Here is a 54,535-nt window from a genome sequence, read left to right as displayed (position 1 = left end):
CCGCCCGCGTTACTATGTCACCACCCCGACCTATATCGCTGGCACCCTGCGGCGAATACTCTCAACACGGGCGATTGACCGCATCCTTCTGCGCTATAGATAGTCCGACCAGGGCCCGACGGGCCGCAGCACACGCCGCAGACGGCGTGCTTCAGGACAATAAAGGACCAGACAGACCATGGGCTCTTCACTCTACATCTTGGGCATCCTGGCAATGGCGGCTGTGGTCGTCGTGTTGGCGATCGGCATCGGCGGCTTCGGCGCTGGCGGCGAATTCAATCGCAAGAATGGCAACAAGATGATGCAGCTGCGGATCTTCTTTCAATTTCTGGCCGTGGTTCTGCTGCTGGCCTTTGTCTTCTTTACCAGCGGAGGAAACTGAACATGGTGGTTCTGAGCAAGATCTATACCCGCACCGGGGATAAGGGCGACACTGCGCTTGGCAATGGCAGCCGTGTTGCAAAGCACTCCGCCCGCGTCACCGCCTATGGCACCTCGGACGAGTTGAACGCTCAGGTCGGTGTCGCGCGGCTGACAGCCGAGGCCGAACTCGACGCCGGTCTGGCGCGCATCCAGAACGACCTCTTCGACCTGGGCGCAGACCTGTGCAGGCCTGACATGCATTCGGACGCGGAAGCAGAGTATCCGCCCCTTCGCCTGGCGCAGGCTCAGGTGGATCGGCTCGAAGCCGAGATCGACGAGATGAACACATTGCTCACGCCCTTGCGCAGCTTTGTGTTGCCCGGTGGCAGCGCATTGTCGGCGCATCTGCATGTGTGCCGCACGGTCGCCCGCCGCGCCGAGCGTCTGACAACCGAACTGGCAACGCTGGAGGATGTGAATGAGGCGGTATTGATCTACCTGAACCGGCTTTCAGACTGGTTTTTCGTCGCCTCCCGCATTGCCAATGAAAACGGTGAAAAAGATGTGCTCTGGGTTCCGGGCGCCAACCGCTGAGCCGACACAGTGCGTCAGCGAAGAACCGATTCGACACTGCTACCGCAAACATCCCCGCGCCAGTTGGCGCGGGGGTCTTTTTTTGCGCCTCATGCGCAGTTTTTATTCCGAAAATTCCGCAACGAAATTCGCAACTCTTTCTGCAAACGCGACGTCCGCGACCCACAACGTGACGATTTTACCCTGTTGTCGTGGCCCTCTAGTCGATATCAACACTCCGAGAGCACTCATGGGACCCGTGTGAGCGGATCCCGATTGTTAAGGAGAAACGCACTATGAAGGTACTCGTGCCTGTCAAACGCGTGATTGATTATAACGTGAAAGTCCGCGTCAAAGCGGACGGAAGCGGTGTCGATCTCGCCAACGTCAAGATGTCGATGAACCCCTTCGACGAGATTGCCGTCGAAGAGGCGATCCGCCTCAAGGAAGCCGGCAAGGCGGATGAGGTCATCGCAGTCTCCATCGGCGTCAAGCAGTCTCAGGAAACCCTGCGCACTGCCCTGGCCATGGGTGCCGACCGCGCCATCCTGGTGGTTGCTGCCGACGATGTGCATCAGGACATCGAGCCGCTCGCGGTTGCCAAGATCCTCGCCAAGGTTGTCGAAGAAGAACAGCCCGGGCTGGTTCTTGCAGGCAAGCAGGCGATCGACAACGACATGAACGCCACCGGCCAGATGCTCTCCGCGCTTCTGGGCTGGAGCCAGGCGACCTTTGCCTCTGAGGTGGACATCGACGGCGACAACGCCAAGGTCACCCGTGAGGTGGACGGCGGCCTGCAGACCATCTCCGTCAAGATGCCGACCATCGTTACCGTCGACCTGCGTCTCAACGAGCCGCGGTATGCGTCCTTGCCGAACATCATGAAGGCAAAGAAAAAACCGCTCGACGAGAAAACCGCTGCTGACTACGGCGTCGATGTCACCCCGCGCCTGACCGTGGTGGAGACCAAGGAACCCGAGGCCCGCTCCGCTGGCATCATCGTGGGCTCCGTCGACGAGCTGGTTGCGAAACTCAAAGAAGCGGGAGCTGTGTAATGGCTGTTCTTCTCCTTGCCGAAGTTACCAATGGTGAGCTGGCATATGACGCCACTGCCAAGGCCGTATCTGCTGCCAAGTCCTTGGGCGATGTGACCGTTCTGGCCGCTGGCGCCTCTGCTGCCGCAGCCGGTGACGCCGCCGCCAAGATCGACGGTGTTGCCAAGGTGCTGGTCGCCGAAGACGAAAGCCTCGGCCATCGTCTGGCAGAACCAACCGCTGCGCTGATCGCGGGCCTCGCCTCCGACTTCAGCCACATCGTTGCGCCCGCGACCACCGACGCGAAGAACATCCTGCCCCGCGTGGCGGCTCTGCTCGACGTGATGGTGATCTCCGACGTGACCGCCGTGGTGGACGCCGACACCTTCGAGCGTCCGATCTATGCCGGCAACGCGATCCAGGTGGTGAAGTCTTCCGATGCGAAGAAAGTGATCTCCTTCCGGACTTCCACTTTTGACGCCGCAGCCGAAGGCGGCTCTGCCTCCGTGGACAGCGTCTCCGCCGCCGACAACCCGGGCCTGTCGTCCTGGGTCGAGGACAAGGTCGCCGAGAGCGACCGCCCGGAACTGACCTCCGCAGGTGTGGTTGTGTCCGGTGGCCGCGGCGTTGGCTCCGAGGAAGACTTCAAGATCATCGAAGCACTGGCCGACAAGCTGGGCGCCGCTGTTGGCGCATCCCGCGCTGCGGTCGATTCGGGCTTTGCTCCGAACGACTGGCAGGTGGGTCAGACCGGCAAGGTGGTTGCACCGGAGCTCTATATCGCCGTGGGCATCTCCGGCGCGATCCAGCACCTCGCGGGCATGAAGGACTCCAAAGTGATCGTTGCGATCAACAAGGACGAAGAAGCGCCGATCTTCCAGGTTGCCGACTTTGGTCTGGTCGCAGACCTTTTCGCCGCAGTGCCAGAACTGACCGAGAAGCTCGGCTAAGCGGTCCTGAAAGGTCCCAAAAACCGGAAGAGCCCGTGCATTGCGCGGGCTCTTTTACTTTCCGACCCCGGCTGAAACCCCGATGCGCGCTCCGACAGATGCGGCGCATAAAGACCGCATTTGCGGGGTCATGCCGCGGCCAACAAACTCAACAGATGTGATGCCACCGCATCCGAAATGCGATCATGCTCTTTCGGCCCCAGCATCAGCCGTGCCGCCGGCAGATCCATCGGGCCAAAAATCATACCCGGAACATCCTGCGCCTGCGCGGCCGTTGCGACCTCCAACTCGATCACACCATCAACGCTGGGCCGCAGCACGTCCACCATGGAGCGCTCCACGAGGCTCGGCGACGGCCCCAGGGTCTCGGCGGTTCCCATGTCGTAGCGCAGCCACAGCAACACCACACGCCCCTGCAGCCCATCGATCAACCGACCCATGCGCATGAGCCAGGTTTCCTGCAGCTCCGCACAGACCCGCTCGAACCGCTCCGAGGACACGGCCTTCAGCGATGTCAGCATGTGTTTGTTGAAATGGTAGTCGGTAAAGTCGATTTCGGGAAACAAATGCACCAACGCATCATAGGGGCGCAGAAAACGGTCATTCCGGCGCGGATGCACCTTGTAGAAACTGTTTGTAAGGTTCTGTGCCCCCATCACCTGCAGGATCGTCAACTGCCCCCCGGCAGCGACCTCCATCAGGCTGTCATCATACACGAAGGCATCGACACCAGCATTTATCGACCCAAGGTTGACACAGGCCAGCCCCACCTGCCCTTCTACACCCTGCGGAAACGGTCGTTCCACAAACCGGCCAAACACCTCAGTCCCACCTAGGAAACTGAGATAAGGATCGCGCAAATCCCGCGCGGGCCCCCTGACATGCAGCCGTGACTCTCCGTAGCTGCATATTCCGCTCACAAGCGCGTCGGCGCTTTTGAGTTCATAGCTCATTTCGTCCACCACTTTTTCACCCAAGAGCCATATTGGCGTCAGAATCTTTCCAAACTGCTAAATGGTGATTTTGCCGAAAACCCGATGTATCTTGCCGGATCGGCCTTGTTTCTGCAGTTGCGAAACCGGTAGTATCCCGCCGCAGGCACAAGGAAAGGCCAACCATCATGGATGTGAAAACAGTCGGGATTATCGGGGCAGGTCAGATGGGCAACGGCATCGCCCATGTCATGGCATTGTCCGGATTTCATGTTGTTCTCAATGACATAAGCCAACAAGCGCTCGACAGCGGCCTGTCTCTGATCCAGAAGAACCTTGCCCGTCAGGCCGGACGCGGCAAGATCTCGGACGAGGAAGTGGCCGCCTCTATGGAGCGGATTTCGACCACGCTGGTGCTGGCCGACATTGGCAAGACCGATCTGGTCATCGAGGCCGCAACCGAACGTGAGACCGTGAAGCAGGCAATTTTCGAAGACCTGCTGCCGCATCTTCTGCCGCATACGATTCTCACCTCCAATACGTCTTCGATTTCCATCACCCGCCTGGCCAGTCGCACCGACCGACCGGAGCGCTTCATGGGCTTCCACTTCATGAACCCGGTGCCGGTGATGCAGCTGGTCGAACTCATTCGCGGCATCGCCACCGATGAAGACACGTTCAAGACCTGCCAGGCCGTGGTGGAAAAGCTCGGCAAGACCGCAGCCAGCGCCGAGGACTTCCCGGCGTTCATCGTCAATCGCATCCTGATGCCGATGATCAACGAGGCGGTCTACACGCTCTACGAGGGGGTTGGCTCGGTACGTTCGATCGACGAATCGATGAAGCTGGGCGCCAACCATCCGATGGGACCGCTGGAGCTGGCGGACTTCATCGGCCTCGACACCTGCCTTGCGATCATGAACGTGCTGCACGATGGGCTGGCGGACACGAAATACCGTCCCTGCCCGCTGCTCACCAAATACGTCGAGGCTGGCTGGCTTGGTCGCAAGACCCAGCGTGGCTTCTACGACTACCGCGGTGAGACCCCGGTCCCCACGCGCTAAGCGATTCAAGCCGCGTCGTCATCGCCTGCCGTCAGAACGCAGGCGATGATGCAGGCGCAAAGCTGTTGTCTTGGCGACCGGAGAACAGGCCGCCAGGACATAAGACCTCTCAGCCCTTCTTTCCAAGATTGAGCGTGTGTTCGCGCAGCCAGGCCATGAAGCCGCGTGGATCGCTGTGCAGCCGCTCCATCTGCTCTTCCGTCAGCGCCTCGCCCACCACTGGGGCCTGAGGTTTATTGCATGATCGAACGATTTCATGCAGCAGCAACCCCTGCCGCAAGGTCGGTGAGATCCTGCAGGCAATCTGATAGGCGCGCGAATTCCGGCCCGGGAAGAACATCGGCACGACCTTGGCACCGGAACGGCGAATGAGCTGCGCGGTGAAGACGTTCCACTCCTGCTCGACCGGAGGGCCAAACCAGCTTTCGGACGACATCACAACGCCGGACGGGAACAGCGCGACCACACCGCCTTCTTTCAGATGCGCCATTGCCTTGGCGCGCATCTCAACCATCTTGCGCTGCGCATCCGGGTCGTGCGGGAACGGCACCGGGATCATGAAAGACGTGGCCGCCTCGTCCAGTCCGGTCAGCACCGAGCGGGTCAGGATACGGTAATCGAGCCGCCGCCGCCCGATCAGGTCGGCAAAGATCATGCCGTCGACCATACCGTGCGGATGGTTTGCCACCACGACCACCGGGCCGTCTTCGGGAATATTGTTGATCTGCTCGTCTGGAGTCTGCAGTTCGATGCCCATGACGTCGAGCGCGCCGCGCCAGAACTTGTTGCCGCGATAGTCAGCATTGCGCTTCTCGAACTTCGAGACCATGCGCAAAATGGTCAGCTTGCCCGTCAACCACTCCAGGGTACGGATCGCCAGCGAGGTCCAGCGGTCGTCAAAGGAATTGGCGTAAGTCAGAGTGCGACGATCATAGACCTCGCCCGTGGAAACGCCCTGCGCGTCCTTCGACGTGAGGCCGGAATCGTTATTATGTGCGGTGTCAGCCACTTTCACCTGTCCCGTCTTTTTGGACCGTTCCGACAGACTAGTAGCCTTCGCCAAATTTGTCAGCCACCAAGGCCGCCACGGCAGAGGCCAACGCATCTGCGTCAGGTCCCGAGGTTTCGACGTCAATAGTCGTTCCCTTCGACGCTGCCAACATCAAAAGCCCCATGATGCTGTCACCCGAGGCCGACATACCATCCTTGATGACTTCTGCGGAGGCATCAAAGCCCTCGACCACTTCCACCAACTTGGCGGACGCACGGGCATGAAGGCCCTTCTCGTTTATAATTTCTAGTGTCTTTCGAGCCATTTATTCTGCCGCGCCCCCTTCAGGGTTCACATTTTGGGAATTGATATATTTGCGCCCTGCTTCCATCGCATGGCGAACTGCATCTGCCACCGGCAGATGGCGGGACTTCGCCAGCTTGATCAACATGGGAAGATTGGCACCATAGAGAATCCGACGGTTGGCGGGCGCACAGGCGCGCAGGCTGAGGTTGGAGGGGCTGCCGCCAAAAAGATCTGTAACCACCACTACACCGTCGCCAATGTCAACGGCATTCGCGGCAGAACAGATCTCATCCTGCTTGGCATCACGATCATCATCAGGGCCGATGGCGATGGCCATCAGCGCAGGCTGACGCCCGACGACATGTTCAACGGCAGCCAAGTACTCCTTGGCCAACCCTCCATGTGCAACAATCACGATCCCGATCAAGCGGCTCTCTCACTTCAATGGCTGGCCAGGCAGCTCGCGGTGCCTAATTGACACCTGCTGGCCTGCGCGTGCAAGGGCCTTTGCCAAGGTTTCGGCCAAAGTAACCGAACGGTGTTGCCCACCTGTGCAACCAAACCCGATGGAGAAATGGGATTTCCCTTCCTCGCGGTAGGCCGGGAGCAACGAAAGGGTCAGATCCAGGACCCGATCAAAGAACCCCTGAAACTTGGCATCCGCCATCACGTAGTCTTGGACTTCGACGTCGCGCCCGTCATGGGACCGCAGCGCTGGTTCCCAATAGGGGTTCGCCAGAAACCGACAATCGAACACCATATCGACGCTGCGCGGGATGCCGCGCTTATATGAAAAACTATGCAGCGCCACCGCAAGGGCGCGGCCACCCTTAGGCGCAAACACCCGCTCTACCTCGGCCCGCAGCTGATGCACGTTCAGCTCCGAGGTATCAATGATGACATCCGAACGGTCACGGATCGCGCGCATCAGATCCAGCTCGCGACTAACACCCAATTCTGGGCTCTCTGCCGGCGACAGCGGATGCCGCCTGCGGGTCTCTGAGAACCGGCGCAGCAGGACTTCAGGTCGCGCGTCCAGATAGACCACAGTGGTTTCGATCCCGCGCCGGCTCTTCAGCAGATCGATCACATCGATCAGCGCTTCGGTCGAAAAATCACGGTTGCGCGGATCCAGCCCCAACACCAGAGGACGATCCGCACCGCCCGCATCCACAAGCCCCGGAACCAGCCGCAATGGCAGGTTGTCGATCGCCTCAAAATCAAGATCCTCCAGCACGTTGAGTGCGGTGGTCCGCCCGGCTCCGGACGGACCGGTCACCAACACGAGGGGCGGCGGCCGCGAGGCAACAGCACCGTTGGCATCACAAAGAGGTTCGATCTCCGTCGGGGTCAATGGCTCCGCCTTTCAGATACTGGATCAGCGCGGCTGCGAAGTGGTCGCCTTCCGCGCGCTTCAGACTGGGCAGTGATACGCCCAGAACCTGCTGTCGTACGTGGCGCGGAAGCCGGTCAGTTTCAAGCTGGCTCATGTCCACAATGACGTGAAGTTGTACCTCAGCCACCGCATCAGCACGCAAGATCCCCACACCGCGTGCCTCGATCAGACCGCAGATCGGCGCTGGTGCCTTTGCGAGCAACCTGGCGCCCGCTCGACGGATCTCCGTGCGATCATCGGACACCAGCGCCGCCCCGCGTGCCATCAACTCAAGCGCCAGAGCAGATTTACCGCTCCCCGACGGACCGGAAATGAGAACGCCGCGCCCCTCGAGCGCGACGCAACTGGCGTGCAATACAGTGCCGGCAGAAGCTCCGGTGACCACGGTCAGACCGGCAGGCCGACCACGAAACGCGCGCCTAGTGGCTCGGAGGTCAGATCCGCTTCGGTCGGGCGAATGTTCTCGGCCCAGATCACGCCGCCATGCGCCTCGACGATCTGCTTGGAAATCGCCAGACCAAGGCCAGAGTTGTTGCCGAAATGCTCGTCCGGACGCTGCGAGTAGAACCGTTTGAAGATCTTCGACAGCGCCTGTTCCGGAATACCGGGGCCCGTGTCCTCAACCACCACAAGCACCCGATTTTCGCGCCGACGCGCCCAGACCCGGATCGCATCGCCCTCCTCGCAGAAAGAGATCGCGTTGGAAATCAGGTTGACGAACACCTGTGCCAAACGCGCCTCAAGACCCCGGATCTCGATCGGCTCATTCGGCAGTTCGGTGATGTAGTCGATGCCCTTGCCGCGTGCATCCTCGCCCAGATACTGGTTCAGATTGCCGAGCATGTGGAGCAGGTCGAAATCCTCTTCGTCCTCCTTCACCAGTTCCGCATCCAGCCGCGACGCGTTGGAGATATCACTCACCAACCGGTCGAGGCGGCGCACATCATGTTCAATCACTTCCATCAGCTTCTCCCGCTGGTCCTCCCGGTGAACCATGCGCAGCGTGCCGACCGCAGACTGCAGGCTGGCCAGAGGGTTCTTGATCTCATGTGCCACATCAGCTGCAAATTGTTCGTTACTATCGATACGATTATATAGCGCTTTTACCATACCACGCAGCGCGCGGCTCAACCGACCGATCTCATCCGGGCGCGCGGAGAGGTCCGGAATACGAATTCGACCCGGTTTTACCTTGTCATCGTCGCGATCCTTACCCAGTTCCGCCGCCTCTGCTAGGTCGGCGAGCGGGTTTGCGATTGTCGAGGCCAGAACGAGACTGAGACCGACAGACACCATCAGCGCCACAATGAACATCTGCAACACGCGCTCGCGTTCGATTCGCACCAACCGGTCGATTTCACCGGTTGCCGATGTCATCACCAGAACACCGGCGGTCTGCCCGGCCTGCATGATCGGCGTGGCTGCGGCGTAAACCGTCCCGCCCGCTGTATCCGGCACCGCAGCGACCTGAGTGCCATCCCGCAAGGCCCGCTCCGTCAAATTTGTCAGCTGGCCTTCGGAAATGGCGACTGCCCCGGTCTGTTCCGGTGCACGACTTCCTCCGACCGCCGTCCAGAGTGACGTGAGCGTATCGGAGATCAGCGTCGAACCGCCCTCGTTTTCGTTCAGCAAGTTCAGGGTGTCAGCCCGCGCAACACCTTTCTGCCGATCCACCAGCGCCTGTGCCGTGTCAAACACGAAGACTTCGACCCCGGCCCGCAGCGACAGGGTCTCCAACGTGGGCTCCACATCGGAATCGGTGATCGCAACCGGCGCGCCTGCAGTCTCTGTCGGCAGCTGCGCTTCTACAACGTCGGCCGCCAGCATCGCCTCGGAGACCAGCGTGCCCAGCCGCTGATACACCAAGCTCTGACGCGCGGAATTCAGGTATAGGATGCCTGACACCATGATGATCAGAGCGATCAGGTTGAAGGTGATAATCTTGCGCGTCAGGGGCGAGCTGCGCAGGGACAAAAATCCCCGACGCGCCCGCTTCGCCTGCATCTCGCGCCCAACGGTCTGTTCTGGTGCAACCCAATCGTCACCGAGAACAAGGTCATTGTCCCGACGTTCATCCCGATCCATCTGCCGGTACGAATCCGTCATGCCACTGTCGCGCATGCGCGTATGTCTCCACCCAAGCTCCCGAAGATCGGAAACTTACTCTTCATTGTAGCGATAGCCGATCCCATAGAGGGTCTCGATCGCCGCAAAATCAGGATCCGCGCTCCGCATCTTCTTGCGCAGGCGTTTGATATGGCTGTCGATGGTCCGGTCATCCACATAGACCTGATCGTCGTAGGCCACATCCATCAACTGATCGCGGCTTTTGACAAATCCGGGGCGTTGCGCCAGGGCCTGCAACAACAGGAACTCGGTCACGGTCAAGGACACGTCCTGCCCTTTCCAGCTGACCGCGTGGCGCAGCGGGTCCATGCGCAGCTCGCCGCGTTCCATCACCTTGGTTTCGGGCGCTGTGCCGACCTCATCGGTGGCCACGGCTTCCTGACGGCGCAGCAGCGCACGGATGCGTTCCACCAACAAGCGCTGTGAAAAGGGTTTCTTGACATAATCGTCCGCGCCCATGCGCAGGCCAAGCACCTCGTCGATCTCATCATCCTTGGAGGTGAGGAAGATCACCGGCATCTGGCTTTTCTGGCGCAGGCGCTGCAGCAAATCCATGCCGTCCATCCGGGGCATCTTGATGTCCAGAACCGCCATGTCCGGCAGGCGTTTGTTAAAGGCGTCGAGTGCAGCCTGTCCGTCGTGGTAGGTTTCGACCTCGAACCCTTCGGCCTCCAGCGTCATAGACACCGAGGTCAGAATGTTCCTGTCGTCATCGACCAAAGCAATCTTTGACATCGGAATTAGCCCTATCTGCTCATTATTCGTTTATTTTACGTCCTTTGTCGCTTGGAAGACGCCGCGAATCAATCCCTGATTAACGAATCAGGCAAAATCTTGGCATCCATTGACGCAAAAATGTCTTAGCATTGGTTAAAGACCGCCAAGTGAAACTGCGATGGCGCCTATGCGAAACATTGGTGGCGCTAAAGGTTTGCGTGGTTGCGCTAACTGCGCCAAAGCGTCCTGTTCTTTCCGCAAAACCTCATGTTAAGACCCGTTCAGGAGGTGCTATTATTGCGCCTCGGTGCCAATCGGCGCAGCGAAAGTTCCATGCGGCCACAGCCCTACGCAACAGGCCGACACCCAGGAGAGACAAGCGATGACATCTGGACGGGTAAACCCGCAATTCCGCCTCGAGGATCAAGGGATCGAGGGTCTGGGCAATGTCTATTACAACCTCATGGAGCCTGCGCTGGTCGAAGCGGCCCTGGGCCGCGGCGAAGGCACGCTGGGCAAGGGCGGCGCCTTCCTGGTGACCACCGGCAAGTTCACCGGCCGCTCCCCCAAGGATAAGCATGTGGTCAAGAGCGACAGCGTCGCCGACACCATCTGGTGGGAGAACAACGCAGAAATGACCCCCGAGGGGTTCGACGCGCTCTACCTCGACATGCTGGAGCACATGAAAGGCCGCGAGTATTTCGTGCAGGATCTCGTGGGCGGCGCCGACCCGGTGCATGCGATCAACGTGCGCATGGTGACCGAGCTGGCCTGGCACAGCCTGTTCATCCGCCACCTGCTGCGGCGTCCCGACCTTGAGGATCTGGATGATTTCGTGTCCGATTTCACCATCATCAACTGCCCCAGCTTCCAGGCCGACCCGGCCAAGCACAATTGCCGCTCCGAAACCGTGATCGCGCTCAACTTCGACCGCAAGCTGATCCTGATCGGCGGCACCGAATATGCCGGCGAGAACAAGAAATCCGTCTTCACCCTGCTGAACTACCTCCTGCCGGAAAAGGGCATCATGCCGATGCACTGCTCCGCCAACCACGCCAAGGGCAACCCTGTCGACACTGCGGTGTTCTTCGGCCTCTCCGGCACTGGCAAGACCACGCTTTCCGCCGACCCGGACCGGGTGCTGATCGGCGATGACGAGCATGGCTGGGCCTCCAACGGCACCTTCAATTTCGAGGGCGGCTGCTACGCCAAGACCATCAACCTCAACCCCGAAGCCGAACCCGAGATCTACGCCACCACCGAGAAATTCGGCACCGTGATCGAGAACATGACCTTCGATCCGCAGACCTTCGACCTCAACTTCGAGGACGACAGCCTGACCGCCAACATGCGGTGTGCCTACCCGCTGCACTACATCTCCAACGCCTCGGCCTCGGCGCGCGGCGGTCACCCCAAGAACATCATCATGCTGACCTGTGATGCCTTTGGCGTGCTGCCTCCGATCGCCCGTCTGACCCCGGCGCAGGCGATGTATCACTTCCTCTCCGGCTTCACCTCCAAGGTGGCGGGCACCGAGCGTGGCGTGACCGAACCGGAGCCCACGTTTTCCACCTGCTTTGGTGCGCCCTTCATGCCGCGCCGCCCGGAGGTTTACGGCAACCTCCTGCGCGAGAAGATCGCCCAACATGGTGCCAGCTGCTGGCTGGTGAACACCGGCTGGACCGGCGGCGCCTACGGCACCGGCTCGCGGATGCCGATCAAGGCGACCCGCGCGCTCCTGACCGCTGCCCTCGACGGATCGCTCGCCAATGCGGACTTCCGCAAGGATCCGAACTTTGGCTTCGACGTGCCGGTCGCGGCCCCCGGCGTTGCCGAAGTGCTGCTGGATCCGCGCCGCACCTGGGACGACACATCCGCCTATGACGTCCAAGCCGAGAAGCTGGTGCAAATGTTCTCTGACAACTTCGAGCAATACCTGCCCTATATCGACGATGACGTGAAAGCCGCGGCGATCTGCTGATCCCGGCCCTCGGTCAGACATAAAGTGAAACACAAAAACCCCCGCCATCGTGCGGGGGTTTTCTGTTGCAGGCGTTCAGTGCGACCGATCTCTACTCGTCAGCCTGAGGTCAGTTCTGCTGCCGGATGACGGTCGCCACCATGCCGCCAATGACCCGGCTCGCCTTGATCGAAGGGTGCATCCGGTCGGCGGCGTGAAAGCTGAGGTCGCCATGCGGCACCAACCCGGCAGCCGGCAGAAAGGTCACCCCGTCGTCCCGCGCCGCCAGTTGGGTCAGCCGGGCATCCAGAATGTCTCCCTCGTCCCGGCACGCCTCGATCGGTGAGGAGCGTCCGGGACTGCGCAGATACCCCAGCACGATAACCTTCGCACCCGCCGCACGAATGCGGGCCACCAACTCTGGCAGGGCGCCCTGCGCGCCATCGTCCGAGATCAGCTTGTCCAGCTTGCGGTCGCAGACCGCACAGCCGCACCCCAAGAGCAGGTCGTTGCCACCGCCGTTCAGGATCACCCAATCCCAGGGACCGGCGCGGTATTGTTTGGGTATCGACAGCCCAGCCGCGCCACTGATGGGCAGCCGGTAAATCATCCGCGCGCCCGTCACCGAACGGTCGATGACCGGCTCCTGCAACTCGGATGCGACCACATCGGGGATCGACTGGCCGCTCAGACCGTTCCACGCCATCATCGAATCCCCCATGGCGAGAATCCGGGCCTCCCGCCCCACGGGGCTGTCGCCGCAAGCAGTAAGAAAGAGCAGGCTGAGGAGCAGGAAAGGAATACGGATCATAGTCACCTGCATAGCATGAGCCCCGCCAATTGGCAGATGATAAAGTCGCAAAGGGCAGCGCCTGACCCTGGGTGGGGGCGAAGCGCCCTCCCGTGGGGAGGGTCGGGCGCTGTCCGGCCTGCAGGCCGAACGCATAGTCTCTCAAATGGGCGCTACGCCAGCAGCCGCCGCGCGATAACCTGCGCCTGGATCTCCGCCGCACCTTCAAAGATGTTCAGAATGCGCGCATCACACAGCACCCGCGAAATCTTGTATTCCAGCGCAAACCCGTTGCCGCCGTGGATCTGCAAGCCATTGTCCGCTGCAGCCCAAGCCACCCGCGCGCCCAGCAGTTTTGCCATCCCGGCCTCCAGATCGCAGCGATGGCCATTGTCCTTTTCCCATGCGGAGAAATAGGTCAGCTGCCGCGCCACCATCACCTCGACCGCCATCATCGCCAGTTTCGATGACACCCTCGGGAAGTTGATCAGCGCTTTGCCGAATTGCTTGCGGTCCTGCGCGTATTGCATGGAGATATCGAGCGCCGATTGCGCCACCCCGATGGCCCGCGCCGCGGTCTGGATGCGGGCGCTCTCAAACGTCTCCATCAACTGCTTGAAGCCCTTGCCCTCTTCGCCACCCAGAAGGTTTTCGCCCTTCACGTGGAAGCCATCAAAGGCCAGTTCGTATTCCTTCATGCCGCGATAACCCAAGACCTCGATCTCGCCGCCGGTCATGCCGTCGGTCGGGAACGGGTTCTCATCCGTGCCCGGCACCTTCTCCGCCAGGAACATCGACAGGCCGCGATGGTCCGTGGTCTCCGGGTTGGTGCGCGCCAAAAGCGTCATCACATGGGTGCGCGCCGCATGGGTGATCCAGGTCTTGTTGCCGGTAACTGTGTAGTCGCCGTTGTCCCCCTTGACCGCCCGCGTCCGCAGGGCGCCCAGGTCAGAGCCGGTGTTGGGCTCGGTGAACACCGCCGTCGGTAGGATCTCCGCGCTGGCAATCCTCGGCAGCCAGTTGGCTTTTTGGTCGTCGGTGCCCCCGGCGAGGATCAGCTCGGCGGCAATCTCGGAGCGGGTGCCGAGGCTGCCGACGCCGATATAACCGCGTGACAACTCCTCGGAGACCACGCACATGGACGCCTTGGACAGGCCAAAGCCGCCAAACTCCTCCGGGATGGTCAGGCCAAAGACCCCCATCTCGGCCAGCTCCTCGATCACCTCGATCGGGATCAACTCGTCCTTGAGGTGCCAGTCATGGGCAAAGGGCTCGACCTTTTCCTGCGCGTAGCGGCGGAATTGGTCGCGGATCATCTCCAGCTCCTCGTCGAGACCGGAGGTGCCGAACATGGTGCTGCCGGACTGCTGCTCCATCAGCTCGACCAGCCGCACCCGCGCGGCTTGGGTGTTGCCGGACTGTGTCAGCGTCATCACCGCCGGGGCCATCAGCGCGCGTTGATCGTCCTGGCCGAGGCCTAGATCCTGCAGGCGCAGCACCTCACCCTGGTTCATCTGGATGCCGCCGTAGATCTGCCAGAGGTATTCGCCAAAGGCGATCTGGTGGATCAGCTGCTCCATCTCGCCCAGCTTACCCGCACCCGAGAGCGCCTCGGCCCAGCGGTGCATCTGGCGCAGCGCATAGACATAGGTGGCCAGCCAGGCCAGCCCGTGCGCGGCATATTGGTTCTGCTCGACCAAAGCGCCCGAGACCCGAAGCCCGTCGCTGACCGTCGCACGCACCCGGGCTGTAGCGATCTCCAGCAGCTCATCCAGTGGCGTCAGAGCGTCTCGTGTCAGCGCCAGCAAATCCGGCAGCAATGGCGCGCTTGGGTTCATGTCCTGTCCGTCCATTTGTCCGTCATGGGGCATCGGTCACATCCTCTTCAGGTCTGGCTCGGTGATAGGCCACTTTGCAGGTGCAGCGCAACAATAAATCCGAAATGATCCATCATTCATTCATTAATTACCCTTTCGTTTTTGCAGTGCAGCGCCCTCCGGATGTGCTATGCGCAAGTTTATGATGGATCTTTTTCCCTTTCTCGCGCCGGCCGGATTCGTGCTGGCCTTTGCCGTGGCGCTAGTCGCAGGCACCATCAAGGGCATTGTCGGCTTTGCCATGCCGATGATCATGGTCTCGGGACTGAGCTCGATCATGGCACCGGATCTGGCATTGGCCGGGCTGATCCTGCCGACGCTGGTGACCAACGGGTTTCAGGCAATGCGGCAGGGCCCTCGCGCGGCCTGGCAGTCGATGAAGCGCTTTCGCGCTTTCCTGCTGGTGGGTGGCGTTTTCCTCATGTTGAGCGCGCAGCTGGTGCGGGTCTTGCCAGCGCAGGTGATGCTCCTGATCATCGGCGGGCCGATCACACTTTTTGCCGTGACCCAGCTGATGGGCAAGCATCTGGTGCTGCACGCCCCCTCGCGCCGGATGGAAATCGGCATCGGTGCCTTTGCCGGCTTCATCGGCGGCTTTTCCGGCATCTGGGGGCCGCCCACTGTCGCCTATCTGACCGCACTTGGGACTGAAAAACGCGAACAGATGCGCATCCAGGGGGTGATCTACGGGCTGGGTGCGGTGGTGCTGTTTTTTGCACATGTCGGCTCCGGTGTGATGCGCAGTGAAACGCTGCCATTCTCGGTCCTGATGATCCTGCCGGCACTGTTTGGCATGTGGCTGGGTGGACGATTGCAGGACAAGATCGACCAGAAGACCTTTCGCCGGGCGACCCTCTTTGTGCTGCTGGTCGCGGGACTAAACCTCATGCGCCGCGCGCTGGTGGGCTGAGCCGATGTCACTGGATCTCAGCACTCGCCTTTCAGCCAGTCAGATCGCCGGTGGCACCATTGTCGTGTCGTTGCTGGTCCTGGCGCTGAAGCTCGGCGCCTGGGCACTGACCGACTCCGTCGCCCTGTTCTCCGATGCGATGGAAAGCCTGGTGAACGTGTCGGCCGCAGTGTTGGCGTGGTTCGCCATCCGCTACGCCGAACGCCCGGCGGACGACGGCCATCCGTTCGGACATCACAAGGCCGAATACTTCTCCGCGGTGATCGAAGGCATCATGATCATTCTCGCCGCCGCATTGATCGTGCATCAGGCGATCTCTGCGCTGACCTCGGGCGCCATGGCAAACCTGACGCCCGTCGCCCTGGTCGTCAATGCGGCTGCACTCGCGGTCAACCTCCTCTGGGCGCAGATCTTGCTGCGCTCAGGTCTACGCCTGAAATCACCCGCCTTCGAGGCCGGTGGGCGCCACCTGATGAGCGACGTCTGGACCTCGGCCGGGGTGATGGGCGGGCTGATACTGGTGCTGGTCACCGGCTGGACGGTTCTGGATCCGATCCTGGCGCTGCTAGTTGCGGTGAACATCCTGCGTGAGGGGCTGCATGTGGTCTCCGACTCCGTGGACGGTCTGATGGACAAGGCCGCATCTGACGAGGAACAGGACAAGATCCGCACTGTAATCCTCGGCTCTGGCGGCGGCGCACTGCAGATCCACGACATCAAGACCCGCCGCGCGGGTAAGGCGATTTTTGTGGAGTTCCACATGGTGGTCGACGGCGCAATGACGGTGGCGCAAAGCCATGACATCTGTGATCGGCTGGAACACGAGATCGAGGCCACCCTGCCCGGTGTGCATGTCACCATCCATGTGGAGCCCGACCACAAGCTGGAAGACAGCGGGCTGGAACCGACGCCCCCTGCCCCCCGCTGACAGCCCACCCTGCAGGAGGGTTTGCGCTGCGCTCCGCGCATCGCGCGGGGGCGGGGGCCGCGCCTGCGGCGCGGCCCCCGCCCGGCCCAACTGCCATGTGGCAGCCGACCGAAAGGTCGGGTGAGCATGGCGGGCGGGAGCACCCCCTTGCGACGACATCATACGGGCAGGTTGCAATTCCGGAGCCGAGAGGCTTTTTAGGCCAAAGCCCACCAACTGGCACAGGAGAGAGCACCCGATGGACTGGACCCAGCTGCTGAACCCGGGACGCCTGTGCCGCCCCGACTACGCCGACAAACCGGATCGCCCGGCCTATCTGCAGGACTACGACCGCATCCTGTTCTCGGAACCGTTCCGCCGCCTCGCGCAGAAGACGCAAGTTCACCCGCTCTATGACCACGATCATGTGCACCATCGGATGATCCACTCGATGGAGACCTCCTCGGTGGGCCGGTCGCTGGGAATCCAGGTCGGGCAGGCGCTGGTCAAGGACGGGCGCCTGCAGGAGGGGCTGCAGCATGTGATCGCAGGCACCGTGCAGGCCGCTTGCCTAGTGCATGACATCGGAAACCCGCCGTTTGGTCACTCCGGCGAGGCGAGCATCGGCGCCTGGTTTGCCCAGAAGTTTGCCGCCGACGCGGGCAAGCGCAGCGGCATCGCCGGAGGGATCCCCCCGGAACGTCGTGCCGAGTTTACCGCCTTTGAAGGCAACGCACAGGGCTTTCGCATCGTGTCCCGGCTAGAGATGGCGCGGCGCGAGGGCGGCATGCGCCTGTCCTATGCCACCCTTGGTGCCTTTGCCAAATACCCCTGCACCGCCGCCGCAGCAGCCGACGCAGGGCACTCTTACGTTGGCCTGAAGAAATTCGGCACCTTCGCAAGCGACGAAGACCTCTTTGCCGAAGTCGCAACCGCCCTTGGCCTGCCCGAGGAGCGCACGGCCGCAGGACATCGCTGGTGGCGCCGCCATCCGCTGGCCTTCCTTGTCGAGGCGGCGGATGACATCTGCTACCGCATTCTCGACCTCGAGGATGCCGCTACCGTCGGTGACCTCGACAGCGCCGTTGTGTCGGAGATCCTCGAAGAGATCACCGGCAAGCCCAACCGCGCACCCGATCCCGGCATGACGCTCAGCGACCGCACGGGGATGCTGCGTGCCATGGCCATCGGCGCTGCCATCGACAGTGCGGTGACGGCGTTCCTCGACCACTACGATGACATCATGGCGGGCACGTTCAATGACGGGCTGATGGAAGTTTCCTCAAAGGCCTCCGCCTTCAAACGTCTCAAGGAGATCTCCAACGCCCGCATCTTCACCGCCCAGCGCAAGACCGAGTTGGAGGTGGTGGGACGCAAGGTGCTGTTCACCATCCTTGACGAGTTCCATGACCTGTTCATCGCCTTGAAGGACTGCAACTGGGACGCGGAACAGCTGCTGCAGGAGCATGGCTACTGGACGCAACTGGTGCGCGCGGTGGATCTGGATCTGCGCGGTATCGAGGACGACTACACCGCGGCCCATGCGCTGACCGATTTTGTCTCCGGCATGACAGACCGCTACGCCCTGCGGGTGCGGGACATGATCACCGGGCAGGTGCCCAGCTAAGAGCACCGGCACGGGCGCTGTCCAGGCGCATCACAGGACAGCGCCCAGGCGATACGACAGCCCTTCTGACCCAATGTTTCGCGCGCGAAACAATAGGGCAGCAGGCGCGACCTATCATTTTGTTTTCATTAAACATTCCAAACATATCCCGAACGCTGCGCCCGGTGCAACGGCAACAGCTGCACGGCAAAAAGCCCCCTCCTTTCGGAGAGGGCTTTCCACAGATCTTCGACCTATGACTTAGCCGAAAGCGGCGCCGTCTTCGCGCCAGACGGTGACCACGGCAGAGCGTGGCTTGCCGTTGCCATCGGGCCATGCGCCGCCCGGGTGCTGCACGCCGACGAAGGCGACTGTCTTGTCCAGCGACCAGCACAGGCCGGTCACCTCGGCACCGTTCGGTACCGTCATGAAGCGGGCGATCTCACCCGATTCCGGATCGCCGACCAGCATCTGGTTGTTGCCCTGACCGGCAAATTCACCCTCGTTGCTGTCGTCGCCATCGGTCTGGATCCACAGCATCCCGTCGGAGGAAAAGGCCATGCCGTCGGGCGAGTTGAACATATTGCCCGCGTTGACGTTCTCGGACCCGGCATAGGTGTTGTTGTAGACCGTCGGGTTGCCGGCCATCACGTAGAGATCCCAGGTGAAGGCATCACCGGCGTGATTGTCGTCCGCCGGGGTCCAGCGCACGATTTGACCGTAGTTGTTGGTCTCACGCGGGTTCGGCGCGTTGACCGAGGTGTCGTCGCCGCCAGCATTCGGCTTAACACCACGGTTCTTGTTGTTGGTCAGCGCGCAGTAGCCTTCCGCCTTCAGCGGGTTGCAGGCCACCCACTCGGGGCGGTCCATGGTGGTGCCACCCACGGCAGAGGCCGCCATACGGGTGAAGCAGAGGATCTCTGCCGCGTCCATCCCGGTGGCCTCGGGCGTCAGGGCCAGCCATTCGCCGGTCATGTCGTCGTTGAACTTCGCCACATAAAGCGTGCCGTCGTCCAGCAGACCATCACTGGCCTCCCCTTCGGCCCAGGTGTTGGCGGAGACGTATTTATAGAGGTACTCACCGCGCTCATCATCGCCCATGTAGACCACGATATGGCCATCGGCGGCGTGCACCATCTCGGCGTTTTCATGTTTGAACCGGCCCAGGGCTGTGCGCTTCACCGGGGTGGCGGTCGCATCCGCCGGGTTGATCTCGGTGATGAAGCCGTGGCGGTGCGGCTCGTTCGGCTCTTTCGACAGATCATAACGCTCATCGAATTTCTCATAGGCGTAGCGGCCCGCGCCGCCGATGCCGTAGCGGATGTAGCCCTCGCCCTCTGGCATCTCGCCGGTGGCACCGAAGTAGCCGTTAAAGTTCTCTTCGCAGGTCAGATAGGTGCCCCAGAGCGTCTTGCCGGAGCCGCAGTTGTTCATGGTGCCCTTGACGGTGCGCCCTTCGGGATCGGCCTTGGTCTTGACCAGATCGTGACCGGCCAGCGGACCTGCGAGGGTCATCTCGGTCTCATGGGTGATGCGGCGGTTCAGCGGGCTGTCTTTCACCACGGCGTAGCCACTTTCGCCCTTGGCGATTTCCATCACCGTGACGCCCTGCAGGTTTTTCAGCAGGGTCACCTCGTCGGCCGTCTGCGGCACCCCATCAGAGGCGGCGGGCAGGTTGATCTTCGGATTCACATACTCAGAGTTCACCGCAATGACCTCGCGGCCGTCGATCTCGAACAGCTCCATGCCGTCGGTGTTCTCGCCAAAGACCTTGTCGGACATCTCGACCGAAACGCCGTCCTCAGCGGAATAGGCGTCCTCGGCTTCGGACCAGAGCGCATCACCCCAGCGAACCAGAACCTGGCTCCTGTAGCCGGCGGGCACATGCACCGCGTGGTCGGTGGCAATACCGATGGGGTCAAACGCGAATGTGGCGCCACCGGCAGCACGCGATGCGGTGGTGGAGGACATCAGCCCGGTGCCGAAAACCGCCGCGCCGGAGCCAAACGCCAGCGCACCGCCAAGGAACCCGCGACGCGACACCGCGCGTTCGACCACGGCGTCGAACTGGTTTTCATCGGGACGGGGATCCCGGTGCTCGTCAAAGTCGTCCCAGGAAAGATCGATGAGGGTCTTATCAACCATTTTAGTGCGCTCCTCGCTGTCAAATTGGCTGGGATACGACCCCTTCTGCACGGGCCGAACCGCAAGGGCGTTCTTCCCCTCAAGATGTATCATGCGTGTGACGTCGGTGGCCGGGTCTTCGCAGTGTCGCACGAGGCGGCGGTTTTCTGCGCGTGCCGCCTAGAGCCGCCGCGCCAAAACATCGAGAAACCGCCCTCGCGCCTCGGGCACGGGCCGGTTTCCAAGTGCCGGGGCCAGTTTTGATTCGAAGAAAAACCCAGTGGTTCTGAGGCCGGTGAGGACTTCGATATCCTCTGCCGCGCCCTGCCCCAGCATCACCGGCGGCAATTGCAGCAGCCGGTCGGCCCACTCTCCGGCCCCGTCCTGCGACACCGCACGGCCGGTTTTCGGCGATACATAAGTCAGCCCCTCGGTCGCCCCCGTGACGGCACAGGCCGACAGGTCCAGCCCGTAGCCCAGCTCCTCCAGCAGCGCCATTTCCCAGCGCAGATAGGCCAGCGGCCAGAGGTCGTCATTGTCCAGCAGGTCCAGCAGCGCCTCGCTGCGACGGTACAGCCCCGGATGGGGTTCCCGGTCCGGCAGGGCAAAGGCTAGCAGCGCGCAGACCGCGTTGAGCCCGGCGAGCGCCAGCCGACCGGAGAGCGCCGCCGCTGCCCGGCTGCGCAGCGGTTCGGCCTTGAAGGTGCCAAGGTGATCCTCCAGCCGCGCAGACCAGGCCAGATCCAGCTGCGCACCCGGTTGCAGCATCGGCGCCATGCGACGGCTGGCGCCCCCGCGCACGAGGCCGGCATGGCGGCCGTGGTGTTCCGTGAAGACCTCGATCAGGGCGGAGGATTCGCCGTGGCGACGTACCGTCAGCAGAATGCCCTGATCGCGCCAGTCCATTGCTTACTCCAGACCGGGTTCATCAAGCAGGTGGCGACCCGCGCGGTCCTCCACCTCGATCACCCAGAGGTCGCTGTCGAACTGGCGCTGCCTGGCGATAGCGGCTTCGGCTTCGGCATCCTCGCCTGCAGTGAGTTCGACCCATTTGCGGTCTCCGGTCATCAGGTCAAACGACCGCTGATAGACCTGGGCCTGCCCGTCGAGCGTGTTGAGCTTGACCAGCACCGCACCGGCGGTGTCATCACCATGGGCCGTGACAAAGGCCGGAATATCCTGAAACCGCAGGCGGGCCAGATAGGCGTCGACCCAGAAACGGGCGGTGAGGCGGGTCATGAGCACTCCTGCTGCAGTGGCGACCTGCATGGACGCCTCCGGCAGTATTTAGGGAAAGATGGCGGCGCGGCGCAAGGGGCGCGGAGGCTCCGCCGGAGGCAACGGGAGGAGCCTCCGGCGGGGATATTTTCGAGAAGATGAAAGGCTTTTCGCGCCCGCGCCGGGCTGCGGGATTGCAGCCCGGCAGTCAGGTTGCGTCAGGGCGGGGTCAGTTGCCGTCCTTGAACTCCAGGCCCATTTCCGAATAGCGCTCGGATTCCTCGAGCCAGTTGGGCCGCACTTTGATCTGCAGAAACAGGTGGATCTTGCGGTCGAGGAATTCCTCCAGCTCGGCGCGGGCGGCCTGCCCCACCGCCTTGATGGTCTCGCCGCGCTTGCCGAGCACGATGCCCTTGTGACCGTCGCGCACCACATAGACGATCTGGTCGATGCGGGCGGAGCCATCCTTGCGCTCTTCCCATTTCTCGGTCTCGACGGTGAGCTGATAAGGCAGTTCCTGATGCAGCCGCAGGGTCAGTTTCTCGCGGGTCATCTCGGCAGCAATCATGCGCAGCGGCAGGTCGGCAATCTGATCCTCGGGGTAGAGCCAGGGGCCCTCGGGGACCTCCTGGGCCAACCATTTGCGCAGATCTTCGGTGCCATAGCCTTTCTCGGCGGAGATCATGAAGGTCTCGGCAAAGGCAAAGCGGTCGTTGAGATCCTTGGTCAGACCCAGCAGCACGTCCGACTGCACCCGGTCGATCTTGTTGATCGCCAGCGCCACGCGGCGGCCCTCCCCCACTTCGGCGAGGTTTTCCAGGATGCGCTCGACGCCTTCGGTAACGCCGCGATGGGCCTCGATGAGCAGCACGATCACATCGGCATCCGCAGCCCCGCCCCAGGCGGCGGCGACCATGGCGCGGTCAAGGCGGCGGCGCGGCTGGAACAGGCCCGGCGTGTCGACAAACACCAGTTGGCTGCCACCTTCCATTGCCACGCCCCGGATGCGGGCGCGGGTGGTCTGCACCTTGTGGGTGACGATGGAGACCTTGGCCCCCACCATGCGGTTGAGAAGCGTGGACTTGCCCGCATTGGGCTCGCCGATCAGGGCGATGAAGCCCGCGCGTGTACTCATGACTTTTGCTCCAGCTTGGTCAGCAGCGCCTTGGCTGCCGCCTGTTCCGCCAGCCGTTTCGATCCGGCGGTGGCCTGTTCCTCGGTGCCGTCCTGCAAGCGGGCGGCAATGGTAAATACGGGTTCGTGGTCGGGCCCGCTGCGCGCGACCAGCACATAGGCGGGAGGCGGCTGTCGGCGGGCCTGGACATATTCCTGCAGCGAGGTCTTGGGGTCGCGGGCGTCTTCGTCCACGGTACCGACGCGCTTGCCCCAAAGCCGCAGGATCACCGCTTGTGCTGCCTCAAAGCCCGCGTCCTTGTAGACGGCGGCGATCACCGCTTCCATCGCATCGCCCAGCAGCGCCTGTTTGCGCCGCCCACCTGAGAGCATCTCGGAACGGCCGAGTTTCAGGACCGCACCGATGTCGATCTCGCGGGCCACATCGGCGCAGGCTTCCTTGCGCACCAAGGCGTTGAAACGGGGCGCCAGCTGACCTTCGGTGGCCTGCCGGTCATGATCCAGCAATGCCGTGGCCATCACCAGACCCAGCACCCGGTCGCCCAGAAACTCCAGCCGTTGATTGTCCTGCCGGTTCGGCGAAGAGACAGACGGATGGGTCAGTGCCCGGATCAGCAGTTCGGGGTCGGCGAAATCATGGCCGAGCCGTTCCTGAAAGGCATGGATATCCTTGGATAGCTTCACGTGTGGTCCTCAAACTCTGGGGGCAGCGGCTGCCCCGACGGGATCGTTCCTTATCCCAGCGCCGCAGAATAGGAAAGCGCCCCCGGCGGGCTGTTTCCCTGCTTTTGATGACAAACAGGCCCGGCGATGTCCGACGGTCGCATATGCGGGTCCCGTTTGACTAGCATGACGCGCGGCCGGGACAAAGCGACATCGCCGAGGCGTGGCAGGGACGGCTCCGAACGGCACGAGGCCGCGGAGATACACCGCGGCCTCGTCGAAGTGATCAGATCTCAGTGTGCTCAGCTGACGGCCTTGAAGAACCGGTCACTGCGCCACGTCCAGAAAAACAGCATCGACCGCCCGGCGGAGGAGAACATGATACGGTCCGCACGACCGATCAGGTTTTCAAAGGGCACATAGCCGACGCCGCCCACGGCCTGTGGCACGCGGCTGTCGGTGGAGTTGTCACGGTTGTCACCCATGAAGAAGAAGTGCCCCTCGGGCACATGGTAGACTTTGGTGTGGTCGCTGGACTGATTGCCGATATTGATGATCGCGTGGGAAGTGCCGCCCGGCAGCGTTTCGATCTGACGGGACTTCTTGCAGACGCCGCCCTGCCCCACCGGATCATTCTCGCAGCGCGGGAAATTGCCCTGCGGGCCCTGACGCTCCATCGCTTCCTCGAAGTCGCCATCGTCCATCAGCCCGACAGCGGCGCCGTTGATGTGCAACACGCCGTCCTTCATCTGCAGCTTGTCACCGGGGAGGCCAACGAGGCGCTTGATGTAGTCGGTGCGGTTCACCGGATGGCGGAAGACCACTACATCACCGCGCTCCGGCTCGCCGCCAAGGATGCGGCTGTTGTCACCATCAAGAAAGCCACAGATATCCTGCGCGTCGATATTGAGGCCGACCGCCCCGAGACGGATCGAGGGGCAGGAGGCGTAGGAATAGCCATAGGCCATCTTGTTCACGAACAGAAAATCGCCAACCAGCAGCGTTTCCTTCATCGAGCCGGAGGGAATCCAGAAGGGTTGAAAGAACAGGGTGCGGAAGACACCGGCAATCAACAGCGCGTAGACAATTGTCTTGATCGTCTCGAGGATTGAATTCCCGGCAGTGGTTTTCGACGCCATCAGGCTCTCCGGTCTTTTGTGGGCGGGTCGGGGCGTACATGCGGGCAGGCCCGGCGCAAGTCAAGCGATGCCGTCGGGACGGGCCAGATGTGGCTCAGCTGTGGGCACTCTGCCGCAGGTATTGCGGCTTGCCTGCGCGTTGGCCCGCCGCGCGCCTTCGCGATCAACGGGGATGAAACCGAGGCCGAGGTGCAGCCGGGCGCTCACTCCGAGGCCGCGACCACCAGACGGGCCTCAATCAGCACAAAGGCCTGTGCCCAGGGGTGATCATCGGTCAGCGTGACGTGGATGATCGCCTCATGTCCCGCCGGGGTCAGCGCAGCCAGACGATCTGCCGCCCAGCCGGTCACATGCATCACCGGCTGCCCGGTCGAGAGGTTGGAAACCGCCATGTCTTTCCAGGCGATCCCCATGCGCAGGCCGGTGCCCAAGGCCTTTGAGCAGGCTTCCTTGGCAGCCCAGCGTTTGGCGTAGGTGCCCGCAACATCGCGCCGTCGTTCGGATTTTGCCTGTTCCACATCGGTAAAGACCCGATTGCGGAACCGGTCCCCGAAACGGTCCAGCGTGCGCTGGATGCGGTCGATGTTTGCCAGATCGGTGCCGATTCCCAAGATCATCCTCGCCACCAACCGGGCCTCAGCCCCGGCCCTCCTGGCGGTCACGGGTCCGCAGCACGGATTTCGCACCGCTGGCCAGAAAGAACCGAACCAACAAGAACGACATAACCGTCTGGAACAGAAGCGCCCCGGCCACGAACAGGGCACCATAGGGTTGCGACACCATGTACTGCAGCTCGGGAAGCGCCAGACTGAAGGCGACAGCCGAGAGCAGTATCAGCCCCAGAATGACAACCGAGGCGCGGCGGGCAAAGCCCCACATCTCGGATGTGTCAGGCATGCGGTTCTCGGCTTTGGCAAAAGCCTGCCCCTCGACCATCGAGGCCCCCATGGCCGGGATCAACGCCATACCGGCATTGGTGATGTCGAAATCGGCGAGGATCTGCACCAGAGCGCTGACGATGATGATCGCAACGATGATCGCAAGATAAACCAGGGTGAAGCGGCGCAGCTTCATGCGACATCTCCGCGACGGGCCGCATCCATCAGGCGGCGCATTTCCTGCACGGCCGGGGTGAGGCCGCGAAACACCGCCTCGCCGATCAGGAAATGGCCGATGTTCAGCTCAACCACCTCGGGGAAGGCGGCGACGGGCGCGACCGTTTCATAGGTCAGACCATGGCCCGCGTGCACCTCGAGCCCCAGCGAATGGGCAAAGGTGGCCATGTCGCGCAGCCGGTCCAGCTCCGCGTCGCGGGCGGCGAAATCCCCCTCGGCGTGGTGGTCGCAATAGGCGCCGGTGTGCAGCTCGATCACCTCAGCGCCGATGCGATGGGCGGCCTCGATCTGGGCCGGGTCGGCGGCAATGAAGATCGACACGCGGCAACCCGCATCGCGCAGGGGTGCGATGAAATGGGCCAGCTTGTTTTCTTCACGGGCGACTTCCAGCCCCCCTTCGGTGGTGCGTTCCTCGCGCTTTTCCGGCACGATGCAAACCGCGTGGGGTTTGTGACGCAGGGCGATCTTCTGCATCTCATCCGTCGCGGCCATCTCAAAATTGAGCGGTACGGTCAGGGCCGCCATCAACCCGTCGATATCGGCGTCGGTGATGTGGCGGCGGTCTTCGCGCAGATGGGCGGTGATGCCGTCGGCGCCCGCCTCCTCGGCCAGTTTCGCGGCACGGATCGGGTCCGGATAGGCCCCACCACGCGCGTTGCGGACGGTGGCCACGTGATCGATATTCACGCCGAGGCGCAAGTCATTCTGGGACATGAGACGGTCTCTTTGTCATTGGAGGTCTTTTGCCCGAGAGCCTAGCTGGCAGGTTCGCAGAGGCAAGGACCAACGCCCCGAGTGATACAATTCTTCGCACGGCGTCGGCCTCCCCCTCACCCTGATCCGTGGCCTCTTGTGGCCAACGAGACAGGCCCTATCGCCACCCTGGACAGGTTTATTCAGGTCGCCCGACCTTGGGGCTGCGGCCAGGCGGAGGGGTCCCGCTCGGCGCATGGGGGCTGTTCACGGCCTCCAGCTCGGCACGTTTCTTGATCGCGTCGAACTTGGCCTTGATCTTGCGGCGACGACGCAACTGATAGGTCCGGATCACCGGGACGGACAGGATGTAGCCTACGGTCGCGACAATGACCCCAGGCAGCAGCCCGCCAATCATATAGGGATAAAACACCTCATCATAGAAGATCACCAGCCCGGTCCAGTCCGTCGGCGTGCCGGTCGCATAGGCGTAGACGTTGTACCAAAGGTCCCATCCAGCGGCGAGAAACTTGTCCGTCAGCGTCGCGTCCACCTCGGCCACCGGCTGGCTGCCCAGCAACCAATGCCCGGTCTGCAGAGAGATCACGCCGATCGGCACATAGGTCAGCGGATTGCCGAAGAAGGTCGCCGAAAGTGCCGCAAGAAGATTGCCATTCATCACCCGCGCGATGAGGGCAGCCACGAAAAAATGCACACCGTAAAAGGGCGTAAAAGTGGTAAAGAGCCCAGCCCAGATGCCGCGCGCGATACGCTCCGGGTTGTCCGGAAGACGGCGCACACGGTGTTTGACATAAAGAAACGCCCTGCCCCAGCCTCCGCGAGGCCAGAGAAACTCCGCAACCGCCCTGAGCGGCGGGCGTCTGTCTCGGCGCCTGAATACCAAAGGATCATCCCTATTCTTCGTACGGAAGAGGCTAGATCGTACGGTGTTGCGCTCCAGGCCGCTCCCGGTAGCGCGCGACCGCGGCGACGTGGCTCTCTGCTTCCAGCGTCAGTATCAACGAATGCAGCTGCTCCACATCACGCAATTCCACATTGATCATCAAGCGGTAAAAGTCTGGTTTCCGATCCTTGAATTCAAGGTTGGAAATATTCGCCTTCTTCTCGCCAATCAACGTGCAGATCCGCCCCAATACGCCGGCGTCATTGCCGATCGTCAGCTCCAGGGTCACACTGTAGACTGCCGGATGGGTGCCCGAGTGCCAGTGCACGTCGACCCAGCGGTCCATCTGGTCCTCGAACTCGCCCAAGCGGTCGCAATCTGCGGTGTGCACCACCACGCCGTGACCCCGCGAGGTGATGCCGATGATACGTTCGCCGGGCAATGGTTCGCAACAGGCGGCGCGCTCGAACTTCTGCCCCGGTTCCAGGCCGATCACCGCGCGTCGTGGCGATACTTCGTCGCCGTCCTTGGCGGTCAGCTCCGGATAAACGGCCTGAACAACATCATGGGCGGTGATCACCGCGGCCCCGAGCCGGGCCAGCAGCTCGGTCACATCGCTGACACGCAGGGCGCGGGCCGCGGTTTCCAGCGCTTTGTCGGTGGCTTTCTTGTTCACATGCTCAAAGGCGGAGCGTGCAAGTTCGTGGCCCAGTTTCACGAACCGTTCGCGGTCCGCCTCGCGCAGGGCGCGGCGAATGGCGGTGCGCGCTTTGCCGGTGGTGGCGATCTCCAGCCAGCTCACCTGCGGGGTCTGACCCTCGGCGGTGATCACCTCGACCGACTGGCCATTGCGCAGCCGGGTCCAGAGCGGCACCCGGATGCCGTCCACCTTGCCGCCAACACAGGCATGGCCGATGCGGGTGTGGATGGCATAGGCAAAATCGATCGGCGTGGCGCCCTTGGGCAGCTTGATCACATCGCCTTTGGGCGTGAAGCAGAACACCTGATCCGAATACATCTCCAGCTTGACCGCTTCGAGGAATTCGTCGTGGTCATCCTCGCCGTCAAACTGCTCGGTCAGCGAGGCGATCCATTTAGCCGGATCCACGGCAAAGGGGTTCTCGGTGCGCACACCGTCCCGATAGGACCAATGCGCCGCGACGCCCGACTCGGCGACGTCATGCATCTGGCGGGTGCGGATCTGCACCTCCACCCGCTTGCCGTCACGCCCCGACACGGTGGTGTGGATCGAGCGATAGCCGTTGGATTTCGGCTGGCTGATATAATCCTTGAACCGCCCCGGCACCGCGCGCCAGCGCTGGTGGATGGTGCCCAGCGTGCGATAGCAGTCTTCTTCGGTGCGGGTGATGACGCGAAAGCCGTAGATGTCGGACAGGCGCGAAAACCCCTGATCCTTCTCCTGCATCTTGCGCCAGATTGAATAGGGCTTTTTGGCGCGGCCAAAGACCTCGGCCTCGATGCCGGCCTTTTCCAACTCGCCGCGCATGTCTCCGGTGATGCGGTGAATCACGTCGCCGGTTTCGCGCTGCAAGGTGACAAAGCGGCGGATGATCGACTGGCGCCCCTCCGGGTTCAGCACCTTGAAGGCCAGATCTTCCAGCTCCTCGCGCATCCACTGCATCCCCATGCGCCCCGCCAGCGGCGCGTAGATGTCCATGGTTTCGCGCGCCTTCTGGGCCTGTTTCTCAGGCCGCATGGCGCGGATGGTGCGCATATTGTGCAGACGGTCGGCCAGCTTGACCAGAATCACCCGCAGGTCCTTCGACATCGCCATGAACAGCTTGCGGAAGTTTTCCGCCTGCTTGGTCTCGCGAGAGGACAGCTGCAGGTTGGTCAGCTTGGTGACCCCATCGACCAGCATCGCCACCTCCTCGCCGAAACGCGCGGCGACCACTTCGTAAGAGGCCTTGGTGTCTTCGATGGTGTCGTGCAGGAGGGCCGTGATAATCGTCGCATCATCCAGCCGCTGTTCCGTGAGGATGGCAGCGACGGCAACGGGGTGGGTGAAATAAGCCTCACCCGAGTGACGAAACTGGCCGCCGTGCATCTCCTCGCCAAAGGCGTAGGCATCACGCAGCCGTGCTTCATTTGTCTTGGGGTTGTAGTCGCGGACCAGGGAAATCAGGTCATCAGCAGATGTCATTGCCGGTCCGCAACCTCTCTTTTCATGCAGCCTGGATCAGCCTTGACCCTGGGCCTCCATCAGGGCGCGCAGGAGCTTCTCTTCGCTCATGTCGTCTTCCTGAGGCTTGTCGGCTTCGCCACCCATCAGCAGCGCCATGGAATCTTCTTCCGGCTCGTCGACCTCGATCTGAGACTGGTTGCTCTCGATCAGGCGTTCGCGCAGGGCGTCGGCGCTCTGGGTTTCATCGGCGATCTCACGCAGGGACACGACCGGGTTCTTGTCGTTGTCGCGGTCAACGGTGAGTTCGGAGCCAGCAGAGATCTCGCGCGCACGATGTGCGGCCAGCATCACCAGCTCAAATCGGTTGGGAACTTTGTCAACGCAGTCTTCAACCGTCACGCGGGCCATGGGCGACTCTCCAATATAGTTCTGGGTCCAGAGAGAGTGCTTCTAGGATGAATCACGGGACTTGACAAGTCGAGACATATCACAATCGCAGGAAAACCCCTGCAACCGCTTTACAGAGCCGCAACCTCGGCCCGCTCCGTGGCCGGACATGCGGCCAGCATCTGCCCGACGCTCAGCCCGAGAGCCGGGTGAACCCAGTCGCGCGCCACATCCGCCAGCGGCACCAATACAAAGGCACGGTCCTGGATGCGCGGATGCGGTAGAATCAACTGATCCGGACTGTCCTTGCGCTGTCGCTCGGCTGGCAGGGTTTGCCAATACTCAAAGGTTTCCCGATCAGGACGCACCTGCTGATCGACCGCCAGCAGATCGAGATCAAGCGTCCTCATGCCCCAACGCTCCGTGCGGGTGCGTCGAAAGTGAGCCTCGATACGGTGCAGCGCAGCCAGCGCATCACTGGCAGAAAGATCGCCAGTCAGGACCACAGCCGCGTTCACATAGTCCGGCCCGGCCCCTGCCGGAAAGCAAGGCGTGGCAAAAAACCGTGAAATCGCCGAGAGCTCAAACCCTTCTTTACGAAACTCGGTCAAGCATGTTTGCATGGTCGCGAGGGGGGTTGTTCCCTCGTTTTCCAGATTGCTTCCGAGCGCAACGAGAAAGGTTGACCGATTTTCGGTCATGCTTGACCCCAATTCCCAAAGACCTGACACTTGCGGGGAGTGCCAAATAAACTAGATTAAGTCCACCCGCGGATCCGGACATTTATTAAACTCACTCACGGAATTCGGTCCCCGCGACACCAGAAGGACACATTTAATGTTTTACAAGGACGAACGGCTTGCGCTGTTCATAGATGGCTCGAATTTATATGCCTCCGCCAAGGCATTGGGATTTGACATCGACTACAAGCTTCTGCGCCAGGAATTTATGCGGCGCGGCAAACTTGTACGGGCTTTCTATTACACAGCGCTGCTGGAAAACGACGAATACTCGCCCATCAGGCCATTGGTGGACTGGCTGCACTATAATGGCTTCAGCATGGTGACCAAGCCTGCCAAGGAGTACACGGACAGCATGGGTCGCCGGAAGGTGAAAGGGAACATGGATATCGAACTTGCTGTCGATGCCATGGAGCTTGCACCGCGCGTGGATCATATCGTGCTATTTTCGGGAGACGGTGACTTCCGCCCTCTGATCGCCAGCCTGCAACGTCAGGGCGTCCGCGTGTCGGTTGTCTCGACGATCCGCAGCCAGCCTCCGATGATCTCCGACGAACTGCGCCGTCAGGCCGACAACTTCATCGAACTCGAAGAACTGCGCGACGTCATCGGGCGGCCACCGCGCGACGTCCCGAGCGAACCGCGCACGCCGCCTGCCGAGACCGACTGACGCCAAAACACTCAGGCAACCACTCACGATAGGACCACCCGGTGTGACATAGGCGCCGGGTGGTTTCTTTTGCGCACCACTATTCGCCCGGCACTGGACCTCGGGCGGTACAGGCCTTACCTCTGGGGCACATCCTGACCACCCTCGATCTCTGGGACCGCGCACCGATGACCACGAAACCAGCTCTCACCCTCTATCTCGCGGCGCCCCGCGGGTTCTGTGCCGGCGTCGACCGCGCGATCAAGATCGTGGAGATGGCGTTGGAAAAATGGGGCGCACCGGTCTATGTGCGTCACGAGATCGTACACAACAAATTTGTCGTCGATGGGCTGCGCGAAAAAGGCGCGGTGTTTGTCGAGGAGCTGGAAGAATGCCCTGATGACCGGCCGGTGATCTTTTCCGCCCATGGGGTGCCGAAATCGGTGCCCGCCGCTGCCCAGGCCCGCGAGATGGTATTTGTCGATGCCACCTGCCCGCTGGTCTCAAAGGTGCATATCGAAGCGCAGCGCCATGCCGAGGCCGGATTGCAGATGATCATGATCGGCCACAAGGGCCATCCGGAGACCGTCGGCACCATGGGGCAACTGCCCGAGGGCGAGGTGCTGCTGGTCGAAACCGTGGCGGATGTGGCCGATGTGACGGTGCGCGACCCGGAGCGGCTGGCTTTTGTCACCCAGACCACCCTGTCGGTGGATGACACCAAGGATATCGTCGCGGCCCTACAGGCGCGGTTCCCGGCCATCATCGGCCCGCACAAGGAAGACATCTGCTACGCCACCACCAACCGTCAGGAAGCGGTCAAGGCGGTGGCCCCGAAATCCGACGCCCTCTTGGTGGTCGGCGCGCCCAATTCCTCCAATTCGCGCCGTCTGGTCGAGGTGGGCGCCAAGAACGGCTGCAGCTACGCCCAGTTGGTGCAGCGGGCCGAGAACATCGACTGGCGCGCCCTCGACGGCATCCGCTCGGTGGCGATCACCGCCGGGGCCTCGGCTCCGGAACTCCTGGTGAACGAGGTCATCGACGCCTTCCGCGCCCGCTATGACGTCACCGTGGAACTGGTGGAGACGGCGGTGGAAAAAGTCGAATTCAAGGTACCGCGCGTGCTGCGCAGCGCCTGAAGACGACCCGCGTGCCGCCGGGTGCCGTCACCCCTACCCCGCCTTGCACGCAGCAGCGGCTTGCGCTCTGCGGCGGCGTGACTACCTTGGAGAGGCATTCCATCCTGCATGTTCAGGCCTGTCACAAGGAACCGATCCATTGATTTCCCTGCAGTTTCTTCTCACCGCCTTTGTTGTCGTCCTCGCGCCAGGCACAGGTGTCATCTACACGCTGGCGCTTGGCCTTGGACGCGGACGGCGCGCGGCGATCTGGGCCGCGCTTGGCTGCACCCTCGGCATACTGCCGCATCTCGCCGCCGCCACGCTGGGGTTGGCGGCAGTGCTGCACTCCTCGGCGCTGCTGTTTCAGGGCGTGAAGATAGCCGGTGTGGTCTACCTGCTTTACCTCGCGTGGCAGATGCTAAAGTCCGATGGCGCGCTGTCGGTTTCAGCCGCAAAGCCTGATCCGCAGCCCGGCCTGACCATCGCCAAGCGCGGGGCGCTGATCAATATCCTGAACCCGAAGCTATCAATCTTCTTCCTCGCACTGATGCCGCCGTTCCTGTCCGGATCTGCCGCCAGTGCAACGCAGGAAATGGTGTTGCTGGGCGCGGTGTTCATGGCGCTGACCTTTGCGGTTTTTGTCCTATACGGGCTGTTTGCGGCGCAGGCGCGCCAGTTGATCCTCGGCTCTGAACGGGTGGTCACATGGCTCAACCGCAGCTTCGCGGCGATCTTTGCCGCGCTTGCCTTGCGGCTGGCGATGGAGCGCGCCTGATGTTGCGTGGCATTCCGACCGCCCCGCTGCTCCTCGGCCTTGCCGGGGTGATCCCCTTTGTCTGGGGCGCGCTAACGGTGCTGGTGCCGGCCCTGCAGAGCTGGGGGATCGGCGCTCTGGGATCGCGGTTTGTCGGCCCCTATGTGCAGTTGTTCTACGGTTCGGTGATCCTCAGCTTCATGTCCGGGGTGCTCTGGGGCTATGCCACCCGCGCCTCGGGGCGGCTGCAATCGGCGGCCTGTTACGCCCTGTCGGTGATCCCGGCGCTCTGGGCGTTTTTCATGACCGGCGGCGGGCCGGTCAGCGCTGGCATGAACCTGATCTGGGGCTTTCTCGGCCTGTTGCTGCTGGACATGATGTTCAGCCTCTGGCGGCTGACACCCAGCTGGTGGATGCGCCTGCGGGTGCTGTTGACCGGCATCGTTGTCCTCTCGTTGTCTGTCGGGGTGTTCTTGTGAGCGATGAAGAAACCATGGCCGTCTATGCCCAAGCGGCGGAAGACTACGGCAAGGGCTTTGCCCGCGCGAAGGACACGTTTCACGAGCCCGACTATGCGGCCTTTGTGGCAGGCCTGCCCGAGGGCGGCACGGTGCTGGATCTGGGCTGCGGGCCCGGCCATTGGGCGGCGCGGTTTCGCGACGACGGCTACCGGGTTACCGCCGTAGACGCCTCACCCGAGATGGCGGCCTATGCAAAGGAGACCTTTGGCGTCGAGGTCCGCGTCGCGGAATTCGAAGATATCGAAATCGACGCGATGTTTGACGGCATCTGGGCCTTCTTCAGCTTGCTGCACGCGCCACGCAACGATTTCCCCGGCCATCTGCTGCGCCTGCACCGGGCGCTGGTGCCCGGGGGGCAGCTGAGCCTTGGCATGAAACTCGGCGAAGGCGAAGGCCGCGACACGCTGGGCCGGTTCTATTCCTACTACAGCGAGGAGGAGCTGACCGACCTTCTGGGCACTGCGGGCTACACCGTACTGAGCACGCGACGCGGAAATGGCAAAGGATTGGCTGGCGCTGCGGAGACCTTTGTCGTAGTGACCGCGCATGCCTGATTTATATGCCTATACCGACGGAGCCTGCTCCGGAAATCCCGGCCCCGGCGGCTGGGGCGCCCTGTTGCGTGCCATGGATGGTGCGACCATCGTCAAGGAACGCGAATTGCAGGGCGGCGAGAAAGACACCACCAACAACCGGATGGAGCTGCTGGCCGCGATCCATGCGCTAGAAAGCCTGGCGCGGCCGTCGAAGATCACCGTGGTCACCGACTCCGCCTATGTGAAGAACGGTGTCACCGGCTGGATCTTCGGCTGGAAAAGGAACGGTTGGAAGACTGCTGCCAAGAAGCCGGTGAAGAATGTCGAGCTGTGGCAGCGTCTGGACGCGGCGCAGGCCCGCCATGACGTGACCTGGGAATGGGTCAAGGGCCACGCGGGCCACCCAGAGAACGAACGCGCCGACGAGCTGGCCCGCGCTGGCATGGCACCGTTCAAGAAAGGCGGCTGAAACGCTCGTCGCCTTTGTCACGCGCGGTAGGGAGGCTGCGGCATGACCATCCTGACATTGCTGGATTACGCCGCGGCCATCGTTTTTGCCGCATCCGGCGCCATGGTGGCAAGCCGGGCGCAGCTGGACATCGTCGGCTTTGCCTTCATCGCCTGCCTCACGGCGGTGGGCGGCGGCACCGTGCGTGACGTGCTGCTGGACCGTAACCCGGTGTTCTGGATGGGTGATCCGATGCCGATCCTGCTGGCCACCGGGGTGGCGGTGCTGGTGTTCTTCACCGCGCATCTGGTGGAAAGCCGCCTGCGCTGGGTGGTCTGGCTCGACACATTTGCGCTGGCGATCGCGGTGCCTGCAGGCGCCGGGGCGGCGATGGAACTGGGGCACGGGCCGGTGATCGTGGTGTTGATGGGCATGGCGACCGGCAGCCTTGGCGGGTTGATGCGCGATGTGGTCTGCAACGAAGTGCCCTTGGTGCTGACGCAGGGCGAGCTCTATATTTCCTGCGCCATGGCCGGAGCGATCACCGCGGTGGTTATGGTCTGGTTTGGCCTGCCGGCGGGACCGGCCCTGCTGGGCTGCGCCGGGGTCACTTGGGTGACCCGTGCCGGCTCCCTGGCCTTTGGCTGGCATCTGCCCGTCTACCGTCCGCGCCCGCCTCGAAGCTGAACAAAACGTCAGGGAACTCTCCCGCCCGAGCTTTGCGCCCCTGTGGGACGCCCACAATGTTGGGCCGAGCGCGGTGGCGCGCCCAAAGGGCGCGCCACCGCGCGGGTCGCTTCGGGCTCTGCCCGAAGCGAAACACCTGCCACACTTGGGCCTTGCCCCGCTTACTACTTATTCTGGATCTTCTGCCACAGCAGGATCAGCACCACCGCGCCGAGGATTGCGCCGACCAAGCCGGCCAGCATGCCCATCACCGCAAGAAGCGCGCGCAGCACCAGACCCCCGATCAACGCCCCGGCAACGCCGATGGCGATAGTGGTGAGGAGATCCGCTTCGATCCGCATGATCCGCGTGGCGATCAACCCCGCCGCCGCACCGATGATGATCAGGAACACAACCGACATTCTTGTCTCTCTTTCTGCCCCGTCAAAAGGCCTAGCGCCGCCAGTGGAACGGCACGATGATGAGCGCGCCGATCGAGGACAGGATGGCGTTCCAGCCCGGCGCGTTGAAACCGATACCGAACATCAGCCGCAGGAAGAAGAACAGGAAGGCGCCGCCGATGCAGATGATGATCGATTGCACCACCCCGTTGTGGGTGAAGCCGCTGCGTTCGGACAGGTAGCCGACAATACCCGCGATCACCACGGTGCCAAACAGCGCCAACATCATGTCGTCGCCTCCGGCACGGACAGCTCAGAACCGGTCGCAATCGGAAACCCGCGTAAGAAGGTCTCGCGGTCCTGCGCGCCCTTGCCGGAGCGTTGCAGGCGCAGGAGCTCCACTGCGCCACTGCCACAGGCGATGGTCAATGCCTGGTCCAGAACGGTGCCGGACGCGCCGGATCCCGCGGCCAGACGCGAGGCGAGCACCTTTACCCGCTGGCCATCGATGTCGCACCATGCGCCGGGAAACGGCGAGAGACCGCGGATCTTGCGGTCGATCTCTTCCGCAGGGGCGCGCCAGTCGATCTGGGCCTCGGCCTTGTCGATCTTGCTGGCGTAGGTGACGCCCTCCGCGGGCTGTGGCTCCGGCGTCAGATCCGGCAAGGCCATGAGAGCCTCCACGATAAGCCCAGCGCCGATTTCGGACAGGCGATCATGGAGTTCGGAAGTGACTTCCTCGGCCCCGATCAGGGTCTCCTCGCGCATCAGGACAGGGCCGGTATCCAAGCCAGCCTCCATCTGCATGATGCAGATACCTGTTTCTGCATCGCCCGCCATGATCGCGCGGTGAATAGGTGCCGCGCCACGCCACCGCGGCAGCAGGCTGGCGTGAATGTTGAGGCAGCCCCGTTCAGGCGCATCGAGGATGGCCTGCGGCAGGATCAGCCCATAGGCGACCACAACGGCGACGTCAGCCTTGAGCGCTGCAAAGGCGACCTGTTCTTCGGCGTTTTTGAGCGAGACTGGGTGGCGCACATCAAGCCCCAGCGCCTCGGCCCTTGCGTGTACCGGAGTGGGGCGGTCCTTCTTGCCGCGCCCGGCGGGACGGGGTGGCTGGCAATAGACCGCGGCGATCTCGTGACCTGCGGCCACCAGCGCGTCCAGCACCGGGACCGAAAACTCCGGTGTTCCCATGAAGATAACCCGCATCGCGCTGCCCTTCCTGCTGTGCATTGGTGTTGAGCACAGGCTTAACGCAGGACACGGCACAGGGCCAGAGCGGACGCGCATATGCGCGACAGCATGCACCTGCCCCTGACGGGTCAGGCTAGGGCCTCCGGCGGAGATATTTACAAAAAGCTGAAAGCCAACAGGTCAGCGCGCCAGTTTGCGCGCCTTCTTGATCAGCATGTCGCGCTTCATCCGGGAGAGATGGTCAAAGTACATCTTGCCGTTCAGATGGTCGATCTGATGCTGCACGGATGTGGCCTCGATTCCGACAAAATCGCGCCGGTCCACCACGCCGTCCTCGTTGAGGAAACGCACGGTGACCGCACGTGGGCGCTGTATCTTGGCCGCCACGCCGGGGAGGTTGGGGCTGGCTTCCTCATGTTCGCGCAGCTCGATCGAGGAATGCAGGATATCCGGATTGGCCAGCCGTACCACGCGGCCCCGCTGCGTGGAGCCGTCGACCACCGCCAGCCGCAGCATCACGCCGATCTGTGGGGCAGCCAGACCCACACCCGGCATCGCCTCCATCGTGTCGATCATGTCGTCCCAAATCGCGCGGATCTCTTCGGTGATCTCCGGCACCGCGTCGGCGGCGGTGCGCAGGCGTTTGTCGGGCCAAGGCAGGCAGGTACGGATGGTCATGAGCGCGTGTCCTCATCAGGCTGGTACTGTGCGTCTGCCGCCGCGCGGGCCTGAGGCGACAGGTGATCGAAGGTCACACGCCCATCGAGATGGTCGTATTCATGCTGGATGCAGCGGGCGGCGAACCCGTCAAATTCCTGTTCGCAAGGCTGGCGTTCAGCATCCAGCCAACGCACATGCACACGGGTCGGGCGCGATACTTCGGTGGAGACCCCAGGTATCGACAAACAGCCCTCTTCGCCCACAGCCGTCTCTTCCGCGCGCCAAAGGATCTGCGGGTTCATCATCACGACCGGGTTCCGCGCCCCGTCCTTCCAATCCACATCCATCACGAAGAGGCGCTTGAGCACGCCAACCTGCGGCGCCGCCAGGCCCCGGCCCGGCGCGTCATACATCGTCTCCAGCATGTCGGCGATCAGAGTGGTCACATCCTCGTCCGCGTCCACCGGCCTGCAGATCGTCGAAAGACGCGGGTCGGGCCACAGAACGATCGGCAGCAGGCTCATGTATTGCCACGCGCGATTTCGCGCTTCAGCTTCTGCATCTTGCGGGTGATCATCTGGCGTTTCAGCGGCTTGAGATAGTCGATGAACAGCTTGCCCTCGAGATGGTCAATCTCATGCTGCACGCAAGTGGCCCAGAGCCCGTCGAAGGTCTCGCTTTGCAGGTTTCCGTCACGGTCGAGCCATTCCACATCCACCACCTTGGGGCGGGTCACCTCGGCATATTGCTCGGGGATCGACAGGCAGCCTTCCTCGTAGACGTTCTCCTCGTCCGAGGCGGCGATGACGCGCGGGTTGAACATGACGAGGGGGCGCGCGGCGCCCTCCTCTTCCTTCACGCAATCAAGCACGATCAGGCGATCCAGAATGCCGATCTGCGGCGCCGCCAGGCCGATGCCGGGCGCTGCATACATGGTTTCCAGCATGTCGTCGGCCAGCGCGCGCAAATCATCGGACAGGTCCGGCACTTCTGCGGCGGTCTTCTTCAGACGCGGGTCGGGGTGTATCAGGATCGAACGTTTCATGGCCAATGCCTTTAGGCCAATCGCTGCAAACCCGCAATGTCTCTTCGCGGTGGCCGTGATCGGCAAGCGACCGCGCTGTGTTTGTACCAGCACATTGGCGGGGCTTTGCACCGCAGGCGCAATCCCCTAGCGTCTGCCCCGAACACGACGGAGACAGAATTTCATGGATTTCGACAAGATCATTGATCGCCGCGGCACGAATTGCGTCAAATGGGACATGATGGAGCCACTCTACGGAGTATCCCCCGAAGAAGGGCTGGCGATGTGGGTCGCTGACACGGATTTCGCCGTACCGGAGGTGGTCTCGGCAAAGATGCTCGAGATGGCCGATCACGGCATCTATGGCTACGAGAATCGCGAGTCCGAGTACAAGGGCGCGATCCAGTGGTGGATGGAGAACCGCCACGGCTGGCGCGTCGATGCGGATGCGATCTTCACCACCACGGGCCTGGTCAACGGCGTCGGCATGTGCCTGGACACCTTTACCGATCCGGGCGACGGCATCGTGTTGTTCACCCCGGTCTACCACGCCTTTGCAAAGGTGATCCGCCTGGCGGGGCGCGAGGTGGTGGAATGCCAGATGGTGCAGGAGAACGGCGCCTATAGCATGGATTTTGCCGCCTATGACGCGCAGATGACCGGCAAGGAAAAAATGGTCATCCTCTGCTCGCCGCATAATCCCGGTGGCCGGGTCTGGAGCCAGGACGAACTGCAGGGGGTCGCCGATTTCTGCAAGCGCCACGACCTGATGCTGATCTCTGACGAGATCCACCATGATCTGGTGTTCAGTGGGCACAAGCACCTACCGATGCCGGTTGCCGTACCGGAGGTTATCGACCGGCTGATCATGCTGACAGCGCCGTCGAAAACCTTCAACATAGCCGGGCTGCACACGGGTCAGGTGATCATCCCGGACGAGGCGCTGCGCGAGCGTTTCCGCCGTCGCATGCTGGCGATCTATCTGCAGGGCAACACGGCCGGCGAAACCGCCACCATCGCCGCCTATTCTTCCGAAGGGGCGGCCTATGTGGACGCGCTGGTGCCCTATATCGAGGGCAACAAGGCGCTGTTTGACGAGGCTGTGAATGCCATTCCGGGGCTGAAATCCATGGCACTGCAGTCCACCTACCTGGCGTGGGTCGACTTTAGCGACACCGGCATGGAGCGGGCGGAGTTCACCCGCCGTGTGGAGCAGGATGCCATGATCGTGGCAAACCATGGCACCACTTTCGGCACTGGCGGCGAGACCTTCCTGCGGTTCAACCTCGGCACCCAGCGGGCGCGGGTGGAAGAGGCCTGTGCGCGCTTGGCCAGGGCGTTCTCTGACCTGCAGTGACGCATTTCGTGCGGGCCTTGGCTTGGATCGAGGAGACGCAGGGCACGCTGGTCGTGTGCCGCGCCTGTTTCTAAGAGCCGCGGCTGGGGCCCGCACCGCCGCCATCTCCAGTGGCGGCGGTGGAACATCAGATGGTCAACACATCCGGTAGGGCGGCTGCGGTGATAGGATGTGCCGAGGGCAAGGTCGTGTTGCGGATCTAGAGGACGCGTGGATCTGCCCCCAAAGGCGCCGCGTTTGCGGAGGGCGCCGGCAAGACGCCGGAGGGGCGCTCCAGGTTCGACCAGCGCAATCCCGGCAGCGCCTCTCCCCTCTTGCGCAGCCACGATAACTTGCAGGCAAGGGATCAGGCGCACACCGCCACCGCGAGACGCGATCCGCATGGCGAGATGTTCATCCACGGGAAGCCGAAGGCTCTACTGGAATTGGTGAGCCTGCTCGCGATTCGATGCGAACAGCAGTGCCGGCGGCAATGCTCAGCTGCGGCGGCTATCGGAGCTTGTCGCTGTTGGGAGCACGGTGGATATCAAGCCCTGACCGATTGCCTGGATTGGCTCATTGGCTTTTTTCAGAGCTATCGGAGATGTTTCGCTTCGGGCAAAGCCCGAAGCGACCCGCGCCGCGCGCGCCCGTTCCGGGCGCGCGCGGCGCTTGGCCCAACCGTCAGGGTCATGTCCTGAACAGGATATGGCGCTTATGGGCGGGAGCTCCGCCGTCTGCAAATCTCGCAACATCACGCAGCGCCGGCTGGTGCGCACACGCCAATGCGCACAGCCCGGAAACATTACTCCAAGGGCGCTGGCTCAGCCCTCGCCCAGATGATCATGTCCCAACAAACCGACTGGCGCATCCGGCGCGCGATAGAAATCCAGCGGTGCACTGTCTGCTGCGGCGGTCGCGCGCTTGAACTCATAGCGCATTTCGCCTGCTTCGGCCTCGGAGGCCACGATCAGACATTGCGACAGATGACGTGTGCCATCGTAGAGATCCACAAGGCCGCGCAACTGCGGCACCACCTCCGCCTCGACCGAGAACCCGTCAGTCCACTGGCGAAGCACCGGATAGATCTCCTCGCCCGCATGCACGCGCAGGCGATTCTTTTTCTTCATGCCCTGCAGGCGCGCCTTGTCCAGCGCGTCCTGAACGGACTGGGGAACGTAGGTGGTCATGGCCTTTACCTCCGGCATTAGAGGACCGACCCTTAGTTTGGCTTGGAATTGGCTAAAATCAAGTGAAGGCGGCGCGCCCCTCGGCTGCAATTTCGAAGTGTGATCGGTTGGCCGCGCGCCTTTCTACGTTCCAATGCCTCGCTGCCTGAACAGGTTCTCTGCATGAGGCCTGTGCGCGGATGCAGAGGCGCTGCGCAGTCGCACAGGTGGTCGCGCCACTGCTCTGGCCCTATCCTCAGTCGCAACCGAAAAAAGGAAGGGCCTACCATGGGACTGCTGGTTGACGGCAAATGGCAAGACGTCTGGTATGACACAAAATCGCATGGGGGCGCTTTCAAACGTTCCGAATCCCAGTTCCGCAACTGGCTCACCGCCGATGGCGGCCCGGGTCCCGATGGCCAGACAGGGTTCAAGGCAGAAAGCGGTCGCTATCACCTCTATGTGTCCTACGCCTGCCCTTGGGCGCATCGCACCCTGATCTTTCGCAAACTGAAAGGGCTGGAGGACCACATCAGCATTTCAGTCGTGCATCCGGACATGCTGGACAAGGGCTGGGAGTTCAAGACAGGCATGGACGGCGCCACCGGCGATGATCTGTTCGGCTTCGACTACATGCATCAGGTCTATACCAAGGCAGACCCCGCCTACTCTGGCCGCGTCACGGTGCCGGTGCTCTGGGACAAGCAGAACAACACAATCGTGTCGAACGAGAGCGCAGAGATCATCCGCATGCTCAACTCCGCCTTCGACGAGATCACGGGAAATACGCTTGACCTCTGGCCCGAGGCGCTGCGCGAGCCGATCGAGGCGGTGAACGCCCGAGTTTATGACACGGTGAACAACGGCGTGTACAAATCCGGCTTTGCCACCTCGCAGGAGGCCTATGACGCCGCCGTGATGCCGCTGTTCGACAGTCTCGACTGGCTGGAGGACATCCTGAGCCAGCATCGTTACCTGATGGGCGACAATCTGACCGAGGCCGACTGGCGCCTGTTCACCACGCTGGTGCGCTTTGACCCGGTCTACCATCTGCATTTCAAATGCAACCGGCGTCGGATCATCGACTACCCTAACCTCTGGGCCTACACCCGTGAACTGTATCAGATGCCGGGCGTGGCAGAGACGGTGGTGATGCCGCATATCGTGCGCCACTATCACTACAGCCATGACACCATCAATCCGAACCGCATCCTGCCGATCAACCCGGTACTGGACTGGGATGCACCGCACGGGCGCGGATAGGCGCGCAACCGAACCGCAGAGGCCCAGGGCGCGGCGGGGTTCCGCCGCGCTTGCTTTATGGGAAGGGCGGGGGCATATCGTCCAAAGACCCTATGCACAAAGGCCGATCCGCCATGGTAGATAGTATCTCAAGCGTCCCTCAAGGCGCACCGGCGACCGCCCTGACGACCGCCCTGCCCCCGGCGCGCGATCATGGCGGCAACCTCGCCGCAGCCATCGCGCGCTTTGGCGGCGCGCGTGAGGACTGGATCGACCTGTCGACCGGAATAAACCCGGCCCCCTACCCGCTGCCGCCCATGCTGGCAGAAGACTGGACCGCCCTGCCCGACAGCAACGCGCAACAGGCACTGATCGAGGCGGCCCGCGGTTTCTGGCAGGTGCCGGAGGGCGCGGATATCCTTGCCGCCCCCGGCGCGTCGGCCCTGATCGCCCGCCTCCCTGTGCTGCGTCCTTCCCGCACCGTGCAGATCACCACCCCGACTTATAACGAACACGCGGCCGCCTTTGACCAATGTGGCTGGCAGGTCCTCGACGCGGGTCCGGCAGAGGGGCAGGTTGTGGTGCATCCCAACAATCCCGATGGACGTCTCTGGCTGGCGGAGGAGTTGACAGCGCCCTTCTGCGTGATCGATGAGAGCTTTTGCGATATCTGCCCCGATCAGAGCTTAATCGCCCAGGCCGCCACGCCCGGCACGGTGATCCTGAAGAGCTTTGGCAAGTTCTGGGGGCTGGCCGGGCTGCGGCTGGGGTTCGCCATTGGGGACCCGGAACTGATCGCGGGGCTGCGTGCCGCCATGGGGCCGTGGGCGGTCTCCGGCCCGGCGCTGCGGACCGGAACACAGGCATTGAACAACCCAGACTGGGCGGCCACCACGCGGCTGGAGCTGGCCGATGCCGCCTCGCGCCTTGACCAGCTGATGCAACAGGCCGGGGCGCAGACCGTCGGCGGCACCGATCTGTTCCGGCTCTATGACGTGGAGGACGCGGCTGCCTGGCAGGAGCGCCTTGGCCGCGCCCATATCTGGAGCCGCATCTTCCCCTATTCCACCCGCTTCCTGCGCCTCGGTCTGCCGCCCGCCGACCGATGGGGCCAACTGGAGACCGCGCTGACATGAGCACCGCCGCGCTGCTGATCCCCGCCCTGATCCTCGATGCCGCCTTGGGAGAACCGAAATGGCTCTGGTCACGGCTGCCGCATCCGGCGGTGCTGATGGGACGGCTGGTACAGGCGCTGGACGACGGATTGAATGAGGGCGACGGCAAACGTGGCAGGGGCGTGGTGGCGGTTGCCGTGCTGGTGCTCACCGGGCTGGTCCTCGGCTGGACGCTGTCCTGGCTCGGCAGCCTGGTCAGCGTGCTGATCGCCGCCATCCTGATCGCGCAACGCTCGCTGATCGACCACGTCAGCGCCGTGGCCACCGGGTTGCGTCAAGGCCTGCCCGAGGGGCGCGCAGCGGTGGCGATGATCGTCAGCCGCGACACCGACAGCATGACCGGCCCGCAGGTGGCGCGCTCCGCCATCGAGAGCGGGGCGGAGAATTTCTCTGACGGGGTGATCGCGCCGGTGTTCTGGTTCCTTGTCGCCGGACTACCGGGGCTGCTGATCTACAAGCTGATAAACACCGCCGACAGCATGATCGGCTATCGCACCGAAGCCTACGAGGAATTCGGCTGGGCCGCGGCGCGGTTTGATGATGTGCTGAACATCATCCCCGCCCGGTTGAGTGCGCTCCTGCTGGCCGTGGTCACCCGGCGCACCGGCGACTGGGGCGAGATCAGCACCGATGCGCGCAAACACCGCTCCCCCAACGCGGGCTGGCCAGAGGCCGCCATGGCCCGCGCGCTTGGCGTGGCGCTGGCGGGTCCGCGCTCCTACGATGGCGAGATGCGCGACTTTGCTTGGGTGAATGACAGCGGTTCAAAGAGCGCCGATGCCCATGCCATCACGCGTTGCTGTCAAATTCTGTGGAAATCATGGGGTCTGACACTGGTTCTGGTGGTTGCATTGGGTCTGCTCTTCTAGATATCGTTAGCGCGAACCCATCCGACCAAAGGACATATGGCCATGCGCGTGCTGCCCAGCCCCAAAGCGGTCCTGCACCGCACCGCCCTGATCGCCCTGTTAGCCACCCCGACCCTGGCCTCTGCGCAATGTGGCGGAGGTTTCCAGAACTTCGTACGTGGGCTGAAGGACGAGGCCGTTTCCGCGGGCTATTCGATCAAAACGGTGAACGGCTTCTTCAGCGGTGTCGCTAAAGACTCCAAAGTGCTGCGCGCCGACCGCTCGCAAGGCGTGTTCCAGAAACCCTTCATCGAGTTTTCGCGACGGCTCATCTCGCAGAGCCGATTGGATCGGGGCAGCCGCAAGGGCGAGGAATTCGACAAGATTTTTGAGCGGATCGAGACCACCTATGGCATCAACCGCGGCGTGCTGCTGGCCTTCTGGGCGTTTGAGACCGACTACGGCGCGGTCCAGGGCGATTTCAACACCCGCAACGCGCTGGTGACGCTGGCCCATGACTGCCGCCGCCCGGAGTTGTTCCGGCCGCAGATCTTCTCGGCTCTGGAGCTCTACCGCAAGGGGGATTTCGACCCGGCCCGCACTACCGGCGCCTGGGCCGGAGAGATCGGCATGGTGCAGATGTTGCCCGGCGATATCCTCGAACACGGGGTGGATGCGGATGGCGATGGCCATGTGACGCTGAAAACCTCTGCCGCCGATGCGCTGATGTCAGCGGCGCGGATGCTGTCGCACCTCGGCTGGCGTGCAAACGAGCCCTGGCTGCAGGAAGTCACCATTCCGGCGGGCATGGATGTCTCTGCCTCCGGCCCGGCCTACAAGAAATCCGTGGCAGAGTGGGAGGCCATGGGGGTCACGCCACGGTCCTTTGACTTCGCAATGAAGGACGTCGAGGCCTCGTTGATCCTGCCGCAGGGACACAAGGGACCTGCCTTCCTCGCCTACCCCAATTTCGACATCTATTTCGAATGGAACCAGAGCTTTACCTATGTGCTGACCGCCGCCTATTTCGCCACCCGGCTTCAGGGCGCAGAGGTCTACAACGCGGGCAACCCCGACACCGGGTTGAGCGACGGGCAGATGAAGGAACTGCAGCGGCGGCTGCAAGACCGAGGGCATGATGTCGGCAGCGTAGATGGTATCCTTGGTGCAAATACACGCCTGGCCGTCCAGCAAGAGCAAATGCGCCTCGGCCTGCCTGCCGATGCCTGGCCAACGCCAGATCTGCTCAACGCGCTTTGAGGTCGCTCAGGGCCGCATCGGGAAACGCGCGCCCTCTTCGGTAATCAGCAGGGTGCGATTGCCATCACGCACATATAGGTCGCAGCGTTTGTTGCCATTGGTGAAGGTCACGCAGACGCTGCCGTCCTCGGCGACCCTGTAGCTGCCCCACGCAGTACCGCCGCCATTCTGCGCCGAGTAGGTATAGGCGTAGGCGCCATTGGCCCAGAACCGGCTTTCGCCATCATCGTAGTAGCGGAACACCTGCCCCGGCAGTGCCGCAAGGTCGTCGGCGTCAAAGGGCTGATCTCCGGGGCGCAACGCCCATTCGGCAGCAGAGAGCGGCGTGGCAAGGCAAAGCAGCAAGGGGATGAGACAGCGCATAACGCTACCCTAGCGGCGCTTTTGATGACAGCGCAGTCACGACTGCGTGTCAGCGCCGCTCACAGTCAGGCGACCAGAGCTTCGGCCTTTTTCAGATCGACGGAGACCAGCTGGCTAACGCCCTTCTCCTGCATGGTGACGCCGAACAAACGATCCATCCGCGCCATGGTCACCGCGTGGTGGGTGATGATCAGAAACCGCGTGTCGGTCTGCCGACACATCTCGTCCAGCAGGTCGCAGAAGCGGGTGACATTGGCGTCATCCAGCGGCGCGTCGACCTCGTCCAGAACGCAAATCGGCGCCGGGTTTGACAGGAAGACCGCAAAGATCAGCGCCATCGCCGTCAGCGTCTGCTCACCGCCGGACAGCAGCGACAGGGTCGACAGCTTCTTGCCCGGAGGCTGGCACATGATCTCCAGCCCCGCATCCAGCGGGTCGTCGCTTTCGACCATCAGCAGGTTGGCTTCGCCGCCGCCAAAGAGATGCGTGAAAAGCATCGCAAAGGAGCTGTTGACCTGCTCGAAGGCGGTCAGCAGCCGTTCGCGCCCCTCGCGGTTGAGGCTGGCGATGCCCGCGCGCAGGGTCTTTACCGCCTCTTCCAAGTCCAGCTTTTCGGCCACCAACGTGTCATGCTCTTCCTGCACCTCGCGGGCGTCTTCCTCGGCACGCAGGTTGACCGCCCCCAGCGCGTCCCGCTGGCGTTTGTGGCGGGCGACCTCGACCTCCAGATCCTCGGCGTTGGGCATATCCTCGGGCGCGACCTCAAGCTGCTGCAGTAGGTCGCCGGGCTCCATCTGCATCACCTCGTCGATGCGCTCGGCGGCGGCCTCGACAGTCTCACGGGCGGCCTCGGTGCGGGCCTCGGAGCGGGCGCGGGCCTCGCGAGCCTCGGAGGCCAGCCGTTCGCATTCGCGCTCATTGTGCACCGCCTCGCGCAGCACGCCTTCGGCGGCGACCAGCGCATCGGTGGCCTCGGCCTTGCGGGTCTCGGCCTCGGTGATCTGTTCGTTCAGCTCCTCGCGGGTCTCGGCAATCTCGCCGGGCACCGCCATCGCGTCCTCCAGCTCTTCCTGACTGGCCTCGCGGCGCTCTTCCAGTTCAGCGATCCGCTTGCCGGCCGACTCCAGACGATGGCGCCAGCCGGAGATTTCCTTGGTCACGGTCTGGGCCCGTTTGGTGCGGGCCTCGCCCTCGCGGCGCAGCTCGTCCAGCGCGGAGCGATGGGTCAACATGGTGATCCGCGCAGCCTCAACGCCGTGCTTGATCTCCTCGACCTTGGCGCGGGCCTCGCCCAGATCCCCCAGCGCGCTTTGTCCGGTTTCGGCCTCTTTCAGCTGCAGGGATGCGGTCAGCGCGTCCTCGTCATGGCGGGCAACGGCGATACCGAAGTTTTCCAGCTTGCCTTCAGCGAGGTTGCGCTCCGCCTCGGCGCGGCTCAGGGCACGGGCGGCATCGGCGACACGCTGGTCGGCGGCGCGGCGGGCCTGACGGGCGGCCTGATCGGCGCGGGTGACCTCTTCCAGCTTGCGCACCAGCGCCTCATGCGCCGCCTGCGCGCCCTCGGTTCGGGCGGTCGCATGGGCCAGATCCTGTTTCAGCGCTTCCAGCCGGTTCATCTGTTCCAGCCGCATGGCGGCGGCAGAGGGCGCATCCTCGGCCCAGGCGCGGAAGCCGTCCCAGCGCCACAGGTCGCCCTCCAATGTCACCAGCCGCTGCCCCGGTTGCAGCTGCGGTTGCAGGCGCAGGGCCTCGTCCGGGTCCACCACGCCGATCTGCGCGATCCGGCGCCAGAGCGCATCGGGGCCGTCGACATATTTGCCCAGCGGCTCAACCCCGTCGGGCAGCGGGGCATCACGGTCATAGGACGGCAGGGTGAGCCAGCCCGTGGGCCCGTCGCCATCCGCAAGCGGCGCGCGCAGATCATCGGAGAGCGCCGCGCCCAAGGCCTTCTCGTAGCCCGGGGTCACCCGCAGGTCATCCATCACCTGCCCACCCTCGGCGGTGTCTCGTTCGACCAGCTTGGCCAGCGCCGTCACCTCGGCCCGCAGCGCGCCAAGCTCGCCCTCGGCCTCGGAGCGTTTGGCGCGCGCCTCGGTCTCATGCGCCTGGGTTTCTGTGCGCAGCTCATCCGCCTCGGCCAGGGCCTCCTCGGCCATTTCAGCCCCCTCGCGGGCCTCTTCCTCGGCCTCGACTGCGGCCTCATAGGTTTCTTCGGATGTCCCCAGCGCCTCGCGGGCCTCTTCCATGGCGGCGCGGGATTTGGCGCCCTCGCCCTCGGCCCGGTCCAGCGCCCGGCGGCAATCCTCAACCAGCCGTTGGGCAGACTGGTGACGGGCAGCGAGACGGGCGACATCCTCAGTCACCTGCGACAGATGTTCCTCGCCGGTGTGCAGGATCGACGCCGATTCCTCTGCCACATCCGCCGCTTCGGACATCCGGTCGTCCTGGCCTTCGCCGGCCTTGGCCAGCTCGCGCTTTTCCCATTCAAGCCGTTCAATGGTCTCGCCCGCGTCCTTGTTCAGGCCGGACTCGCGTTCAATGTCATTGCCCAGCTGCTGGATGCGGCTGTTCAGACGTTCGATGTTCTGACGCGCCTGCGCCTCCTGATCCGAGAGCGCATCACGCTGCACCACCAGCCGCTGCAACACGGCCGCAGCGATCGCGTCTTCCTCGCGCAGGGGCGGCAGGCCTTCTTCGGCCTCGGCCCGTTTCTCGCTCGCCACGCGGGCCAATGCCTCTGCCTTGGCCGCCTGGCTCACGCGGGTGCGCAGTTCCTCCTCAGCGGCGAGGCGGGCGTCATCCGCTTCGCGCCAGCGCCGGTAGAGCAGCATGCCCTCGGCCAGCCGCAGCTTCTCTCCAATCTCGCGGTAGCGCTGCGCCTGTTTCGCCTGCCGCCCCAGCTGCCCCAACTGGCTGGCGAGCTGTTCGATCACGTCATCGACGCGCAGCAGGTTCTGTTCGGTGTTCTTCAGCTTCAGCTCCGCCTCGTGGCGCCGCTGATAGAGGCCGGAGATCCCCGCCGCCTCTTCCAGCACCCGGCGGCGGGCCTTGGGCTTAGCGTTGATCAGTTCGGAGATCTGCCCCTGCCGCACCAGCGCCGGTGAATGCGCGCCGGTCGAGGCATCGGCAAAGAGCATCTGCACGTCCTTGGCGCGCACATCGCGAGTGTTGGCCTTGTAGGCGGAGCCCACGTCGCGGGTGATCCGGCGCACGATGTCAAGCTGATCGGCCTCGTTGAACCCCGACGGCGCCAGCCGCTCGGAGTTGTCGATCTGCAGGCTCACCTCGGCAAAATTGCGGGCCGAGCGGCTGGCGGTGCCGGCGAAGATCACATCTTCCATGCCGCCGCCGCGCATCGCCTTGGCCCGGGTCTCGCCCATCACCCAGCGCAGCGCCTCCAGCAGGTTCGACTTGCCACAGCCGTTTGGCCCCACGACGCCGGTCAGACCATCGGCGATGATCAGGTCGGTGGGGTCAACAAAGCTCTTGAAGCCAGTCAGCCTGAGTTTGGAAAAGCGCAAGATCGCCCTTTCTGGTGATTCCGTTGCCGGAAATCACATCAGTCTTGCGGGCCAAGTGTCAACGGCGCATGACGCAAAATCGGCACTTTTCGCCCTGCACCCCCACCATATCTTGTGGATAACCGCCGTTTACAGCGCGGAGTTGAGCACCCGCCCCAGACGCGCCATGCCCTCGGCGATCACAGTTTCATTGCTGTTGGAGAAGCTCAGCCGCAGCGTGTTGGCGCCGGAGCCGTCGGCATAGAAGGCCTGACCGGGGACAAAGGCCAGCTGCTCCTGCGCCAAAGCGCGCTCCAGAAGCGTGGCGCTGCTGATCCCCTCAGGCAGGGTCAGCCAGATGAACATGCCGCCCTCGGGCCGAGCCCAGGTGACACCTTCAGGCATATGCGCCTCCAGCGCGGCGAGCATGGCGTCGCGGCGGCGCATGTAGACCGCGCGCAGGGACGCAACGTGGTCGTCAAAAAGCCGCGCGGCCACCTGATGGGTGGCGATCTGGTTGATGGTGGCGGAATGCAGGTCGGCGGCCTGCTTCATCAGCACCAGCTGCTGGATCACCGGCGTCGCCGCCACCACCCAGCCGACGCGCAGCCCCGGCGACAGGGTCTTGGAGAAGGTACCGCAGTAGATCGTGCGGCAGGCATCGAGATCGCCACCCTTCTGCTCCTGCTCCAGCGCCAGCATCGGCGGCACCGACTCACCATCAAAGCGCAGGGCCTGATAGGCGCCATCCTCGATCACGGCGGCGCCCAGTGCCTCCGCCATCTGCAAGGCCGCCACCCGTTCCGCCCGGGTCATGGTGACGCCGGTGGGATTGGCGAAATCGGGGCTCATATAGGCGAACTTGACCCGCCCCCCGGCGACCTCTGCTGCGGCCGCATAGGCTTCGGGCGGCTGGTTATCGCCCGGGCGCAGGCAGTCATAGCGCGGCTCATAGGCGTTGAAGGCCGCCAGCGCGCCAAGGTATGTCGGCCAGCCCACCAGCGCAGTGTCGCCGGGGTTGAGGAACAGCTTTCCCAGATAGTCCAGCGCCTGCTGTGAGCCAGAGGTGATCAGCACGTTCTCTGGCGCGCAGGTCACTCCCATCTCTGCCATATGTGCCGCGATCCACTGGCGTAGCGGCAGGTAACCTTCGGAGATCGAGTATTGCAGCGCCTGCGCCTGATGCTCGGGAGTGAGGGCGGACTGGAAGGCCTCGGCAAAGGCCTCAGCGGGAAAAAGTGCCGGATCGGGGATGCCACCGGCAAAGGACAACATCCCCGGCTGATCCAGCAGCTTCAACAGCTCGCGAATTTCCGAAGCCTTCATGCGGCCAATACGTTTCGCAAATTGCGCTGGGAGGGTCATTTGAATCACTTTCATTCTCGATCATGCCCGCAATCGATAGAAAGACGAAAACCAAGTCAATAGTCCTGACCTATTATTTCACCCATCGTGATCTTGCAGCCCGGGGCGGTTGGTGGTCATATGATTTGACCAATCGACATTTTCCGAGGCCACTCATGCCGTTCCAGAAAGTTCAGCCGGAAAAGCTCTCTGCCGCCGTGGTGCGCCAGATTGAGAAGCTGATCTTGCGGGGCATACTGCGACCGGGAGAGCGGCTCCCGCCCGAACGCGAGCTGGCCGAACGGCTGGGTGTCTCGCGTCCCTCGCTGCGCGACGCGCTGGCAGAGTTGCAGGACCGGGGTTTGCTGGCAAGCCGGGCAGGGTCCGGGGTGTTCGTGGCCGATGTTCTGGGCTCGGCCTTCTCGCCGGCGCTGATCCAGCTCTTTGCCAGCGACGACGAGGCGGTGTTCGACTATCTCTCCTTCCGTCGCGATCTGGAGGGCATGGCCGCCGAACGGGCCGCGAAATTCGGCTCTGATGCCGACCTTGCCGTGATTCAGGAAATTTTCGACAGGATGGAGCAGGCCGGGGATCCCAGCATCTCGGAGGCGGCGGCAGAGCTGGACGCGCAGTTCCATTCGGCGATTCTGGAGGCCAGCCACAACGTGGTCCTCTTGCACATGATGCGGTCGATGTTCGACATGCTGCGCAAGGGGGTGTTCTACAACCGGCGCATCATGTTTGGCGCACACACCACCTACGAGGCTCTACTGGAGCAACACCGCGCCATCAACACCGCGTTGCAGTCGCGCAATGCTGCTGACGCAAGGGCGGCGGTGGAGGCACATCTGGACTATGTGAAACAGGCTCTGGACGAACAGATTCGGGCTGAGCGCAACGCCGAAATCGCGGCCCAGCGGCTGGAGCATGAACGCAACCGCTGATGCGGCACGTCACATGGCGGTGCTGTTGATGAAATCTCGGGTTCTTTGATTGAGTGCGGCAGTAAAGATCATCTCCGCACTGTCGATTTCAACCAGTCGCCCTTCTTCGAGATAGGCCACCCGATCCGCAACATGCGCGGTCTCGGTGAGGGATGCGGTGACCAGAACCACGGTGTGATCCTGCTTCAGATCGGCGATCAGACGGTTCAGCAGAGCCAGCTCCATCCGGTCGATCGAACCAGTGGGCCGGTCCAGCAGCAATACCTTGGGTCGGATGGCGAGGCTGCGGGCAATGCACAGCAACCGCTGGCGTTGAATGGGCAATTTGGTGGCCGGCATCTTGTGCAGCACATCCTTGACGTCGTCCCACAGCAGGCAGCGGCGCAGCACGGTTTCCACCACTTCGGCGACCTGCGAAGGCGTGCTGGCGATCCGGTTCAGACGCACACCATAGGCGATGTTGTCCCAGATCGACATTGGGAAGGGGTTGGCCTGCTGCGAAATGAACGCCAGCTGCCGGCGCAGCGTCGGCAGATCGCAAGCGTTATGATAGATATCAGCACCATCCAGCAGGATGTGGCCAGTGTTCCCAAGGCCGCGATGCTCATCCAGCAGACGACACATGGCGCGCAACAGGGCTGTCTTTCCGGCGCCCGCCCGACCAATCAGACCCAAGACCTCGCCCTGGTGGAGATCAAAACTAAGATCCCGCAACAAAAGCTGACCGTTGATTGAGGCTGAAAATCCCTGCAGCGACATCAGCGCCGGTCCGGGATCACCTGCAGGACCCTCTCCCGCGGTCTGATGCACATCGTGCTGAGGCTTTGGAAGCGAGTCGAACATTTGTGCCCTGAATGCAGCATGACTTGAAAAACCATGTGGCACGGCGGGACGTCAGAGTCATGTCGCAAAGCCGTCGATCATAAAAACTTCACAAAACCCGTAAATTCGCGAATGCAAAAAGCCCCGGCGTTTCCACCGGGGCTCTTATCGGATGTAACACAAGACCTGCTTAGTGCAGCTTTGCGTTCACGTCCTGAATGGCTGCGTCGATCAGCTTGTTGGCTTCCGCCGCCGTCATCTGCTTTGCGATCACCTGATCGGCAACCTCGACAGCAATGGTGATGGCGCGATCACGCACTTCCTTCACCGCGGAGGCCTGGGCAGACACGATCTGCTCTTCGGCAGCGGCCATGCGGTTCGCGATGGAAGCGGCAAGATCCGCTTTCGCCTGCTCGGCCGCTGCTGCGGCTTCGTCACGGGCGTTGGACACGATGCGGTCAGCCTGAGCCTGTACATCCTGCTGCTTGCGTTCGTAGGACGCCAGAAGGGTCTGGGCCTCTTCACGCAGGGCGCGGGCTTCTTCCAGTTCCGACTTGATGCTGTCCGCACGTCCGTCGAGCTGCTTGCCAATCAAGGACGGCACATTGGCAGCGAGCAGAATGCCAATGAACAGCAGGAAGGCGAGTACGACAACAAAATCGGTGTTGCCGAGATTCCAGCCGCCACCCGCCGCAAACGCGGGGGACGCGGACGCGAGGGTCAGAGCGAGTGCGAGAGTTGCGCGCATGATCTTAGCCCTCCGTCCGTTTGGCGACTGCAGCCGCGATTGTGTCGGTATCGTCCTTGCCACCCAGTGCTGCAACCAGCGCAGAGGCGGTGTCGGACGCAACGATCTTGACGTTATCCAACGCAGTTGCGCGGATCTCGGCAATGGCCTTCTCGGATTCTTCTGCCTTGGCAGCAATTTCCGCGTCGGCCTTGGCGATCGCCTCGTCGACTCCGACCTGAATTTCCGCACGAGTTTCAGCGACGATGCGCTGTGCCTCGGAGCGGGCGTCAGCCAGAGCCTTGTTATAAGCGTTTTCGGCCTCAACTGCCTTGGCTTTGAGATCTTCAGCCGCGGCGAGGTCGTTGGTGATGGTGCCCTGACGTTCGTTCAGGATGCCTGCAATGCGAGGCAGCGCGACGCGCGACAGGATCAGATAGATCACGACAAGCGTGACCAGAAGCCAGAAGATCTGGTTTCCGTAGGTCGAGAAGTCCAGCTGCGGCATGCCGGAAGACCCGTGCGCCGCGTCGGCAGCTCCATGACCTGCGTCATGCGTAGTAGTTGCCATGTCGTCCTCCTATGGAACTTGCCGTTACACCGGGCGGGGCGCGGTTGGCACTCCGCCCGGCCGTAAGGAAAAAGTGTTCCGGAGTCTTAGACGGCGAACATCAGCAGCAGAGCGACCAGGAACGAGAAGATGCCCAGAGCTTCTGCAAATGCGATGCCGATGAAGAGAGTAGCAGTCTGCGAAGCAGCTGCGGAGGGGTTGCGCAGTGCGCCTGCCAGGAAGTTGGCTGCAACGTTGCCAACACCCAGAGCTGCAATGCCAGTACCCATGCCAGCCAGGCCAGCGCCGATGTATGCGAGATCGCCTTCCATGATAGTATCTCCTTACGATTGGAAGTTGCGGTAGTAGTTCAGACCAGCACGCGGCCCCTTAGTGGGACGGGTGCAGCGCGTCTTTCAGATAGACACAGGTCAGAATGGTGAACACGTAGGCCTGGATGAAGGCCACGAGAACCTCGAGTGCGTAGAACGCGGTGATGGCAAAGATCGGCA

At 62.8% G+C, this 54,535-nt stretch carries 61 protein-coding genes (2 of these 61 cut by a window edge); 23 read left to right on the top strand and 38 right to left on the bottom strand.

Translation table 11 applies throughout. The features are described 5' to 3' along the window. The 5 genes from R1T40_RS19110 to R1T40_RS19090 form a co-directional block, all read left to right on the top strand. On the top strand, nt 1-103 hold the 3' end of the coding sequence (locus tag R1T40_RS19110; RefSeq protein ID WP_317385264.1) for an SDR family NAD(P)-dependent oxidoreductase. The gene continues 728 nt to the left of window position 1, outside the view; only the last 103 of its 831 coding nucleotides appear in the window; its start codon lies off the left edge, out of view; it ends in the stop codon at nt 101-103. A 75-nt stretch (nt 104-178) separates the two neighbouring features. Then, nucleotides 179-382 carry a twin transmembrane helix small protein gene (locus tag R1T40_RS19105; protein WP_106164286.1) on the top strand — a complete coding sequence of 68 codons (204 nt, stop codon included), beginning with the start codon at nt 179-181 and terminating at the stop codon, nt 380-382. A gap of 2 nt (nt 383-384) precedes the next feature. Then, on the top strand, nt 385-957 hold the full coding sequence (locus R1T40_RS19100; RefSeq protein ID WP_317385263.1) for a cob(I)yrinic acid a,c-diamide adenosyltransferase: 573 nt from the start codon (nt 385-387) through the stop codon (nt 955-957). 275 nt (nt 958-1,232) lie between these two features. Then, nucleotides 1,233-1,991 (top strand): electron transfer flavoprotein subunit beta/FixA family protein, encoded by a 759-nt coding sequence (locus R1T40_RS19095; RefSeq protein ID WP_317385262.1) that lies wholly within the window; start codon nt 1,233-1,235, stop codon nt 1,989-1,991. Further along, nucleotides 1,991-2,920 (top strand): electron transfer flavoprotein subunit alpha/FixB family protein, encoded by a 930-nt coding sequence (locus R1T40_RS19090; RefSeq protein WP_106164283.1) that lies wholly within the window; start codon nt 1,991-1,993, stop codon nt 2,918-2,920. Before R1T40_RS19095 ends, R1T40_RS19090 begins: the two co-directional genes overlap by 1 nt. Nucleotides 2,921-3,048: 128 nt before the next feature. On the opposite strand, the gene R1T40_RS19085 is transcribed toward R1T40_RS19090, so the two are convergent. Beyond that, complete coding sequence (locus tag R1T40_RS19085; RefSeq protein ID WP_317385261.1) at nt 3,049-3,873, bottom strand: DUF6473 family protein; 825 nt, start codon at nt 3,871-3,873, stop codon at nt 3,049-3,051. Between the two features lie 167 nt (nt 3,874-4,040). Between R1T40_RS19085 and R1T40_RS19080 the strand changes: the two genes are divergently transcribed. Then, the gene (locus R1T40_RS19080) at nt 4,041-4,916 is read left to right on the top strand and encodes a 3-hydroxybutyryl-CoA dehydrogenase (protein WP_106164281.1); all 876 of its coding nucleotides are present in this window, start codon (nt 4,041-4,043) and stop codon (nt 4,914-4,916) included. Between the two features lie 109 nt (nt 4,917-5,025). Here the strand turns inward: R1T40_RS19080 and R1T40_RS19075 are convergent, their stop codons facing one another. Genes R1T40_RS19075 through R1T40_RS19045 form a run of 7 tightly spaced genes read right to left on the bottom strand, consistent with a single transcriptional unit; the run spans nt 5,026 to nt 10,471 of the window. Next, nucleotides 5,026-5,925 carry a lysophospholipid acyltransferase family protein gene (locus tag R1T40_RS19075; protein ID WP_207796933.1) on the bottom strand — a complete coding sequence of 300 codons (900 nt, stop codon included), beginning with the start codon at nt 5,923-5,925 and terminating at the stop codon, nt 5,026-5,028. Nucleotides 5,926-5,962: 37 nt separating this feature from the next. Further along, the gene (locus tag R1T40_RS19070) at nt 5,963-6,232 is read right to left on the bottom strand and encodes an HPr family phosphocarrier protein (protein ID WP_106164279.1); all 270 of its coding nucleotides are present in this window, start codon (nt 6,230-6,232) and stop codon (nt 5,963-5,965) included. Continuing rightward, on the bottom strand, nt 6,233-6,640 hold the full coding sequence (locus tag R1T40_RS19065; protein WP_106164278.1) for a PTS sugar transporter subunit IIA: 408 nt from the start codon (nt 6,638-6,640) through the stop codon (nt 6,233-6,235). A gap of 9 nt (nt 6,641-6,649) precedes the next feature. Then, nucleotides 6,650-7,552 (bottom strand): RNase adapter RapZ, encoded by a 903-nt coding sequence (gene rapZ / locus R1T40_RS19060; protein WP_394805042.1) that lies wholly within the window; start codon nt 7,550-7,552, stop codon nt 6,650-6,652. Then, on the bottom strand, nt 7,536-7,994 hold the full coding sequence (locus R1T40_RS19055) for an HPr kinase/phosphorylase (protein ID WP_317385260.1): 459 nt from the start codon (nt 7,992-7,994) through the stop codon (nt 7,536-7,538). The genes rapZ and R1T40_RS19055 overlap by 17 nt, the downstream gene beginning before the upstream one ends. A 2-nt stretch (nt 7,995-7,996) precedes the next feature. After that, nucleotides 7,997-9,730: a sensor histidine kinase gene (locus R1T40_RS19050; RefSeq protein ID WP_317385259.1), complete on the bottom strand. Its 1,734-nt coding sequence runs from the start codon at nt 9,728-9,730 to the stop codon at nt 7,997-7,999. A 39-nt stretch (nt 9,731-9,769) separates the two neighbouring features. Continuing rightward, nucleotides 9,770-10,471: a response regulator transcription factor gene (locus tag R1T40_RS19045; protein WP_106164274.1), complete on the bottom strand. Its 702-nt coding sequence runs from the start codon at nt 10,469-10,471 to the stop codon at nt 9,770-9,772. A gap of 364 nt (nt 10,472-10,835) precedes the next feature. Between R1T40_RS19045 and R1T40_RS19040 the strand changes: the two genes are divergently transcribed. Beyond that, complete coding sequence (locus R1T40_RS19040; protein WP_106164273.1) at nt 10,836-12,434, top strand: phosphoenolpyruvate carboxykinase; 1,599 nt, start codon at nt 10,836-10,838, stop codon at nt 12,432-12,434. A gap of 109 nt (nt 12,435-12,543) precedes the next feature. Here R1T40_RS19040 and R1T40_RS19035 read toward each other — a convergent pair whose 3' ends face one another. Both R1T40_RS19035 and R1T40_RS19030 read right to left on the bottom strand, forming a co-directional pair. Continuing rightward, nucleotides 12,544-13,224 (bottom strand): SGNH/GDSL hydrolase family protein, encoded by a 681-nt coding sequence (locus tag R1T40_RS19035; protein WP_317385258.1) that lies wholly within the window; start codon nt 13,222-13,224, stop codon nt 12,544-12,546. Nucleotides 13,225-13,376: 152 nt separating this feature from the next. Next, on the bottom strand, nt 13,377-15,074 hold the full coding sequence (locus R1T40_RS19030) for an acyl-CoA dehydrogenase family protein (protein ID WP_317385257.1): 1,698 nt from the start codon (nt 15,072-15,074) through the stop codon (nt 13,377-13,379). A 148-nt stretch (nt 15,075-15,222) separates the two neighbouring features. On the opposite strand from R1T40_RS19030, the gene R1T40_RS19025 reads away from it, so the two are divergent. The 3 genes from R1T40_RS19025 (at nt 15,223) to dgt (ending at nt 18,524) form a co-directional block, all read left to right on the top strand. After that, entirely contained in the window at nt 15,223-15,990 is a 768-nt protein-coding gene (locus R1T40_RS19025) for a sulfite exporter TauE/SafE family protein (protein ID WP_317387003.1), read from the top strand. 4 nt (nt 15,991-15,994) lie between these two features. Then, on the top strand, nt 15,995-16,918 hold the full coding sequence (locus tag R1T40_RS19020; RefSeq protein ID WP_317385256.1) for a cation diffusion facilitator family transporter: 924 nt from the start codon (nt 15,995-15,997) through the stop codon (nt 16,916-16,918). A gap of 238 nt (nt 16,919-17,156) precedes the next feature. Continuing rightward, nucleotides 17,157-18,524: a dGTP triphosphohydrolase gene (dgt, locus tag R1T40_RS19015; protein WP_317385255.1), complete on the top strand. Its 1,368-nt coding sequence runs from the start codon at nt 17,157-17,159 to the stop codon at nt 18,522-18,524. A gap of 240 nt (nt 18,525-18,764) precedes the next feature. Here the strand turns inward: dgt and R1T40_RS19010 are convergent, their stop codons facing one another. The 13 genes from R1T40_RS19010 to folK all read right to left on the bottom strand — a co-directional run bounded on the left by R1T40_RS19010 (nt 18,765) and on the right by folK (nt 30,727). Next, on the bottom strand, nt 18,765-20,648 hold the full coding sequence (locus R1T40_RS19010) for a PhoX family protein (RefSeq protein ID WP_317385254.1): 1,884 nt from the start codon (nt 20,646-20,648) through the stop codon (nt 18,765-18,767). Between the two features lie 159 nt (nt 20,649-20,807). Then, nucleotides 20,808-21,533 (bottom strand): DNA repair protein RecO, encoded by a 726-nt coding sequence (recO, locus tag R1T40_RS19005; protein WP_317385253.1) that lies wholly within the window; start codon nt 21,531-21,533, stop codon nt 20,808-20,810. Between the two features lie 3 nt (nt 21,534-21,536). After that, nucleotides 21,537-21,866, bottom strand: a complete 330-nt coding sequence (locus R1T40_RS19000) for a DUF1491 family protein (protein WP_317385252.1) — start codon at nt 21,864-21,866, stop codon at nt 21,537-21,539. Between the two features lie 208 nt (nt 21,867-22,074). Continuing rightward, nucleotides 22,075-22,980 carry a GTPase Era gene (era, locus tag R1T40_RS18995; protein ID WP_317385251.1) on the bottom strand — a complete coding sequence of 302 codons (906 nt, stop codon included), beginning with the start codon at nt 22,978-22,980 and terminating at the stop codon, nt 22,075-22,077. After that, nucleotides 22,977-23,663: a ribonuclease III gene (gene rnc / locus R1T40_RS18990; RefSeq protein ID WP_106164265.1), complete on the bottom strand. Its 687-nt coding sequence runs from the start codon at nt 23,661-23,663 to the stop codon at nt 22,977-22,979. Before rnc ends, era begins: the two co-directional genes overlap by 4 nt. A gap of 281 nt (nt 23,664-23,944) precedes the next feature. Beyond that, nucleotides 23,945-24,781: a signal peptidase I gene (gene lepB / locus R1T40_RS18985; protein ID WP_317385250.1), complete on the bottom strand. Its 837-nt coding sequence runs from the start codon at nt 24,779-24,781 to the stop codon at nt 23,945-23,947. A gap of 203 nt (nt 24,782-24,984) precedes the next feature. Continuing rightward, entirely contained in the window at nt 24,985-25,398 is a 414-nt protein-coding gene (acpS, locus tag R1T40_RS18980; RefSeq protein WP_106164263.1) for a holo-ACP synthase, read from the bottom strand. Between the two features lie 19 nt (nt 25,399-25,417). Next, on the bottom strand, nt 25,418-25,855 hold the full coding sequence (locus R1T40_RS18975) for an ABZJ_00895 family protein (RefSeq protein ID WP_317385249.1): 438 nt from the start codon (nt 25,853-25,855) through the stop codon (nt 25,418-25,420). Continuing rightward, a complete protein-coding gene (locus R1T40_RS18970; RefSeq protein WP_317385248.1) occupies nt 25,852-26,610 on the bottom strand; it encodes a pyridoxine 5'-phosphate synthase in 759 nt (252 codons plus the stop codon). The genes R1T40_RS18975 and R1T40_RS18970 overlap by 4 nt, the downstream gene beginning before the upstream one ends. Before the next feature lie 178 nt (nt 26,611-26,788). Beyond that, complete coding sequence (locus R1T40_RS18965; protein ID WP_317385247.1) at nt 26,789-27,493, bottom strand: DUF2062 domain-containing protein; 705 nt, start codon at nt 27,491-27,493, stop codon at nt 26,789-26,791. Between the two features lie 31 nt (nt 27,494-27,524). Next, on the bottom strand, nt 27,525-29,657 hold the full coding sequence (locus R1T40_RS18960; RefSeq protein ID WP_106164259.1) for a RelA/SpoT family protein: 2,133 nt from the start codon (nt 29,655-29,657) through the stop codon (nt 27,525-27,527). Nucleotides 29,658-29,693: 36 nt separating this feature from the next. Continuing rightward, nucleotides 29,694-30,047, bottom strand: a complete 354-nt coding sequence (gene rpoZ / locus R1T40_RS18955; RefSeq protein WP_106164258.1) for a DNA-directed RNA polymerase subunit omega — start codon at nt 30,045-30,047, stop codon at nt 29,694-29,696. A gap of 110 nt (nt 30,048-30,157) precedes the next feature. Next, the gene (folK, locus tag R1T40_RS18950; protein WP_317385246.1) at nt 30,158-30,727 is read right to left on the bottom strand and encodes a 2-amino-4-hydroxy-6-hydroxymethyldihydropteridine diphosphokinase; all 570 of its coding nucleotides are present in this window, start codon (nt 30,725-30,727) and stop codon (nt 30,158-30,160) included. A 136-nt stretch (nt 30,728-30,863) separates the two neighbouring features. On the opposite strand from folK, the gene R1T40_RS18945 reads away from it, so the two are divergent. The 7 genes from R1T40_RS18945 (at nt 30,864) to R1T40_RS18915 (ending at nt 35,482) form a co-directional block, all read left to right on the top strand. Further along, on the top strand, nt 30,864-31,436 hold the full coding sequence (locus R1T40_RS18945; protein ID WP_106164256.1) for a LabA-like NYN domain-containing protein: 573 nt from the start codon (nt 30,864-30,866) through the stop codon (nt 31,434-31,436). A gap of 167 nt (nt 31,437-31,603) precedes the next feature. Beyond that, entirely contained in the window at nt 31,604-32,554 is a 951-nt protein-coding gene (gene ispH / locus R1T40_RS18940; RefSeq protein WP_106164255.1) for a 4-hydroxy-3-methylbut-2-enyl diphosphate reductase, read from the top strand. 139 nt (nt 32,555-32,693) lie between these two features. Beyond that, on the top strand, nt 32,694-33,311 hold the full coding sequence (locus tag R1T40_RS18935; protein WP_317385245.1) for a LysE family translocator: 618 nt from the start codon (nt 32,694-32,696) through the stop codon (nt 33,309-33,311). After that, nucleotides 33,311-33,769 (top strand): DUF3429 domain-containing protein, encoded by a 459-nt coding sequence (locus R1T40_RS18930; RefSeq protein WP_317385244.1) that lies wholly within the window; start codon nt 33,311-33,313, stop codon nt 33,767-33,769. Before R1T40_RS18935 ends, R1T40_RS18930 begins: the two co-directional genes overlap by 1 nt. Next, nucleotides 33,766-34,365, top strand: a complete 600-nt coding sequence (locus R1T40_RS18925) for a class I SAM-dependent methyltransferase (RefSeq protein ID WP_317385243.1) — start codon at nt 33,766-33,768, stop codon at nt 34,363-34,365. Before R1T40_RS18930 ends, R1T40_RS18925 begins: the two co-directional genes overlap by 4 nt. Continuing rightward, the gene (gene rnhA, locus R1T40_RS18920) at nt 34,358-34,816 is read left to right on the top strand and encodes a ribonuclease HI (protein ID WP_106164251.1); all 459 of its coding nucleotides are present in this window, start codon (nt 34,358-34,360) and stop codon (nt 34,814-34,816) included. The genes R1T40_RS18925 and rnhA overlap by 8 nt, the downstream gene beginning before the upstream one ends. A 42-nt stretch (nt 34,817-34,858) precedes the next feature. Next, nucleotides 34,859-35,482, top strand: coding sequence for a trimeric intracellular cation channel family protein (locus R1T40_RS18915; RefSeq protein WP_317385242.1), 624 nt, complete (start codon nt 34,859-34,861; stop codon nt 35,480-35,482). Between the two features lie 164 nt (nt 35,483-35,646). On the opposite strand, the gene R1T40_RS18910 is transcribed toward R1T40_RS18915, so the two are convergent. The 6 genes from R1T40_RS18910 to def (R1T40_RS18885) all read right to left on the bottom strand — a co-directional run bounded on the left by R1T40_RS18910 (nt 35,647) and on the right by def (R1T40_RS18885) (nt 38,764). Continuing rightward, a complete protein-coding gene (locus tag R1T40_RS18910; RefSeq protein ID WP_106164249.1) occupies nt 35,647-35,883 on the bottom strand; it encodes a GlsB/YeaQ/YmgE family stress response membrane protein in 237 nt (78 codons plus the stop codon). A gap of 31 nt (nt 35,884-35,914) precedes the next feature. Then, the gene (locus R1T40_RS18905) at nt 35,915-36,151 is read right to left on the bottom strand and encodes a hypothetical protein (RefSeq protein ID WP_317385241.1); all 237 of its coding nucleotides are present in this window, start codon (nt 36,149-36,151) and stop codon (nt 35,915-35,917) included. After that, complete coding sequence (gene fmt / locus R1T40_RS18900; RefSeq protein WP_317385240.1) at nt 36,148-37,074, bottom strand: methionyl-tRNA formyltransferase; 927 nt, start codon at nt 37,072-37,074, stop codon at nt 36,148-36,150. The genes R1T40_RS18905 and fmt overlap by 4 nt, the downstream gene beginning before the upstream one ends. 165 nt (nt 37,075-37,239) lie before the next feature. Continuing rightward, nucleotides 37,240-37,737: a peptide deformylase gene (def, locus tag R1T40_RS18895; protein ID WP_317385239.1), complete on the bottom strand. Its 498-nt coding sequence runs from the start codon at nt 37,735-37,737 to the stop codon at nt 37,240-37,242. Further along, nucleotides 37,734-38,243, bottom strand: coding sequence for a peptide deformylase (gene def / locus R1T40_RS18890; RefSeq protein ID WP_317385238.1), 510 nt, complete (start codon nt 38,241-38,243; stop codon nt 37,734-37,736). Before def (R1T40_RS18890) ends, def (R1T40_RS18895) begins: the two co-directional genes overlap by 4 nt. Then, the gene (gene def / locus R1T40_RS18885; RefSeq protein ID WP_317385237.1) at nt 38,240-38,764 is read right to left on the bottom strand and encodes a peptide deformylase; all 525 of its coding nucleotides are present in this window, start codon (nt 38,762-38,764) and stop codon (nt 38,240-38,242) included. Before def (R1T40_RS18885) ends, def (R1T40_RS18890) begins: the two co-directional genes overlap by 4 nt. Nucleotides 38,765-38,927: 163 nt before the next feature. Between def (R1T40_RS18885) and R1T40_RS18880 the strand changes: the two genes are divergently transcribed. Beyond that, nucleotides 38,928-40,100, top strand: a complete 1,173-nt coding sequence (locus tag R1T40_RS18880) for a MalY/PatB family protein (RefSeq protein WP_317385236.1) — start codon at nt 38,928-38,930, stop codon at nt 40,098-40,100. Between the two features lie 803 nt (nt 40,101-40,903). On the opposite strand, the gene R1T40_RS18875 is transcribed toward R1T40_RS18880, so the two are convergent. Next, on the bottom strand, nt 40,904-41,269 hold the full coding sequence (locus R1T40_RS18875) for a hypothetical protein (protein ID WP_106164243.1): 366 nt from the start codon (nt 41,267-41,269) through the stop codon (nt 40,904-40,906). A gap of 267 nt (nt 41,270-41,536) precedes the next feature. Here R1T40_RS18875 and R1T40_RS18870 point away from each other — a divergent pair, with 267 nt between their 5' ends. From R1T40_RS18870 to R1T40_RS18855, 4 genes are all read left to right on the top strand, one after another. Continuing rightward, on the top strand, nt 41,537-42,511 hold the full coding sequence (locus tag R1T40_RS18870; RefSeq protein ID WP_317385235.1) for a glutathione S-transferase family protein: 975 nt from the start codon (nt 41,537-41,539) through the stop codon (nt 42,509-42,511). A 113-nt stretch (nt 42,512-42,624) separates the two neighbouring features. Further along, on the top strand, nt 42,625-43,626 hold the full coding sequence (locus R1T40_RS18865; protein WP_317385234.1) for a threonine-phosphate decarboxylase: 1,002 nt from the start codon (nt 42,625-42,627) through the stop codon (nt 43,624-43,626). Further along, on the top strand, nt 43,623-44,534 hold the full coding sequence (gene cbiB / locus R1T40_RS18860; RefSeq protein ID WP_317385233.1) for an adenosylcobinamide-phosphate synthase CbiB: 912 nt from the start codon (nt 43,623-43,625) through the stop codon (nt 44,532-44,534). The genes R1T40_RS18865 and cbiB overlap by 4 nt, the downstream gene beginning before the upstream one ends. Nucleotides 44,535-44,576: 42 nt before the next feature. Beyond that, on the top strand, nt 44,577-45,773 hold the full coding sequence (locus tag R1T40_RS18855; RefSeq protein WP_317385232.1) for a lytic murein transglycosylase: 1,197 nt from the start codon (nt 44,577-44,579) through the stop codon (nt 45,771-45,773). Between the two features lie 6 nt (nt 45,774-45,779). Here R1T40_RS18855 and R1T40_RS18850 read toward each other — a convergent pair whose 3' ends face one another. From R1T40_RS18850 to R1T40_RS18840, 3 genes are all read right to left on the bottom strand, one after another. Then, nucleotides 45,780-46,136, bottom strand: a complete 357-nt coding sequence (locus R1T40_RS18850; protein WP_317385231.1) for a hypothetical protein — start codon at nt 46,134-46,136, stop codon at nt 45,780-45,782. Nucleotides 46,137-46,201: 65 nt separating this feature from the next. Further along, nucleotides 46,202-49,657: a chromosome segregation SMC family protein gene (locus R1T40_RS18845; RefSeq protein ID WP_317385230.1), complete on the bottom strand. Its 3,456-nt coding sequence runs from the start codon at nt 49,655-49,657 to the stop codon at nt 46,202-46,204. Between the two features lie 129 nt (nt 49,658-49,786). Continuing rightward, nucleotides 49,787-51,001, bottom strand: a complete 1,215-nt coding sequence (locus R1T40_RS18840; protein WP_317385229.1) for an aminotransferase-like domain-containing protein — start codon at nt 50,999-51,001, stop codon at nt 49,787-49,789. A 155-nt stretch (nt 51,002-51,156) separates the two neighbouring features. Between R1T40_RS18840 and R1T40_RS18835 the strand changes: the two genes are divergently transcribed. Next, on the top strand, nt 51,157-51,924 hold the full coding sequence (locus R1T40_RS18835; protein ID WP_106164237.1) for a FadR/GntR family transcriptional regulator: 768 nt from the start codon (nt 51,157-51,159) through the stop codon (nt 51,922-51,924). A 9-nt stretch (nt 51,925-51,933) separates the two neighbouring features. Here R1T40_RS18835 and R1T40_RS18830 read toward each other — a convergent pair whose 3' ends face one another. The 5 genes from R1T40_RS18830 to R1T40_RS18810 all read right to left on the bottom strand — a co-directional run. Beyond that, nucleotides 51,934-52,767: a phosphate ABC transporter ATP-binding protein gene (locus tag R1T40_RS18830; RefSeq protein WP_317385228.1), complete on the bottom strand. Its 834-nt coding sequence runs from the start codon at nt 52,765-52,767 to the stop codon at nt 51,934-51,936. 169 nt (nt 52,768-52,936) lie between these two features. Further along, complete coding sequence (locus R1T40_RS18825) at nt 52,937-53,494, bottom strand: F0F1 ATP synthase subunit B (protein ID WP_106164235.1); 558 nt, start codon at nt 53,492-53,494, stop codon at nt 52,937-52,939. A 4-nt stretch (nt 53,495-53,498) separates the two neighbouring features. Continuing rightward, nucleotides 53,499-54,044: a F0F1 ATP synthase subunit B' gene (locus R1T40_RS18820; protein ID WP_317385227.1), complete on the bottom strand. Its 546-nt coding sequence runs from the start codon at nt 54,042-54,044 to the stop codon at nt 53,499-53,501. A gap of 86 nt (nt 54,045-54,130) precedes the next feature. Further along, a complete protein-coding gene (locus R1T40_RS18815; RefSeq protein ID WP_005636439.1) occupies nt 54,131-54,355 on the bottom strand; it encodes a F0F1 ATP synthase subunit C in 225 nt (74 codons plus the stop codon). A gap of 58 nt (nt 54,356-54,413) precedes the next feature. Further along, nucleotides 54,414-54,535: the end of a F0F1 ATP synthase subunit A gene (locus R1T40_RS18810; RefSeq protein ID WP_106164233.1), read on the bottom strand. The gene runs 682 nt beyond the window's last position; 122 of the gene's 804 nt are visible here — the last part of the coding sequence; its start codon lies beyond the right edge, outside the window; the stop codon is at nt 54,414-54,416.

The sequence above is a fragment of the Tritonibacter scottomollicae genome (assembly GCF_032924845.1).
GTDB classification, from domain to species: Bacteria; Pseudomonadota; Alphaproteobacteria; order Rhodobacterales; family Rhodobacteraceae; genus Epibacterium; species Epibacterium scottomollicae.
The sequence above is the reverse complement of the archived record's forward strand: the minus strand, read 5'-3'. Positions and strand labels throughout refer to the sequence as shown.

Excerpts from the sequence above, each read along its gene's own strand:
- R1T40_RS18945 (WP_106164256.1), top strand. The coding sequence starts at position 30,864 with ATGTTTTACAAGGACGAACGGCTTGCGCTGTTCATAGATGGCTCGAAT.
- R1T40_RS19095 (WP_317385262.1), top strand. The coding sequence starts at position 1,233 with ATGAAGGTACTCGTGCCTGTCAAACGCGTGATTGATTATAACGTGAAA.
- R1T40_RS18870 (WP_317385235.1), top strand. The coding sequence starts at position 41,537 with ATGGGACTGCTGGTTGACGGCAAATGGCAAGACGTCTGGTATGACACA.
- R1T40_RS19085 (WP_317385261.1), bottom strand. The coding sequence starts at position 3,873 with ATGAGCTATGAACTCAAAAGCGCCGACGCGCTTGTGAGCGGAATATGC.
- R1T40_RS19090 (WP_106164283.1), top strand. The coding sequence starts at position 1,991 with ATGGCTGTTCTTCTCCTTGCCGAAGTTACCAATGGTGAGCTGGCATAT.
- R1T40_RS18910 (WP_106164249.1), bottom strand. The coding sequence starts at position 35,883 with ATGTCGGTTGTGTTCCTGATCATCATCGGTGCGGCGGCGGGGTTGATC.
- dgt (WP_317385255.1), top strand. The coding sequence starts at position 17,157 with ATGGACTGGACCCAGCTGCTGAACCCGGGACGCCTGTGCCGCCCCGAC.
- R1T40_RS18840 (WP_317385229.1), bottom strand. The coding sequence starts at position 51,001 with ATGACCCTCCCAGCGCAATTTGCGAAACGTATTGGCCGCATGAAGGCT.
- R1T40_RS19030 (WP_317385257.1), bottom strand. The coding sequence starts at position 15,074 with ATGCCCCATGACGGACAAATGGACGGACAGGACATGAACCCAAGCGCG.
- R1T40_RS18915 (WP_317385242.1), top strand. The coding sequence starts at position 34,859 with ATGACCATCCTGACATTGCTGGATTACGCCGCGGCCATCGTTTTTGCC.
- R1T40_RS18820 (WP_317385227.1), bottom strand. The coding sequence starts at position 54,044 with ATGGCAACTACTACGCATGACGCAGGTCATGGAGCTGCCGACGCGGCG.
- def (WP_317385238.1), bottom strand. The coding sequence starts at position 38,243 with ATGAGCCTGCTGCCGATCGTTCTGTGGCCCGACCCGCGTCTTTCGACG.
- era (WP_317385251.1), bottom strand. The coding sequence starts at position 22,980 with ATGAGTACACGCGCGGGCTTCATCGCCCTGATCGGCGAGCCCAATGCG.
- R1T40_RS18850 (WP_317385231.1), bottom strand. The coding sequence starts at position 46,136 with ATGCGCTGTCTCATCCCCTTGCTGCTTTGCCTTGCCACGCCGCTCTCT.
- R1T40_RS18835 (WP_106164237.1), top strand. The coding sequence starts at position 51,157 with ATGCCGTTCCAGAAAGTTCAGCCGGAAAAGCTCTCTGCCGCCGTGGTG.
- R1T40_RS18905 (WP_317385241.1), bottom strand. The coding sequence starts at position 36,151 with ATGATGTTGGCGCTGTTTGGCACCGTGGTGATCGCGGGTATTGTCGGC.
- R1T40_RS19070 (WP_106164279.1), bottom strand. The coding sequence starts at position 6,232 with ATGGCTCGAAAGACACTAGAAATTATAAACGAGAAGGGCCTTCATGCC.
- R1T40_RS19050 (WP_317385259.1), bottom strand. The coding sequence starts at position 9,730 with ATGCGCGACAGTGGCATGACGGATTCGTACCGGCAGATGGATCGGGAT.
- rpoZ (WP_106164258.1), bottom strand. The coding sequence starts at position 30,047 with ATGGCCCGCGTGACGGTTGAAGACTGCGTTGACAAAGTTCCCAACCGA.
- rnhA (WP_106164251.1), top strand. The coding sequence starts at position 34,358 with ATGCCTGATTTATATGCCTATACCGACGGAGCCTGCTCCGGAAATCCC.
- lepB (WP_317385250.1), bottom strand. The coding sequence starts at position 24,781 with ATGGCGTCGAAAACCACTGCCGGGAATTCAATCCTCGAGACGATCAAG.
- R1T40_RS19080 (WP_106164281.1), top strand. The coding sequence starts at position 4,041 with ATGGATGTGAAAACAGTCGGGATTATCGGGGCAGGTCAGATGGGCAAC.
- R1T40_RS19040 (WP_106164273.1), top strand. The coding sequence starts at position 10,836 with ATGACATCTGGACGGGTAAACCCGCAATTCCGCCTCGAGGATCAAGGG.
- R1T40_RS19025 (WP_317387003.1), top strand. The coding sequence starts at position 15,223 with ATGATGGATCTTTTTCCCTTTCTCGCGCCGGCCGGATTCGTGCTGGCC.
- def (WP_317385237.1), bottom strand. The coding sequence starts at position 38,764 with ATGAAACGTTCGATCCTGATACACCCCGACCCGCGTCTGAAGAAGACC.
- R1T40_RS18970 (WP_317385248.1), bottom strand. The coding sequence starts at position 26,610 with ATGTCCCAGAATGACTTGCGCCTCGGCGTGAATATCGATCACGTGGCC.
- R1T40_RS19010 (WP_317385254.1), bottom strand. The coding sequence starts at position 20,648 with ATGGTTGATAAGACCCTCATCGATCTTTCCTGGGACGACTTTGACGAG.
- R1T40_RS19045 (WP_106164274.1), bottom strand. The coding sequence starts at position 10,471 with ATGTCAAAGATTGCTTTGGTCGATGACGACAGGAACATTCTGACCTCG.
- R1T40_RS19000 (WP_317385252.1), bottom strand. The coding sequence starts at position 21,866 with ATGACCCGCCTCACCGCCCGTTTCTGGGTCGACGCCTATCTGGCCCGC.
- cbiB (WP_317385233.1), top strand. The coding sequence starts at position 43,623 with ATGAGCACCGCCGCGCTGCTGATCCCCGCCCTGATCCTCGATGCCGCC.
- acpS (WP_106164263.1), bottom strand. The coding sequence starts at position 25,398 with ATGATCTTGGGAATCGGCACCGATCTGGCAAACATCGACCGCATCCAG.
- fmt (WP_317385240.1), bottom strand. The coding sequence starts at position 37,074 with ATGCGGGTTATCTTCATGGGAACACCGGAGTTTTCGGTCCCGGTGCTG.
- R1T40_RS18825 (WP_106164235.1), bottom strand. The coding sequence starts at position 53,494 with ATGCGCGCAACTCTCGCACTCGCTCTGACCCTCGCGTCCGCGTCCCCC.
- R1T40_RS19100 (WP_317385263.1), top strand. The coding sequence starts at position 385 with ATGGTGGTTCTGAGCAAGATCTATACCCGCACCGGGGATAAGGGCGAC.
- R1T40_RS18875 (WP_106164243.1), bottom strand. The coding sequence starts at position 41,269 with ATGACCACCTACGTTCCCCAGTCCGTTCAGGACGCGCTGGACAAGGCG.
- R1T40_RS18960 (WP_106164259.1), bottom strand. The coding sequence starts at position 29,657 with ATGACATCTGCTGATGACCTGATTTCCCTGGTCCGCGACTACAACCCC.
- R1T40_RS18865 (WP_317385234.1), top strand. The coding sequence starts at position 42,625 with ATGGTAGATAGTATCTCAAGCGTCCCTCAAGGCGCACCGGCGACCGCC.
- R1T40_RS18830 (WP_317385228.1), bottom strand. The coding sequence starts at position 52,767 with ATGTTCGACTCGCTTCCAAAGCCTCAGCACGATGTGCATCAGACCGCG.
- folK (WP_317385246.1), bottom strand. The coding sequence starts at position 30,727 with ATGACCGAAAATCGGTCAACCTTTCTCGTTGCGCTCGGAAGCAATCTG.
- R1T40_RS18815 (WP_005636439.1), bottom strand. The coding sequence starts at position 54,355 with ATGGAAGGCGATCTCGCATACATCGGCGCTGGCCTGGCTGGCATGGGT.
- R1T40_RS19105 (WP_106164286.1), top strand. The coding sequence starts at position 179 with ATGGGCTCTTCACTCTACATCTTGGGCATCCTGGCAATGGCGGCTGTG.
- R1T40_RS18855 (WP_317385232.1), top strand. The coding sequence starts at position 44,577 with ATGCGCGTGCTGCCCAGCCCCAAAGCGGTCCTGCACCGCACCGCCCTG.
- recO (WP_317385253.1), bottom strand. The coding sequence starts at position 21,533 with ATGGACTGGCGCGATCAGGGCATTCTGCTGACGGTACGTCGCCACGGC.
- R1T40_RS18880 (WP_317385236.1), top strand. The coding sequence starts at position 38,928 with ATGGATTTCGACAAGATCATTGATCGCCGCGGCACGAATTGCGTCAAA.
- R1T40_RS19020 (WP_317385256.1), top strand. The coding sequence starts at position 15,995 with ATGTCACTGGATCTCAGCACTCGCCTTTCAGCCAGTCAGATCGCCGGT.
- R1T40_RS18975 (WP_317385249.1), bottom strand. The coding sequence starts at position 25,855 with ATGAAGCTGCGCCGCTTCACCCTGGTTTATCTTGCGATCATCGTTGCG.
- R1T40_RS18930 (WP_317385244.1), top strand. The coding sequence starts at position 33,311 with ATGTTGCGTGGCATTCCGACCGCCCCGCTGCTCCTCGGCCTTGCCGGG.
- ispH (WP_106164255.1), top strand. The coding sequence starts at position 31,604 with ATGACCACGAAACCAGCTCTCACCCTCTATCTCGCGGCGCCCCGCGGG.
- R1T40_RS19035 (WP_317385258.1), bottom strand. The coding sequence starts at position 13,224 with ATGATCCGTATTCCTTTCCTGCTCCTCAGCCTGCTCTTTCTTACTGCT.
- def (WP_317385239.1), bottom strand. The coding sequence starts at position 37,737 with ATGACCATCCGTACCTGCCTGCCTTGGCCCGACAAACGCCTGCGCACC.